The organism is Nocardioides lacusdianchii (assembly GCF_020102855.1).
In the GTDB taxonomy this organism is placed as follows: domain Bacteria; phylum Actinomycetota; class Actinomycetes; order Propionibacteriales; family Nocardioidaceae; genus Nocardioides; species Nocardioides lacusdianchii.
Window position 1 is genome coordinate 1 of the sequence record NZ_JADHZD010000020.1, and the last position, 57671, is coordinate 57671.

At 67.4% G+C, this 57671-nt stretch carries 53 protein-coding genes (1 of these 53 running past the window's edge); 21 read left to right on the plus strand and 32 right to left on the minus strand.

Going from position 1 to position 57671, the window contains the following annotated elements; translation table 11 throughout:
- Positions 1-197: 197 nt before the first annotated feature.
- The 19 genes from IRX98_RS19730 to IRX98_RS19820 all read right to left on the minus strand — a co-directional run bounded on the left by IRX98_RS19730 (position 198) and on the right by IRX98_RS19820 (position 17813).
- Positions 198-1739, minus strand: coding sequence for an SCO6880 family protein (locus tag IRX98_RS19730; RefSeq protein WP_224279691.1), 1542 nt, complete (start codon positions 1737-1739; stop codon positions 198-200).
- A complete protein-coding gene (locus IRX98_RS19735) occupies positions 1736-3220 on the minus strand; it encodes a TrbL/VirB6 family protein (RefSeq protein ID WP_224279693.1) in 1485 nt (494 codons plus the stop codon). Before IRX98_RS19735 ends, IRX98_RS19730 begins: the two co-directional genes overlap by 4 nt.
- Positions 3157-3879 carry a hypothetical protein gene (locus IRX98_RS19740; protein WP_224279695.1) on the minus strand — a complete coding sequence of 241 codons (723 nt, stop codon included), beginning with the start codon at positions 3877-3879 and terminating at the stop codon, positions 3157-3159. Before IRX98_RS19740 ends, IRX98_RS19735 begins: the two co-directional genes overlap by 64 nt.
- Before the next feature lie 102 nt (positions 3880-3981).
- Positions 3982-4314 (minus strand): hypothetical protein, encoded by a 333-nt coding sequence (locus IRX98_RS19745; protein ID WP_224279697.1) that lies wholly within the window; start codon positions 4312-4314, stop codon positions 3982-3984.
- Positions 4315-4329: 15 nt separating this feature from the next.
- Positions 4330-5199: a hypothetical protein gene (locus IRX98_RS19750; protein WP_224279699.1), complete on the minus strand. Its 870-nt coding sequence runs from the start codon at positions 5197-5199 to the stop codon at positions 4330-4332.
- Between the two features lie 68 nt (positions 5200-5267).
- Complete coding sequence (locus tag IRX98_RS19755; protein ID WP_224279701.1) at positions 5268-5522, minus strand: hypothetical protein; 255 nt, start codon at positions 5520-5522, stop codon at positions 5268-5270.
- A 110-nt stretch (positions 5523-5632) separates the two neighbouring features.
- Positions 5633-6364 carry a hypothetical protein gene (locus IRX98_RS19760; RefSeq protein ID WP_224279703.1) on the minus strand — a complete coding sequence of 244 codons (732 nt, stop codon included), beginning with the start codon at positions 6362-6364 and terminating at the stop codon, positions 5633-5635.
- A gap of 438 nt (positions 6365-6802) precedes the next feature.
- Positions 6803-10009, minus strand: coding sequence for a LysM peptidoglycan-binding domain-containing protein (locus IRX98_RS19765; protein ID WP_224279704.1), 3207 nt, complete (start codon positions 10007-10009; stop codon positions 6803-6805).
- A gap of 84 nt (positions 10010-10093) precedes the next feature.
- On the minus strand, positions 10094-10456 hold the full coding sequence (locus IRX98_RS19770) for a hypothetical protein (protein ID WP_224279705.1): 363 nt from the start codon (positions 10454-10456) through the stop codon (positions 10094-10096).
- A 62-nt stretch (positions 10457-10518) separates the two neighbouring features.
- A complete protein-coding gene (locus tag IRX98_RS19775) occupies positions 10519-10935 on the minus strand; it encodes a TadE/TadG family type IV pilus assembly protein (RefSeq protein WP_224279706.1) in 417 nt (138 codons plus the stop codon).
- On the minus strand, positions 10932-11291 hold the full coding sequence (locus IRX98_RS19780; protein ID WP_308045566.1) for a TadE family protein: 360 nt from the start codon (positions 11289-11291) through the stop codon (positions 10932-10934). The genes IRX98_RS19775 and IRX98_RS19780 overlap by 4 nt, the downstream gene beginning before the upstream one ends.
- Before the next feature lie 35 nt (positions 11292-11326).
- On the minus strand, positions 11327-11527 hold the full coding sequence (locus tag IRX98_RS19785) for a hypothetical protein (protein WP_224279708.1): 201 nt from the start codon (positions 11525-11527) through the stop codon (positions 11327-11329).
- 39 nt (positions 11528-11566) lie between these two features.
- Entirely contained in the window at positions 11567-12457 is an 891-nt protein-coding gene (locus IRX98_RS19790) for a type II secretion system F family protein (RefSeq protein WP_224279709.1), read from the minus strand.
- Positions 12454-13362 carry a type II secretion system F family protein gene (locus IRX98_RS19795; protein WP_224279710.1) on the minus strand — a complete coding sequence of 303 codons (909 nt, stop codon included), beginning with the start codon at positions 13360-13362 and terminating at the stop codon, positions 12454-12456. The genes IRX98_RS19790 and IRX98_RS19795 overlap by 4 nt, the downstream gene beginning before the upstream one ends.
- A 6-nt stretch (positions 13363-13368) precedes the next feature.
- Positions 13369-14670 carry a TadA family conjugal transfer-associated ATPase gene (locus tag IRX98_RS19800; protein ID WP_224279712.1) on the minus strand — a complete coding sequence of 434 codons (1302 nt, stop codon included), beginning with the start codon at positions 14668-14670 and terminating at the stop codon, positions 13369-13371.
- On the minus strand, positions 14667-15434 hold the full coding sequence (locus IRX98_RS19805; RefSeq protein ID WP_224279714.1) for a hypothetical protein: 768 nt from the start codon (positions 15432-15434) through the stop codon (positions 14667-14669). The genes IRX98_RS19800 and IRX98_RS19805 overlap by 4 nt, the downstream gene beginning before the upstream one ends.
- Positions 15435-15442: 8 nt before the next feature.
- Positions 15443-16192, minus strand: coding sequence for an SAF domain-containing protein (locus IRX98_RS19810; RefSeq protein ID WP_224279716.1), 750 nt, complete (start codon positions 16190-16192; stop codon positions 15443-15445).
- A gap of 17 nt (positions 16193-16209) precedes the next feature.
- Entirely contained in the window at positions 16210-17004 is a 795-nt protein-coding gene (locus IRX98_RS19815) for a hypothetical protein (protein WP_224279718.1), read from the minus strand.
- A gap of 146 nt (positions 17005-17150) precedes the next feature.
- Positions 17151-17813: a hypothetical protein gene (locus tag IRX98_RS19820; protein ID WP_224279720.1), complete on the minus strand. Its 663-nt coding sequence runs from the start codon at positions 17811-17813 to the stop codon at positions 17151-17153.
- 789 nt (positions 17814-18602) lie between these two features.
- On the opposite strand from IRX98_RS19820, the gene IRX98_RS19825 reads away from it, so the two are divergent.
- The 5 genes from IRX98_RS19825 to IRX98_RS19845 all read left to right on the plus strand — a co-directional run bounded on the left by IRX98_RS19825 (position 18603) and on the right by IRX98_RS19845 (position 24032).
- Complete coding sequence (locus IRX98_RS19825; RefSeq protein WP_224279721.1) at positions 18603-18923, plus strand: hypothetical protein; 321 nt, start codon at positions 18603-18605, stop codon at positions 18921-18923.
- Positions 18924-19331: 408 nt separating this feature from the next.
- Positions 19332-19757, plus strand: coding sequence for a hypothetical protein (locus IRX98_RS19830; RefSeq protein ID WP_224279722.1), 426 nt, complete (start codon positions 19332-19334; stop codon positions 19755-19757).
- Positions 19758-19867: 110 nt separating this feature from the next.
- Entirely contained in the window at positions 19868-22072 is a 2205-nt protein-coding gene (locus tag IRX98_RS19835; RefSeq protein ID WP_224279723.1) for a hypothetical protein, read from the plus strand.
- Positions 22073-22530: 458 nt separating this feature from the next.
- The gene (locus IRX98_RS19840) at positions 22531-23454 is read left to right on the plus strand and encodes a ParA family protein (protein WP_224279724.1); all 924 of its coding nucleotides are present in this window, start codon (positions 22531-22533) and stop codon (positions 23452-23454) included.
- Positions 23451-24032 carry a ribbon-helix-helix domain-containing protein gene (locus IRX98_RS19845; protein ID WP_224279725.1) on the plus strand — a complete coding sequence of 194 codons (582 nt, stop codon included), beginning with the start codon at positions 23451-23453 and terminating at the stop codon, positions 24030-24032. The genes IRX98_RS19840 and IRX98_RS19845 overlap by 4 nt, the downstream gene beginning before the upstream one ends.
- 90 nt (positions 24033-24122) lie before the next feature.
- On the opposite strand, the gene IRX98_RS19850 is transcribed toward IRX98_RS19845, so the two are convergent.
- The 3 genes from IRX98_RS19850 to IRX98_RS19860 all read right to left on the minus strand — a co-directional run bounded on the left by IRX98_RS19850 (position 24123) and on the right by IRX98_RS19860 (position 28559).
- A complete protein-coding gene (locus IRX98_RS19850; protein WP_224279726.1) occupies positions 24123-25532 on the minus strand; it encodes a hypothetical protein in 1410 nt (469 codons plus the stop codon).
- A gap of 95 nt (positions 25533-25627) precedes the next feature.
- Positions 25628-25966: a hypothetical protein gene (locus tag IRX98_RS19855; RefSeq protein ID WP_224279727.1), complete on the minus strand. Its 339-nt coding sequence runs from the start codon at positions 25964-25966 to the stop codon at positions 25628-25630.
- Positions 25967-26159: 193 nt separating this feature from the next.
- Positions 26160-28559 (minus strand): helicase-like domain-containing protein, encoded by a 2400-nt coding sequence (locus IRX98_RS19860; protein ID WP_224279728.1) that lies wholly within the window; start codon positions 28557-28559, stop codon positions 26160-26162.
- 77 nt (positions 28560-28636) lie between these two features.
- On the opposite strand from IRX98_RS19860, the gene IRX98_RS19865 reads away from it, so the two are divergent.
- Both IRX98_RS19865 and IRX98_RS19870 read left to right on the plus strand, forming a co-directional pair.
- Positions 28637-29884, plus strand: coding sequence for a tyrosine-type recombinase/integrase (locus tag IRX98_RS19865; RefSeq protein ID WP_224279729.1), 1248 nt, complete (start codon positions 28637-28639; stop codon positions 29882-29884).
- Entirely contained in the window at positions 29877-32309 is a 2433-nt protein-coding gene (locus IRX98_RS19870) for a site-specific integrase (RefSeq protein ID WP_224279731.1), read from the plus strand. Before IRX98_RS19865 ends, IRX98_RS19870 begins: the two co-directional genes overlap by 8 nt.
- Before the next feature lie 597 nt (positions 32310-32906).
- Here the strand turns inward: IRX98_RS19870 and IRX98_RS23660 are convergent.
- The gene (locus IRX98_RS23660) at positions 32907-33593 is read right to left on the minus strand and encodes a ferredoxin--NADP reductase (protein ID WP_224279733.1); all 687 of its coding nucleotides are present in this window, start codon (positions 33591-33593) and stop codon (positions 32907-32909) included.
- On the minus strand, positions 33583-35538 hold the full coding sequence (locus tag IRX98_RS19880; protein WP_224279736.1) for a heavy metal translocating P-type ATPase: 1956 nt from the start codon (positions 35536-35538) through the stop codon (positions 33583-33585). Before IRX98_RS19880 ends, IRX98_RS23660 begins: the two co-directional genes overlap by 11 nt.
- A 208-nt stretch (positions 35539-35746) precedes the next feature.
- Here IRX98_RS19880 and IRX98_RS19885 point away from each other — a divergent pair, with 208 nt between their 5' ends.
- Positions 35747-36088, plus strand: coding sequence for an ArsR/SmtB family transcription factor (locus IRX98_RS19885; protein ID WP_308045576.1), 342 nt, complete (start codon positions 35747-35749; stop codon positions 36086-36088).
- Positions 36089-36262: 174 nt separating this feature from the next.
- Here the strand turns inward: IRX98_RS19885 and IRX98_RS19890 are convergent, their stop codons facing one another.
- The 7 genes from IRX98_RS19890 to IRX98_RS19920 all read right to left on the minus strand — a co-directional run bounded on the left by IRX98_RS19890 (position 36263) and on the right by IRX98_RS19920 (position 44859).
- Positions 36263-39184, minus strand: a complete 2922-nt coding sequence (locus tag IRX98_RS19890) for a DUF8437 domain-containing protein (RefSeq protein WP_224279741.1) — start codon at positions 39182-39184, stop codon at positions 36263-36265.
- A gap of 119 nt (positions 39185-39303) precedes the next feature.
- Positions 39304-39570, minus strand: coding sequence for a hypothetical protein (locus IRX98_RS19895; RefSeq protein ID WP_224279743.1), 267 nt, complete (start codon positions 39568-39570; stop codon positions 39304-39306).
- Between the two features lie 328 nt (positions 39571-39898).
- Positions 39899-40843, minus strand: coding sequence for a hypothetical protein (locus IRX98_RS19900; protein WP_224279745.1), 945 nt, complete (start codon positions 40841-40843; stop codon positions 39899-39901).
- Positions 40844-41150: 307 nt separating this feature from the next.
- A complete protein-coding gene (locus tag IRX98_RS19905; RefSeq protein ID WP_224279747.1) occupies positions 41151-42077 on the minus strand; it encodes a hypothetical protein in 927 nt (308 codons plus the stop codon).
- Positions 42078-42419: 342 nt separating this feature from the next.
- Positions 42420-43472 carry a DUF4192 domain-containing protein gene (locus tag IRX98_RS19910; RefSeq protein WP_224279749.1) on the minus strand — a complete coding sequence of 351 codons (1053 nt, stop codon included), beginning with the start codon at positions 43470-43472 and terminating at the stop codon, positions 42420-42422.
- A gap of 90 nt (positions 43473-43562) precedes the next feature.
- Positions 43563-44138 (minus strand): DUF3145 family protein, encoded by a 576-nt coding sequence (locus IRX98_RS19915; RefSeq protein WP_224279751.1) that lies wholly within the window; start codon positions 44136-44138, stop codon positions 43563-43565.
- A 40-nt stretch (positions 44139-44178) separates the two neighbouring features.
- On the minus strand, positions 44179-44859 hold the full coding sequence (locus IRX98_RS19920) for a hypothetical protein (RefSeq protein ID WP_224279753.1): 681 nt from the start codon (positions 44857-44859) through the stop codon (positions 44179-44181).
- Positions 44860-45171: 312 nt separating this feature from the next.
- Between IRX98_RS19920 and IRX98_RS19925 the strand changes: the two genes are divergently transcribed.
- Together IRX98_RS19925 and IRX98_RS19930 are read left to right on the plus strand one after the other, a co-directional pair.
- Entirely contained in the window at positions 45172-45681 is a 510-nt protein-coding gene (locus tag IRX98_RS19925; RefSeq protein ID WP_224279755.1) for a hypothetical protein, read from the plus strand.
- Between the two features lie 88 nt (positions 45682-45769).
- Entirely contained in the window at positions 45770-46528 is a 759-nt protein-coding gene (locus tag IRX98_RS19930; RefSeq protein ID WP_224279757.1) for a hypothetical protein, read from the plus strand.
- Between the two features lie 455 nt (positions 46529-46983).
- Here IRX98_RS19930 and IRX98_RS19935 read toward each other — a convergent pair whose 3' ends face one another.
- Positions 46984-48393: a hypothetical protein gene (locus tag IRX98_RS19935; RefSeq protein WP_224279759.1), complete on the minus strand. Its 1410-nt coding sequence runs from the start codon at positions 48391-48393 to the stop codon at positions 46984-46986.
- A 163-nt stretch (positions 48394-48556) separates the two neighbouring features.
- Here IRX98_RS19935 and IRX98_RS19940 point away from each other — a divergent pair, with 163 nt between their 5' ends.
- The 11 genes from IRX98_RS19940 to IRX98_RS19990 form a co-directional block, all read left to right on the plus strand.
- On the plus strand, positions 48557-48958 hold the full coding sequence (locus tag IRX98_RS19940) for a hypothetical protein (protein ID WP_224279761.1): 402 nt from the start codon (positions 48557-48559) through the stop codon (positions 48956-48958).
- Positions 48959-48966: 8 nt separating this feature from the next.
- Positions 48967-49677 carry an RES domain-containing protein gene (locus IRX98_RS19945; protein ID WP_224279763.1) on the plus strand — a complete coding sequence of 237 codons (711 nt, stop codon included), beginning with the start codon at positions 48967-48969 and terminating at the stop codon, positions 49675-49677.
- Between the two features lie 62 nt (positions 49678-49739).
- On the plus strand, positions 49740-49994 hold the full coding sequence (locus IRX98_RS19950; protein WP_224279766.1) for a hypothetical protein: 255 nt from the start codon (positions 49740-49742) through the stop codon (positions 49992-49994).
- Positions 49994-50311, plus strand: coding sequence for a hypothetical protein (locus tag IRX98_RS19955; RefSeq protein ID WP_224279767.1), 318 nt, complete (start codon positions 49994-49996; stop codon positions 50309-50311). The genes IRX98_RS19950 and IRX98_RS19955 overlap by 1 nt, the downstream gene beginning before the upstream one ends.
- Positions 50308-51117, plus strand: a complete 810-nt coding sequence (locus IRX98_RS19960; protein ID WP_224279768.1) for a protein NO VEIN domain-containing protein — start codon at positions 50308-50310, stop codon at positions 51115-51117. Before IRX98_RS19955 ends, IRX98_RS19960 begins: the two co-directional genes overlap by 4 nt.
- On the plus strand, positions 51096-52391 hold the full coding sequence (locus IRX98_RS19965; RefSeq protein ID WP_224279769.1) for a restriction endonuclease: 1296 nt from the start codon (positions 51096-51098) through the stop codon (positions 52389-52391). The genes IRX98_RS19960 and IRX98_RS19965 overlap by 22 nt, the downstream gene beginning before the upstream one ends.
- 185 nt (positions 52392-52576) lie before the next feature.
- Positions 52577-53056: a hypothetical protein gene (locus IRX98_RS19970; RefSeq protein WP_224279770.1), complete on the plus strand. Its 480-nt coding sequence runs from the start codon at positions 52577-52579 to the stop codon at positions 53054-53056.
- Between the two features lie 114 nt (positions 53057-53170).
- On the plus strand, positions 53171-54487 hold the full coding sequence (locus IRX98_RS19975; protein ID WP_224279789.1) for an IS256 family transposase: 1317 nt from the start codon (positions 53171-53173) through the stop codon (positions 54485-54487).
- Positions 54488-54723: 236 nt separating this feature from the next.
- On the plus strand, positions 54724-55068 hold the full coding sequence (locus IRX98_RS19980; protein ID WP_224279771.1) for a hypothetical protein: 345 nt from the start codon (positions 54724-54726) through the stop codon (positions 55066-55068).
- 757 nt (positions 55069-55825) lie between these two features.
- On the plus strand, positions 55826-56443 hold the full coding sequence (locus IRX98_RS19985) for a DNA methyltransferase family protein (protein ID WP_224279772.1): 618 nt from the start codon (positions 55826-55828) through the stop codon (positions 56441-56443).
- Positions 56436-57671, plus strand: the 5' portion of a protein-coding gene (locus IRX98_RS19990) for a DEAD/DEAH box helicase (RefSeq protein ID WP_224279774.1). 2049 nt of this gene lie beyond the right edge of the window; 1236 of the gene's 3285 nt are visible here — the first part of the coding sequence; its start codon is at positions 56436-56438; its stop codon lies beyond the right edge, outside the window. The genes IRX98_RS19985 and IRX98_RS19990 overlap by 8 nt, the downstream gene beginning before the upstream one ends.

A 57671-nucleotide genomic window follows, 5' to 3' on the forward strand; every position in this document is an offset into this window, starting at 1 on the left:
CGATCGGCTTGTTGGTCTCTTCGACGATCCGGACAGCTCCCTCACGGAACTCCCGGTCGTACTTCTTCCGCTTCTCTGGCATCTCGATCCTCATTGTCGATGCCTCTACGGTCCGGGGGGAACCTCAGTCCGGTCCCCGGATCGGACAGTGGGGACCGGACAGTCTTGCCTGTGCTCGGGGTGAGTAGGCGGAGGGGTCAGCGGCGTCGCTTGGGCAGGCCAGCGCCCAGAGGGATGGCTGCGACCGCGAAGGCGGCGTCGTGGGCGCCGTCGAGTGGCAACGGGGTGAAGCCACTGATGCGGATCGAGGCGTCGAGGCGTCGGCCGAAGTCTTGGGTGTTCCAGCCGGCCGGCACCGTGATCGAGACAGCTGAGGAGACCTTCACCAGGGACCGGCCCATCTCCAGCTTGGCGTCGCGCTCATGCAGCTTGCCCACTGAGCGCTGATCCTTGGCCCGTTCGGTTTGACCGATACGGGTCCTGATCGTGGCGGCCATCGTTGCCGACATCTGAGCCTGCCCAGTCGCCCGATCGGCCAACTGCTGGGACACCGGCCGGTAGAACACCGTCATCGAACGCCGCTCGCCGGGCTGGGAGGGCACCAGTACCCGGGCCAGCGCACCCATCCGGGCACCCTTGGTCGGGAGCAGGATCGTGGAGGAGATCGACTCCCAATCGCCGTGGCGGTAGGAACGGATCGCGGTCGAGGCATGGGTCGGGCCCGCGGCCGCGACCGGAACCCCGGCGGCGATCGTGGGGTCGTCTCGGTGATGAATGGCAGCATCGGCCAGGGCGGGTGCGTCACCGGGCTCGAACCCGGTGCGGATGGCAACCGCTAGGTCGGCGGTGTCGAGCCAGCGGACGCTGGTGCAGCCGATCGAACCGGTCAGTCGGGCCTCGACCTCGGCGAGGATGGAGTAGAGGATCCGGGCTCGGCCGAGGACGCCGCGGCCGGCGCGTTTGGCGTCCTTGTTGATCACGTCCTCGCGGACCACGATCGTGACGAATGCTTCGCGGCGCACTGCTGCGCCTGCGGTCATGGAGTCCAGTTGGGCGTTGACCCGGGCGGAGACCTCGGGCTCATCTGGGCGGGCGTTTTGGCGTATCCATTCGGCCCGGTCGGTGCCGTCGTCGGGGATGGTGCGCACCTGGACCGCGATCAGGTCGATCTGGTTTCCTGCGGTGGCCGCTTCCATCATCTCGGTCAGCCCGGCTCCCATCCGGAACCGGTCGGCGTCATCGCTCATGCCGATGCCGGGGTGGATCACCCGGGCGGTGGCACCCCACGTACGCGCGGCGTGGTTCTGGATGATGGCGGGCCTCGAGGACTGGCCGGTCATGGGAGGGCCGTCATGGATCTGGATGTGCGACAACACTCCGGGCAGGTCGGCCTCGCCCGAGTCTCCCTCATCGCCGTCGTCGGGGTCACCGGAGCCGACGTCGAGGTCGCCGGCGGCAGCCTTGGACTGGAACCGCGACCACCCGAACGCGGAGCCGAGAAGGTGGCGAAACACCACGCCGATCCACTGGAACGCCGACCAGCCGCGGATGGGCAGACACACCAGCAGTCCCACCACGAACCAGAACGGGACCAGCACCAGCAACGTGAGCCACTCCCCCACGGCCATGGCCACCCAGGTGGGCAGCCCGGCTGCCATCACCAGGAAGAACTGGGGGCCGGTCAGCCCGAACAGCCATCCTTGGAGATCACGGGTCGCCGATGCTCCATAGACACTCATGCGAGGAACGCTCCATCTTCAACGGCGGTAACGGCTTCGGGAGGAATGTCGCCGGCGACGCCCCGGCCGCCACCGGAACCGGGCTCATCGCCTGAGTCGTGGCCGTGGTCGGCGTCGTGGTCATAGGAGTGGGCGTTGCCGGCCCGCTCCTGCTGGTAGTGCCCGCGTCCACGGCCCCGCCGACCAGGGCTGGTGTGGTGGCTGGTGTCGAAGTAGCCCTGGTTGCCGATGCCGGACTGGCCGAGCACGTCGACACTCATTGAGGCACCCACCTGGGCGACCTTGCCGGTCTTCTCCATCGCGCCACCGATGACACCGCCGACCGCGGGTAGGACCTTCTTCACCGCGCCGGACTGCCACCGGTTCGCGGTTTCGCTTTCGGCGCCGTTCTCGGAGCTGGTGCGACCATCGGACGCCGATTCGCTGGCTGCTCCGGACCCGGCCCCGGCGCCGCCCTGGGCTCCACCTTGACCGCCGCCCTTGAGGAGGCCGGCTACCCCGCCGTTGGCGTTCATCGTGGTGCGGAAGGAGGCCCCCGATGCGGTGCCGGGGTCGACGAAGGCCAGCATCCGAAACAGCACCATGGGGGTGAAGCAGGCGATGAGCAAGATGACGCCGCCCACCACCGAGATGCCGATGTTCTCCGCAGTGGAGGACCCGTCGGCACCGTCCGGCATCCCCGCCCACGCGAACTGCGTGCCCAACCCGAGTACGAGTGCGAGCAGTGGCTCCATGAACACGCACGCCAAGAACCAGCGCACCGACTTCCATAGCCACGACTTGGACCCATCCGACAGCGACCCGGCGGCAGCCAGCGGCATCAGCGCCGTCAGGATCAGCAGTGCACCGGATCGCACCAGCATGATGATGATGTGGCCGAACGCGGCGGGGATGATCACGAAGAGCGACGTCACTCCCAAGGTGGCGGCCTGGACGGTGCCGGAGACCTTGTCCACGAACCCGTCCCCGGCCGCATAGCCCGAGAATGAGTCGACGCCGAGCAGGGTGTCCAACAAGCCGTGGGTCAACCCGGATGCGCCGGCGATCAGGCTGGCGCACACGCCCACCCAGCAGGTCACCACAGCGCCGTACTGGATGACTCCCACGAGCACGGTGCCGAACCCGCGGCCGTCCTGGCGCACGACCGCGAGGCCGATCTGGCCGAACGCGACAGCGAGGGCGACCGCCAGTGAGATCCACAAGGTCACCGAGTAGAGCTTGGACAGATCAGGATCGGCGACGTTGGGGGTGAACCCGTCGATCAGGCCGAACGCGGTCTTGAGCATCCACATGCCCGCCGACCACAGGCTCATCATCATCGAGGTGAATCCGTCGGCCAGACCCTCCTTGGCCTTGTTGCCCAGCCAGTCCAGCGGGTTGAGGTCGATCATCGGGACCAGATAGGTCGTCAAGGTAGTCATTGCTGTGGCACCTCCAGCCACTGATACCCAGCATCGAAGGACTCTTGGGTGCCCGGCCACAGTGACGGCGCGGGCGCGGGCTCCGTGCCTGGGCCGATCACCCACCGGCCCTCGCGCCAGACCATTCGCTGACAGTCGGCCGCCGCAACCTGTTGTGGCTGGCCCCCGGTGGGGGTGGCCGTGATGATGAAGTCGATGCACGGGACGACGAAGTCCTCCCCGACGCTGCCCTTGATGAACCCCATCTTCGGCTCCACCCCGACCACGAGCGAGCCGGCGCCATCCGCAGAGAGCCCCGCAGACTCCAGCAGCGTGGCCACCGCTTTGACCCCCGACCAGTTCTGGGTCGTGGGTCCCCCCGGTGTCGACCAGTGGCCGATGACCTGCTGGGCAGTCCTTACCGATGCTGAGGTCAAGGCCGCGGAGTTGATCGCGGCCAGCTGCGCCAGCGCACCCTGTGTGGTTTGCGGGAAGCCGGTGGCCACGCCCGCTTCACCGACCTCCATCGGCAACGGCAGCTCAATGGTGCCGGTCTGTCCTGAGGACAGTGAGTCGACGCCCGGCTGGGCTGCCTCGGGTGCCGCCGACGGCAGCGGGTCGGCAGCCAGCTTGTCTTCGGCAGACGCCTGCCCGGTGCTCGCCTGGTCGCGCGGCGAGTCGTTGGTGAGCAGGCTGCCCACGGTCCACACCACACCAGCGGTGAGCACCAAGGTGAGCACGAGGCCCGCTCCCAGCAAGGTCTGGAGCCGCCGCCGAGTCCATTCGGTCTGCGGGTCGACGGCCGAAGCCGTGAGCCTGGATCGGGTCCTCGAGGACATGACTCAGCAGCCCTTCCCGACGATGCCGTTCAGGACGCCGTAGATGACCACGAACCCGATCGCACCCAGCACGGTCCAGAACATCCCCGAGGCGCCGATCTGGGCGGCGCGGCCGTTGGAGCCGATCTTGCCCACGACCATGGCACCGATCGAGGCGAACCCGGCGCCGATGATGAGCGCGATGACGCCGTACTTGACCCAGCTGATGATGTCGTTGACGTAGCCGCTGACGCCGGCCGGTGCCTTCGGGCACACGTTGCTGATGCCCTCGGCTTGGAGCGTGCCGGACAGGGTCGTCACCACAGTGGCGACCTCGGAGATGGCCTGGATGATCATTCGTGTTCTCCTCATTTAGGTCCGGTTCGCGGTGAGCGGCCCGGTGACGGTGGTGATCTGCTCCAGCAGTCGCTGGGCAGGGTTGGTGAGCTGCCGGGGCAGCGGTTCTGGCCCCAGCCCCGGCAGGGTCTTGATGGGAAGCAGCGGCATGAACGCCACCGCGGCGCGTTCGTGTGCGGTGCGCAGCCGTGGCCCGGCCGTGGCCAGCTCGCGACCCCACTTCGCGGCCCCAACCACGACCACGAGCACCTGGTCGAGGCCGTGGTGCTTGTTCAGCTCGCCGAGGGTGGCCTCGGTCTGGCTCAACGCCAGTTCGACGGGTCGGGTCACGAGAACGTCGACCGCGGCAGCGCAGGCGGTGATCCAGCTCGGTGAAGCGGTCGAGGCATCGAGCTCGCGGCACGACCAGCCAGCATCGAGGACCGTCAGGTCGACTCCAGTGGACTCACCTGGAAGTGGCACCTGAGACACGAGCTCGACCGGGTCTTCGACACGTTCGATGAGCACGTTGGCGCCGCGTCGACCCCGTCGCCACCCCTGGTGGGCACCCAGTTCGGTCACCGTGGCACCGACCAGGCCCGACCATCGCGGTGCCGCCGCGTCCAGCACTCTGGTGCGCAGTCCGGTGGCGTCAGCCGCATCGGCGATGGCCAAGGCGATCGTGGAGCCGCCGGCGCCGGCGTGTGCGGCCCGCACCCGCACCAGATTCGAGATGATCTCGCCTACCTCGCCGACGGCAGACCCGCGCCCCCCGGCATCGACGACAAGCTGCGAAGCAGGCCCGAGGGCGAGTGCCGGGGCGACGTTGGGTTCGTCGAGGTGGCCGCACGACGTGGCGGGCGTGGGGTCAGTGGCAGGTGCGGACGCGAACTTGCCGGCTGCCAACGCCGCGGCAGCGGCCCGCAGTTCACGGGTGGAGTAGGCCCGAGCCCGTGAGTCGGTACTGGTGGTGCTCATCGCGCTGACTCGATCTGTGCGGCCCTCAGGCGCATTGCCTCGCGCAACACCTGGGGCGGGGTCTCTCGGAGCTGACGCCGAGCCACGATCGCCAGTTCAGCGTTGGCCCGGAGCCGGGCGAGCATCGCTTCCATGTCGGACAGGGCGTGGTCAACGCTGTGGTCGCTGACCACCTCCAGCAACCGGGCCACGTCCTCGGGTGAGGGGTGCTCCTCGGGCTGGGCTGTCGGGAGATCGGAGTGCTCGCTCATGCCTACAACAGCAACCGGTCCCGGCCCGGATCGGACAGGGAGCGGCCAAGAGCTGGAAGACGAGTGCTCGAAGGCGTCGGGTCGGGCCGGGACACCCAACGCCGGTTGGGTTAGGCGATCGCGGCCAGATACGCGGGTGCGGCGTCACGCAGGCGTGCCGTGGTGGCATCGCGTCGACGTCGCACGGTACGCATCGCCACCCCGTGCCGCTCGCCCACCACACGCTGGGCCTCCTCGCGTGCGAGTCCAGCGGTCTCCTCAGCAAGCAGCTCGATCAGCAAGTCCACTTCGGCGGCGTCGATGACCCCGACCCCAGTTGCCCAGGCCAGCAGGTCCACCAGATCCCCGAGCGGGTCCTCGACCTGTGGGTCTGCCAGGTCGATGCTCCAGTCGTGTCCTCCTGAGGTCGCCGGTTCGGTGTAGTGCTCCAGCGAGATGCTCTCGACCCGCGAGACCATCCCGGACGCGGGCCGACACAACCGCTGCCGGGCCCGCTGCAGGAGGTACTGGGCCGCCCGTGCCCCCAGCTGTGGCTCGGCAGCCTTGACCTCTTCCCACACCGCGGTGTTGACGTGGTCGATCTCGCACACGTCGCGCAACAGCCTCGTGGCCAGCTTGTCGATTCCGCGAGCCAGCATCAGGACCACCGCCAAGGCGGCGTCGTCATCATCGCCGCCGCGGCGGGCTCCCAACGCGGCCAACTCGGCGACCACCTGGTAGCAGCGAGCGTCCCCACGCTCATGCGCGGCGCAGGCCTCCTCGAGACTAGCGAAGTGGCTCAGGGCTGACCCGGGCGTGGACCACACCGCCCACTTTCCGCTGCTCCGCAGCGTGTGCAGCACAGCCGCAGCCAAGGGACGCCAGGGCGCCTTGAACTGACTCAGATCGACCTCGACTAATCCGAGCGCGGGGTCGGCGCCCACCCCCCGGCATGGAGCAGGAGTCTGGGCGACGCTCGTGCAGGAGGGGTGAGTGGTTGACATGGCGGCCTCCGGAGGCAGACGCGGTTCAGGACGCGCCCACGACACGACCGACCCCTCACCACTTCGCTCACCAAGTCGACGAAGTCGGCCACCACCGGGCACACCAGCCGCTCACCAAACCCGCTCACCAAAGACAAACCCGCAGGTCAACCGGGGTATGCAGCGTTCACCACGTGCCCGGAGAGAAGATCCAAAGAAAAGTTCGCCCGCCCCCCGCACGCCCCCAGAAATGCCGCTGACCCCGGGTTCACAACGTGAATCGGGGTCAGGGCCGGGGCTCGCGGAAGGCGGTTGGGGTCAGCCGGTGGCACCCCACTCGCGCTGATCCACGATCATCTCTGAGCGCGCGGGAAGGTCTTCATCAAGCCGTTCGAGGACCTGCTCACGCACCAGTGCCCCGGCAGCATCGCGTCCCGACTCCGCCTCCGTGGCTGCGGCCGCATCGAGCCAGGCAATGTCGCTGTGCGGGCTGGCCAACTGTGCAGCCGCACACGCGAGCCGGACCAGATCAGTGCGGCCTTCGGCCACCGCCCGCGTAGCCAAGACGTGCGCGGCGTCATGAATAGCCCCGACCAAGATCTCGTCGTGGCGCTGCTGCCCGACCTTGAACAACCACTTGAAGCGGTGCTCGGTCGCGGCCTCGAACGGGGCACCGGTCACCAACGACAAGGCACGTACCAGGTCGTCCTCGCCACCTTGGTCCCCGCGCTTTTGTGCGCGGAACTTCAAACGGACGAAAAGGTCAGCGGAGTTGAGAACCCCGCCGGGTCCCCGCACCAGATCATAAGTGGGGGTGCTCCCCCGCCGGGCTCCGTCGCTCATCGACGCATCGGGGAGCCAGTCACTTCCATCCGGGCGAGTGCCCAGCACGAACCGAGCATTGGTGGCACGGTTCTGGACCGTCTTCTGGGTCTCCCATCCGCACGCCGCCGCGGCCCGTTCGCCGGTCACCCCACGGTCCTGACACGCGAGGTAGGCGATGAAGGAGATGGTGCCTCCGAGGTTGTCGATCGCACCCGGGTCCCCGCCATTGAGGGAGGTAACCGTGACCGGCCCCAAGAGGTGAATCTTGGGTCGCGGCGAGGTTTCGTCGAACCAATCCGCTACGTCTTGGTCCAGGTTTGGATCCAACGAGGCGATCTCTGCACGCGTCTCCTCCGGCACGCTTGGGGCGGCCACAGCCAGATCGACGGCCGTCGTCGCGGCCGTGGCCAGGTAGACCGCGTCGGCCTCGGGCAGCTGCGAGGACGGGTCGTTGCCCTCGGTGCGCCGCGGCTCGATGTACTCCTCGCGCAGCGAGCCGTCCGCGTTCGCGTACTTACCCAAAGGCCCATCGTCGGAGGTGGTGGCAGGCACCGGCTGGTCGTGGAGGTCGCGGGTCGAGGCCACCAGGTCGGCCATAGCCTGCGCCTCGGCAGCCGGGAGTGTGAACGCCCTGAGGCTGATCCCCCACATCGGCAAGAACGCTGTGCCGTCCCCCGCCAGCTCGACCGCGGGGTCGTCATTCCCGCCGTGCACCACCACGACTCGTGAGCGGTCTCGTTGGCTCACGCCGGTGAGGAAGGTCTCCGCGGGGCGGGACGAGACCACGACGACTACCGGGTGGGCCGAATCCAACACGAGCCCATCGCGGCGCCGCGTCAACAGGTCCGCCCCCAAGTTGGCCTCCACAGCATCCATTTCCCCGAGCACGGCTTCGGCCCGGGCGATTGCCGCGCTACGCGCGACCTGCCGCAACCGAGCCGGATTCAGACCGAGCGTCTCGGTACCGAACTCATCGGCCAACAACACGTCGCTGCCCTCAGACCACGCGTTCACCGCCAGCTCGGCCACCACGAACCGCACCAGATCGGTGACCTGCTCGGGTTCGCCGGCGATACCGCACCGGCCCAGGGTCTCCAGGTCCAGCAGCCACGTGCGGCCGCCGTCGTCCTCACCGATGCTGACCACAGCGGGGTAAGGCGCCGGCTGCGTTTCCAGGTCGGGTTCGAGGAAGGTCCACCGAGGCAGCATCCACGCGCGCGCATCATCGGTGGACGTCCAACCCTCAGGCACCGGGGCCTGGGCCGGGTGGGTGAACAGCAGCGTCAGATCCTCCTCACTCAGTACCGCGGCCCCCAGCTGCGGCATCGCGGCCTCGGCAACCTTGCACGAGGCCGCGACATGTCGCAGGGCACGATCAAGGAACTCGACGTCTTCTTGGGCTGCTGACCCGTTCTCGTGGACCGCCTGCTCGACCTCGAGCAGCTCATCGGGGATGGAGGCCACCGTGCGCCCGACCCGACGGCGCCGGAACTGGCGACGCCGGTTCGTCATCAGCAACCCCAACGCCCCGGCAGACAAGCACACCGCGCTGGCCAGCAGCGCCCGTAGTGCGGTGAGTTCGCCCTCGTCATCGTGTTCGCCCACGCTGGTGGCGGTCGGCGCGGCGCCCCGATTCGAGTTGCCGGACTCAGCCTCGGCCGGGGTGGTGGGTGATGCGGTGGGGGTGGCCTCACGACGCTGCGGCTGCGGCTCGCGCGCCTCCCCCGCCTGATCGTCTAGCTCTTGGGGTGCCGTAACAGCACCGGGAGGTGCGTGCTCGGGTGCCGGAATGGCGATCGTCCAGCCTGGTTGGATCAAGTCTGGGTCCGTCAGATGCGTCCCGCCCGGCTGTTCGATGTTGGTGCTGGCCTCGAACAGTTTCGGGTAGGCCAATGCATCGCCCAGTTCCTCCTCGGCGATGCTTGAGAGGCTGTCCCCGGGCTTGACCTGGTAGGCGGCGTGATCGGCCGGCATGTCCCCGCCGTGGTCCAGGCCGGTGGCTCCGGGGACGAGCAGGGTCCACCCGGGCCGGATGTGATCGGCAGCCATGAACGTGGTGCCGTCGTGCATGACGCGGCCCTCGTTGAGGGCCGCTATCTCGGGCCAACGGTCGCCATCCCCGAGGACTCGCTCCGCGATAGACCACAGGGAGTCCAGGCGCATCACGGTCACAGTGCTGCCCGGCCCGGTGGCGTTGCGACGCCCGGCCGCGTGGGGCGCCTGGGCGGCCTTCCTCTCCGGCGTCGCGCTCGAGCGGTCCTCCTCGGCCTGGGTGGATGGGGCTGCCTGGCTCGTGGTGGGACTTGCCGTTGGCTTCGTAGGTGCAGCCGAGTCTGCGGCGACAGCCGTACCCGACATGGCTACCGGCCCGGCGACAGTGGCCAGGACGACGGCAGCGATGAGGCTGCGCGCGAGCTGCTGTTGGACGCCCATGGTCAGCGGCGCTCGCAGCTGCAGCCGGTCGGCGGACAGCGCGGAGACCATCTCGACCGCGATGCACACCATCAGTTGCGCCCACAGGATCCACACGATGACCGCGAGCAGCCCGAGGATTGCGCCATCGGTGAGCGGTGCCGACAGCGAGACCCCTTCGGCCGGCCACGGGCTCCCGATGAACCGGACCAGTGCCCACGGGGGCACCACGACCAGCGCCACCAGCAGGATTGCCGCTGCTGCGGCCTTGAGCAGTCGCATCGTCATGGTCTCCTGATCTATGTCGGAGGGCTTCACGGTGTGCGGTGAGTCCCCCCGATGCCTTTCGCTGTGTTTCCGGGCTGAATGGGGCTAGTGCGTGTCCTCGTTGATGGACAGGCCGGTGGCAGATGCCTTGTAGGGGATGGACCCGATCCCCACGGCCGAGAGGATCTTCGTGTCGTGCTCACCGATCACGGTGACGGTCACCTCGCCACCGTCGACGGTCACGGTGCCGGCGGCACCCACCGAGGCGAGGTAGGCCTGAGCCTTGCTCTGGGCTCGGCCGGGGTCGACCTGGGTGACGCCGTCACGCAGGGCACCGCGGTTGAGTGCGTCGGCTCCGACTCGGGCGGCCTGCTCGGCCTGGTGCATCGCTGTTCTCTTCGAGGCCATGGCGTAGCCGCTGTCGATCACCACGCCGGCGACAGTGAGCAGCGCGACCGTGAAAAGCACGAGCACGATTGAGGCCGCTCCCTGCTCATCTGTCCTGCGAGTCATCGCCTTCTCCCTGCTCCTCAACTGGCCCGGTGGGTCTCGATTGGGACTACTGCCTCGGCTGTGAACTTGCGGGTGCCGGGGAACCCGGCAAGAGCGACGTCGCCGAGCTTCGCCACGCACGAGACGGTGACGCGGACCTGGCCACCGGGCTGGTAGCTGTCCAGGTCGACATTCACGTCGAGGTTGGTGCAGCTCACCCCGGCATCGCCCAGGGACGCTTCGGCCGCGACCTTTGCCGCGTGGGCCGACGTCGAGGTGTTCCGCTCCAGCGAGGCCGCTCGCGCCGAGTCCGAGGCCACGGCGTCGATCTGCTGGCGAGCATGAGCCATCCGCCCCAGACCGACCACGAAAAGCATGACCACGATTAGTACCGGTGCCACCAGGACAAGCTCGATCGCCGCAGTCCCCCGTTCACCTCGCCGCCGCCGCGTCATGGCCGAACCACCGGTGGGACATACCGTTCCACGGGCCCCGTCGAGCTCTCCTGGACGTGCAGATCGAGGCCGGGCACCAAGGTCAGGACCTTCCCGGTGATGGTGACGGTGGCGTTCTGGGCGCCTCGGTTCACCACGACGTCGCGGTCCGTCAACGTCTGCGGCCCCAACAGGGTGAGGTACTTCAACGCGTCGGCCTTGGCAGAGGCTTCCGTGCCATCGAACCTACGAGCACTCGCCGCACCTTCCTGTGCGGCCTGCTCGGCAACGTTGCGGGCGTGGGCGAGCAGCCCGAACTGGACGATGGCCATCATCATCATCAGCAGGGCAGGGGCGATCAGCACCAACTGGATCACGCTGGTGGCTCCTCGCTCGTCGCGGCCCAGAAGATTCATTCGGTCGGGATGGTGTTGGCCTTGTTGGTGAACTTGAGGACGATCGCCCCGACGATCGCAATCGCGGCCGCGGCGATGATCGCGGTGACGATGACGATGGTGGCGAGCTCGCTCGCGCCGGTCTCGTCGGTCTTTCGCGCCCTGATGTGGGCGACCGCGAGTGCCGCCCAGGCTTGGATGAACTGGATTTCCTGCATCTGCTTTCTCCTCCGTTGAGTTGGTTGTGGTGGTGCGACTTAGACCGACATGACCGCGACGAACGCCGGGTAGCCGATGAAGAGGAAGAACCCGATCGCCAGGACGACCTGGGCCATCTGGATGGTCTGATCGGCCTTCTCAGAGGCGCCCTCGGCCTCTGCGAGCTGACGACGTCGCTGGGAGGCGGCTCGGGCGGTCAACGATGAGCGAACCTTGGCGCCGTCGTCTGCGACCAGGAGCAGCGACCCACCCAAGTCCTGGAGCTCGGGCATCTTGGTGCGGTCTCCGAGGTCCGCGAACGCCGCCCAGGGGGTGACCCCGGTGTAGCGGGCGTGGTCGATGGTGTCCTGGATGAGCTCGAAGGCCCAGCCGCGTCCGATTCGCGCGGCGGTCGGAAGTGCCTCGGGGATTCCGCGGCCGCCGGCCAGGCTCATGGAGACCAAGTCGAGGTAGCACGAGAGCGCGCGCCGCAGCTCGCTTCGGCGCTGTTGAGCTTCCTTCCTCACCTCGATGTCAGGCACGAAGAAGAACCCCGCTGCCAGAGCCAGCCCGATGACGAGCGGGAAGGCGATCGGGGGTCGCAGGCCCATCAGCACGAGGGTCAGCGTCAGGAACGTTGGAAGCAGAAGACCGAACAGGCCCAGAGCGCTCTTGCGGGCCAAGTGCGCTTCCAGGGTGCGGTCGACCAGCTCAAGGTCGCCTCGCACCTGCTCGAAGGTGACACCACGGCGCGCCAGCTGGGCGACCAGCCAGCGCCCCCACCGTTCGCGGGCATCCTGGTCAACTGCTGCGGTGACGCTCTGACGGCCCCGGCCCTGCTCCCAGCGTGACACCGACGTGGCCAACCGCGGCCGAGGAGGAACCACGGCAAACAGCAGCAGGCACAGGGCTCCACCCAGAACGCAACCCAGCAGCAGACCCCACGTCATCGCCGACCTCCCACGACCGGAGAACCGCTCTGGAGAGCACGATCGACGTCGTCGACGCTGACCAGGAACCGCTCGGGTGGCTGGACGTTCGCTGCGGCGCGGATCCACATCAGCCCACCGGCGAACACACTCAGCACGACCGCCAACATGAGCTGTCCCATCGGGGTCGAGTACGGAGCCACGTAGTCGCGGGAGAACACCGAGACACCACCAGCGAAGAGGCCGGTGACGATCACGATGATCAACGCCGCCCGACGCAGCGACTTGCGGCCTTCCTCGATCCGCCGGCGCATGTCGATCTCCTCGCGCGCGGCCGCGGCCAGCGACGTCAGCGTGGCCACCAGCCCCGGGCCACGTAGCCGTGAGTTGAGGATCAGCGCCGCCACGACCAGATCAGCGGAGGCATCCTTGAACTCCTCGGCGAACCCGGCCAGCGCCTGGGGCAGTGGGATCTGCACCCGAACCCGACCGTCGAGACGCTCCAGCGCGGGAGCGAGAACCGGTGGAGCGGCGTGGATGGAGTGCCGGATCGCCTCCTCCAGGCCCACCGACCCTGCGATCGAGTCACGCAGCGACTCGGTCCAGGTGGCCAGCGCCTCCAGCTGCCCCAGCTGAGTAGCGGCGACTCGGCCGCCACCGAACATCGTGGGCCACAGGTAGATCACCGCAGCGGCAGCTCCGGCAGCGACCGGCCACCGCGTCACCGCTGCCACCAGGAGCGCCACGCCGAGCGCGATCGCGGCTCGACGACGCGCGGCACCGCCCCACAGGACGTCACCGCGTCGCTGTCCAGACCTCCGGCCGCTACGCGCCGGCTTCCAGCCCATCGACGCAGCGATCAGCAGCAGCAGCGCGGCACCCAACGCCAAACCCAGGCCGAGTCCCGTGAGCACGATCAACGTCATGGCGGATCACCAGCTCCCTACGCCGCCGGGGACATCCCACCCGGCTGCTTCGAGCTCGTCGGCACGTGAGGGCATCACGCCGGTCCACTCGGCCGTTTGAGCGCCGTTGGCCTTGAAGATCTCGGACGCCTGCACCGTCTGGTCGAACCCGTTGACCTCCAAGATCGTCTCCAGTCGCCTGGCGCCGGTCTTGGGATGGCGGCTGACGAAGACCACAAAGTCCAGCCCGCCGGCGATCAGCTGGTAGGAAGCCTCGTGCGGGAGTCGTTCGGCGGACTGGATCGCGTAGGTGGCCACCCGATTGAAGACATCACGGGCCGAGCGGGCGTGAATCGTGGACATGGAGCCGTCGTTTCCCTGCCCCATGGCGTTGAGCATGTCGATCACCTCGGCGCCGAGGACCTCACCAACGATGACCCGGTCTGGGTTCCCACGCAGGGTCCACCGCACCAGCTGGGTCATCGGGATGGCGCCCTGTCCCTCGCTGTTGGCGATCCGCTCCTCGAGCTCACCGCAGTTGGGGTGCCGCTCGGTGTCCTTCTTGAGCCCAAGCTCCAGCGCCTTCTCCACCGTGATGATCCGCTCCTCGGGACCGATCTCAGCGGCCATGGCCCGCAGGAGCGTCGTCTTCCCAGCCCGGGTGGCTCCCGCGATCATGATGTTCTGTCGTGCGCTGACGAGTGCCCGGAGGAACTCAGCGGCGGACTCGCTCAGGGTGTTGTTGCCGACCAGGTCAGCGAGGGTCACCTTCTCGAAGCGGTGCCGGCGGATGGAGATCAGCGGCCGGTCGGTGACGCCCATGATCGCCGAGAGGCGTGACCCGTCGGGAAGCTGAAGGTTCAGCTCCGGGTTAGCAGCGTCCCAGGGCCGCGAGTTCAGCCCGGCGTACGCCGCGAGCCCCTGGACGAGCTCGATGAGCTCTTCATCGGTCGACGCGACGGGGTCCACGCGCTCGTGGGTGGCGCTCCCCGCCCGAGTCACCCACACCTCATCGCCGCCGTTGATGTCGATGTTCTCGATCGAGTCGTCGTTGAGCAGCACCTGGAGGCGACCAGCACCGAACATGCGGGCGTGAACCCCTTCGGCGAGCTCGCGCTCCGCGTCTTGGTCCAGCGGCACCTGGCCGCGTGCCATCAGCTGCTCGGCATGCTCGCGTAGCACATCGGCGATGAGCTTGCGGGCGTACTGCTCCTTCGCCGGCCCTGACAGCTCGGGCCGTCCCTGACGGCGGCGATCGAGCTGCTCACGTTGCAGCCGGTCGCCGACGTCGCGGTGCACCCGCTTGAGCAGATCCGGATCCACGATCATCGCGCCACCGCGCCTTCCTCGAGCATGGCCTCGGCCATGAGCCGGGTGGCCCTCAGGAGTAGTGATCGGCCGAGCCGGCCGGTGCCCTTCTCGCCGGCCTCCAGGCGCTGCACGGCCCGGTGATCGACCGGCACCGGCCGCGCCGGCGCTACATCGACACCGGTGCGGTCCAGCAACGCATCGAAGTCACCACAGTCCCTAGCTGCGTGGGCATCCGGCCCGACGAGTACCGGAGCGACGCTCACGATCCCCTGCTGGCGCAGCGCGAGCACGAGCTCGGGCAGCTGGTCACGCATGTGCATCACCGACTCCAACGACGCGGCAGCCACCGGCACCACGACGTCAGAGGCCTGGGCCAGAGGCATAGTGAAGCTGCCCCGGTCCAGCCGCCCCAGATCGGCGATCACGTCGACCTCGCTACCGCGAGCTGCCTCGGCGACCTCAGACCACAGGCTGCCCAATCCCCGCGCCTGGGTGGTGGAGGTGACTCCTTGGACCACATGCACGCCACACGCCAACATCTGCGCCTGGTCGGAGACGACCTGTGAGCCAGTGATGCCGCCGCGCACCGCGGCCGCGAGCGTGAGCAGGCTCTTGCCGCCCGGCAGCGGACCACCACCGGCGCTCACGCACCGGTAGGCCAGGTCACCGCCGGCGGGATCGGCCTCGAGCAACACCACCGGCCGCGGCCACACCGCGGCCGTCGCCAGGGCCGTCGAGGTCACCCCCGGAGAGCCCTTCACCGACGCGAAGCTGATCAACATGGGTCGCCTCACTCCCCCTCGCTGGCTCCGGCGCCAGCGGCTGAGGTCTCGACCACGGCCACCCGGTTCTGCGTGGAGTACGCGGCCACCTTGGAGGCGTCGCCCTCGTCGACGATCAGCGTGACCATGAGCTGTCCGCCCGCTGCCGACTCGCCACCAACCTCGAAGACCTGCGCGCTGGCGGTCAACACCACCGGGGTGTCCAGAGCCGTGTCGGCATCCTTGCTGCCGTCACCGCTGCCCGCTGGGACGGCAATGACGTCGACCTGGTCTCCGGCCGTCAGTCCCGCTCCCGGAACACGAGTCGGGTCGAGCGCCAGACCGATCATCGCCTGCCCAGGTCCCGGGACCGGGTCGGCCGTGACCAGCGTGGTGGTCAGGATCTGTCCCTGCACCAGGTCGACGGCCGCAGTCTGTCCGACCACGGTGTCGGCGTTCTCAACGGCGATCGCGTCGCTCACTCCAGCCACGGCCCGGGAGGCCAGGTCCTCACGCTCGATGGTCTGTCCCTTGGCGACCGGTGCGGTCAGGACGAGCACCGAGGTCTTCTGACCGGCGTGCAGTCCCCACGCAGCGACCGCCAAGCCGGAACCGAGCACCAGCAGCGCTGCGAGCACCACCAGGCCCCATGACCTGGTCCTCGGCTTCTGCGGCCCGCCTGCACTCGTTCGACGACCACCGGCCATCAGTCCGGGGCTCTCGGCCGCCCGGCGCCCTGTGCGCTGTCCGTTCACGTTGGTGTCGGTGGTGGTGCTCACGGTGTCTCCTTGGTTCCTCATCGGACCACCACCGACTGACGTTCGCCGACCCGGATGGTGGAAGCGTCGCTGGTGAAGCCGGGGATCTCTCCGAGGGTCCCTGCGCCGGCGATGCAGGTTCCGGAGCAGGTCCAGCTGACGGCGTAGGAGATCGTCGCGGTCACCGGGAACACGTCATTGGGTTCGAAGTCCGACACATGCTGGAAGGCGTAAGAGCAGTCGGTCTGCTCGTCCGAGCTCATGCCCTTCTCCCACTTGCGACCAGCTGAGGTGCAGGTCTCGATGCCGTCACCCAGGTCCCAGGTCACCCGAATCGGTTCGGCCACGACACTGACCGTGGTGTCCCCGATCGAGGCGCTGCCAGTGACGTTGCGCCACTGGCTCTCCCCCATCCACAACCACGTCTCGAGTCCCACGTAGGTCATCAGCGGCGGCTGCGGAGCCATGTGCACCGTTGGCTTCACCAGCGGCATCGCCTTCACAATCGTCTCGGCCATCTCACCGGGGTCAGGCGGAGCCGCGCCCCCGGGGACGAACCATGTGTTCGCGGGGATCGCGACCCCAGCACCCGCGCAGACCCAGATGCTGCCCGTGGTCGGATCGTTGCCCTTCCAGTACGCAGTCTGGTCTGCGGCCGGTTGAGGCGCCATCGGATTGGCGTAGCAGTTGTGGGACGAGCTCCAGGTGCCGTGCTCGGTCGTGCATGGGATCTTTTTGCCGCTCTCGTCCTGGCAGGACTGTGATCCCGGCTCGGTCCCCCCGTTGTCCGGTTCCTCGCCACCTTCTTCTCCGCCGTTGCCGGGGTCGGTCACGGGGATACAGATCCAGCCTGTCGGCCCTTCGCCTGGGACCTGTCCCACCGGACAGTCGAGGTCGGGTGGGTCATCGGCATGAGCAAGCCCGACCGTAAGGCTGAGCAACACCACGCTAGTCACCAAGCCACTGAGCGATGTTCTGATCACGGAGTGCATGGCCGGTTCTTCCCCCCTGAAATATCGACGACCCCGAAGATGAGCCAGTCGTAGCCGTCAGGCTGGCTGAGATAGATGGTTCGGAGCTGCGGCTTCTCGATCCACGGGTAACGAACAACGGGCTTCCCGTCCTGGGTGCCCACCACCTCGGTGTAGTCGACACACTGCCGAATCTGCACACCACTGCCGCTCTTCGTGACCGACTTGGCCTCCGACCAGTAGATCTCCGGTGTGCCAACCGTCTTGACCTTGACCTGCTCGTAGGTCTGGAGCTGCTTGAACTGGTCCTGCCAGATCGGGTGCGGGAAGTACTCCTTGAACAACTTCTCCGCAGCTGGGGTCGCTTCGCCCTTGGCCCAGATCGGTTCAACACGCGCTTCGTACTCCTCCCACCTCTGGAGGGCCGCGTCGTAGGCCTCGAGCTGCGCCGGCTTGAACTTGGCGCGCCAGGCGTCGGGGTCCTTCGTGGGGGTGGCCGTGGGTGTTTCGGTGGGCGTGGAGGTGATGGTCTCCGGTGGAAGGGTCGTCTCGGGCTCCTCGCCGCCGCCATTGCAGGCGCTCGCCACGAGGGCGACCGCGAGGACCCCGGCGGTCAGTGCAGTGGTGGTGCGCCGGCGCATGCGGTGGCCTGTGTAGTCGTGGCGGGTCATGGCGTCCTCCTGGTGTCCCGAGCCGTCTCAGGTGTGACCGAGACGGTGCGCGGGATTCGGAGCCCTCGGGCGGCATGCCCCTGGGCTGTTGCTGTCAACGTGAAGGCCGCGTGACCCACTGGGGGAATGTGGGTCACGCGGCCACTGTCCGCGAGCGTGGCGCTCGGGTTCGCCGCGCCGCGGGTCCGTCGACTCACGGCGACGGAGATTTGGTTGCAACTGCGCCGGTGGACGTCCGGGGCATTTGCATCGAAGCCGGTGGGGATGGCCTGGGGGCCTGTCCTCTCCACCGCCCCCACGCGCGACCTGGCTGAGCGGTAGGTCTGGAGCCGGGGGGTTTGGCGCGCATGCAGAAAGGGCCGCCGAACGCGGCCGCTCCCCCGTCGCAGGTTCATCCCGGCCAGCCTCCCGGCGGGAGTGCCCAGGATGGCGAATCGAACGGTCCCCATCTGCGCCCTAGGCCGGTCCAACGGTGGGCATGCCAGAGCATGGGCCGACGCTGACTGCGTACTCCCCCGTGCTGTGTCCATGTGGATCGACGCTCCCGAGCGGTAGATCTGGCGACATTGTTGCGGATCGTGGAGGACCTCCGCACCTGTCATGTCCACATAGGCAACCGCCGGGGCCGCAGTTCGGACACCAGGTGCCCCGGTTCCTGCAGCGAGGCCTTCCCAGACAGTCCACGGTGGTTGACTCACGCTACAATCGTGGATTGTCAATCGTGGATTGTCAATCAGTCTGTGAGGTGTCACCGGGCATGCCGACTGCCGAGGACGGCACAATGCGTTCGTGCCGAAACGTCTCAGCATCGCGGTCCCCACGCCTATGAGCGTGTACGCCGCGACCCAGGCGTTTGGGAGTGAACTGCGTGTTCACCTCATCCACTACTACGCCAGCCATCCGGGCCGTCAGATCGACGCCGTCCGCGCGCTGGGGGTGGAACGCGCCGTTGTCTCACTCAACACCCGAGCTCTGATTGAAACGGGCGTCCTCACGGTGGACGAGGACAAGGTCTACTCGATCGACCAAGACAGGCTCGACGAGCTGCTGGATGCGCTTCGACGCTTCGGCGAGCCCGAGAAGCCGAACGAGCCTCCGCGACACGGGTAGTGAGCCGGCAGTCCCCTCTGGCCGTACGCGAAGACTCGACCCTGTCCGAACACCCCCGAGGCTGTCGTTGCGGCATCCGTCGGGTCGTGATGTGGGCGCTCGACCAACCGAGGCGGTCGACGCGCGGCAGGTCCACCTGGGCGGCCGTCCCACTCCCCCAGCCAACGAGTAGGAGCTCTCGGGGAGCCGTGATTGCCGACTTCACACCTGGTTGTCCGATCCAGCGTGCGCCCGGTTGCTCATAGGGTCATGCTCCGAGTTGCCGAAGGCTCCCTCACGTGCAACCGCCGTCTCACCGTCCCGTCGAAGTCGACGGGCTCCGGGGCTGATGGCCCTCGGAGACATTTCCAGAAATCTCCTCGGCGTGGCGTCGGAGTGGCAAGCGAACCCTGCGGCAATATCTCCAGCATGGATACCCAGCGCGCGATGAAGCGAAAGCCTGCCGGGCGACCCTCCAAGGGCAAGCGCCACGGCTTCCTTGTCAAACTCTCACCGGAGAAGGTCGGCCACGTCCAACTCATCGCTCACGTCACTGACGACCGCCCCTACGGGGAAGTCGCCGAGGCCGTCACGGCTGACGCCCTCCGCGTGAGCCGAGACGAGCTGGTCACCAAGCTGTCGACCTTCACCCCGTTCAAGGGAGAGCGCAAGCCGCTCAAGTTCCAGTTGCCGATGGCCCAAGCCGAGGTCATCTTCGACCTCGCCACGACGACTGGCCGCACCTACCAGGACGTCCTCGAGTACCTACTAGGCGAAGGACTCAAGCAGTACGACATCGAGGAGATGCACGCCTACATCGCTGAAGGACAGGGGATGCTCGACATCGCCGTCTGACGCGATCGGGGCAGGACCCCGAGAATGTTGAAGGGCGACCGCGCCAACGGTCGCCCTTCGGAAAAGCAAAGCCCCAGTTCTCTGTGCAAGGAGATGGTTGGGATGGCTTCGTGCTGCCCACTCTAACATCGTCGCGCTCCAACGACCCCGAAGAAGTCGACGGCGTTTCCGCCGTGTCGGCTGGTTCACGCCCAACTGCGGTGTCGCCTGCCCAAGCCCTGACGGCGCTCGATGAATGGCTCTTCTCCCCCACCGAATGGCACGCCCTCGGCTCTTCGAGCAACGACAGGTTGCCGATCGCGATCCCATCCCTCCAGGCCGGGATCGGGCTCGTCGGCAAGGGCAACGTCACGGCCATCTTCGGCCGGCTGCGTGAAGGCGCACTCGCCGTCGACATCGACCAACCCGGAGACTTCGGCTATCTGATCCGCGACGAGATCGTCGACTGGCTCCAGCGAAGCGACATCTGGCACTTGGTGCGACCCTCAGGCGGCGCCGACGGCCGGTTTCACATCTTCACCGCTCCCCGCGCGCGATGCGACGAGGTGAAGGAGTTCGTGGCGGCCAAGCGCGACGAACTGGGTCTGACCCACAACGACCTCAACGCCCGTACCTCCGTACGCCCGTTGTCCTCCCCGCACCGTTCCGGTGCGGTCACACGGCCGACCGGAGACCTGCGAGACGCCCTCCGCCGGCTCAAGCAGGTTCTCCCCCACGCACCCGAACTCGTTCTCGGGCGGCCACCACGCCGCAAAGCCCCACCGAAGCGTCGAACATCAACCCAGCACGCCGGCGCTGACGTCGCTGCGCTGACGCTCCAACGCCACCGACGCCACATCAGCCCCCAGTGGCGCCGCTATCTGCTCACGGGGGACACATCAGCCCTCGGTAGCTACCGGCCAGTCGACGGCACCCTCTCCTTGCCTGAACTCGGCCTGACCCGCGAACTGGTGTGGGCAATCGGCGACGCTGACCTCGCCTGGCAGCTGATCCGTGAGTCGCACCCCGCTGCCATGGTGAAGGCTCGAGCACGAGGTCGCGAATGGTGGACCACCTACGTGTGGAACCCATCGGTCGAAGCCGCCGAGGCGTTCTCCCCCACACCCGCTCAACAGTCCCCCCGACAGCCATCCGCTCAGATCGCTGCCGCAATCGCCGCCGCACGCGGCCAACTCAGGGACCTCATGTGGACCCAAACGCCGCGATCACGCCCGGCACTCCTCCTGGTCGGGCACCACGTTCTTGACCGCATGCTCGCCACCACGTCACTCCGGGTGCCATGCCCCGAACGCGACCTAGTCAAAGACACCGGGATCACGGACCGCAAGACCATCCGAGTCGCACTCCGGCTGATGAACGGCACGATCGGGCGACTCCACACCGACTGCCTGTCCTACAGCGAACGGGACTCGACCAGTTTCGAGTTCGAGATCGATGCCGTCGAGGCGTGCAGCCAAATCCCCCCACCTAGATTTCACACACCCCCCACCCCTCGCGGCCTCTGGCAAACCCTCCCCCGCGCCTCCCACACCCTCTGGCGGACCCTGCTGGCGCAAGAGACCCCCCTGCCCCTGCCCGAACTCACTACTGAAGCCGGCCTGGTGAACAGCAGGGACACTGCCCCCACCCGAAGCAACCTCGCCGCAGCGCGACGAGCGGCGATCGCGCTGGCCCAGGCCGGCTTGGCGCGCGTCGACGAACAAGGACACTGGTGCGCCGCGGCCGGCCCCCGTTCCGTCCGCGTCGAAGAACGTGCCCAGCAGGCCTACGTTCGCCTTGAAACCCAGATCGAAGCCGAGCGCGCGGCATACCGGAGTCAGCAAACCTCCGACTGGTCGGCGCAGCGAGCTCGCGCACTCAAGGCACAGAAGGCCAAGGAGCGGGCCTGGTGGGAGGAGCTGTCCCCAGCGGAACGGGGCCAGCGTCGAGCGCGCTGGGGCGCGACGTTCGAGAAGCTGACCATCAGCAAGCAAGCCCAAGTCAAGGCGAGGCTTGCACGCTCGCGGATCGCGGCTGGAGGCAAAGAGTCCGAACACCACCAGGCTTGGATGAACAGTCTCTCGCCCGACGCATTCCTGCAAAGATCCCTCGATCGCAGGGCCCGCTTCGAGAAGCTTGGGCGCGAGGAGCGCGGCCTGGCGGTATCAGCCTGGGCACGACATCGTGCCGAGTTCGGGCTTCCCGCTCCCACCGCAGTGCCATCGCCACAGGAGGCGCCCTGGGGCGACTCGGTCCAGATCCGAGATCAACTCTTCCTGGAACGGCAACTCGAGCTCACCCATCCAGCTGCCCTGGCCACGCGAGCAGCGGGATGACAGCCCATGCACCACACGCGTCTCTGGGGCCCGTCATTCCCCGTCGACGGACCCCGGGCTCGCCGACGAGCCACAAGGGCGTCAGAACGTCTCTGACAGCCCTCCTAGTGTGCTGCGGAGATCCCGCATCACCCCCGACCAAGCCTCAGTCCTCATAGAGCAGGCGCCCTGGCGTTCTCCGCTATCCGTCCGGTAACGCGCCGGTAGGCACCCCGGTACCGGACACATAGCCCACGCGCTAACGGGAGCCGTACCAAACACGGCAAACCACACGTACTCCACCGATATGCCAATCACAACGGAGAACTACGGCCTCGGTACGCTCCCCGCTACGAGAGTCCCTACGCGCGAACGTACGAGCCCGGTAGTCCACACCTACGGGCCTAATACCCAAAACACACGGGGCACGTAAGCGTGTCGTAACGGGTCCGACACCGGGGACGTGCAGAATCTCTCGCATGAGCGAACTGTCTCGAGTAGTCGTCTTCGCCACCGGCAAAGGTGGAACCGGCAAGACGAGTTGCGCCGCCAACGTCGCGGGGCTCGCAGCCCAGGCCGGGATGAAGACGTTGCTGATCGACCTGGACTCTCAGGCCAACCTCGGCTACGACCTCGGATACGCCGACAGCCCCGCAGCCGACAACGGCAAGTACCTGGTCAAGACCCTCTTCAACGGAGAGCAGTCCCTGGCGCCGGTCCTGGAGGCAGTGAGGCCCAACCTCGACGTCATCCCCGGCGGCAGCGAGCTCGACGAGCTCGAAGAGATCGTGCTGGCCCGCCAACGCCGTGGACTGGAAGGCCGCACCATCCTCCGCGACGCACTGCGCGGCATCGAAGACGACTACGCGCTCATCATCATCGACACACCGCCATCACGTCGCTCCGCCCTCGTACAGCTGGCACTTGCGGCAGCTCGTTGGATCGTGATCCCGACAAAGTCGGACCGAGCCAGCATCAAGGGCCTCAGTGTTCTCGCCGAGCAGGTCGTCGCGATTCGCGAGGTCAACCCCGAGATCGACGTTCTGGGTGCAGTGCTCTTCGGCATGGGATCGGCTGCCACCGTACGCCGCCGCTTCGCTGCAGAGGACGTCCGGACCGTCCTAGGAGACTCCACCCTCCTGTTCGAGTCGATCATCCGCCACGCCGAGGCCGCCGCAGACGACGGGCGAGAGAAGGGCAAACTCATCTACGAGCTGGCAGAGGTCGTCCACAACGCCGAGCCGTACTGGAAGGCCCTCAAGGAAGGCCGTAGCCAGTCCCGCATCGCCGGCTCGGCACCAGCCCTCGCCGAGGACTACGTGCTGCTCACCGACGAACTCCTCAAGCGCATCGGGGCGGCCGAGGAAGCCGAAGCCACGCAAAACCAGGCGGCGACGGCATGAGCGAGGAGCGAACCCCAATGGCACCCGCACTCGGGCTGGTCAAGGGACGCCTCGACGCCTTGCCGCCCAAACGACGCAGCGAGCCTGAGAAGCGGGCGGCCTCGGTCGAACCCATGACGAGGGCCACGACGTCCGAGCAGACCACGGCACCAGATGCGCCGACACCTCGAACCCCAAAGGAACCGAGAACAAAGAAGCCGGCGCGCACCAAGTCCCAGGACGCCACCGGCGGGATGAAGCGGACGACACTGAGCCTCCCGCAGGACATCGTTGATCTCCTTACCGAACGCAGAAAGAACACACCCAAGATCTCCCAGGTCCAGCTCATCTTGAACAGCCTGGCAGCAACCCGGCACAGGCTGAAGGACCTCGTCGAGGCCGACAACGCCGGCATAGAGGGCAACGACCTGTTCCCCGTGACAAGCGCGACGAGAACGGTCGTGGGCAAGCGGACGACGATCAGCTTCGACACTGCAGAAGCGAACATGAAGATCATCGACGCCCTGGTTGAGAGCAGCGGAGCCAGCAGCCGCAGTCAACTCGTGCGGGTGGCGCTGCGCCACTGCTTGGCCGGCTGAGGAGCGCGTGGGTCCTGCCAGGAATAGCTGTGGCCGCGGCCGCCGCTGGCCGGAGCCGTGGACCCGGCGCTAGGTCAAGGTCGATGGTGCTCAGAACTGTGGCGCGCCAAAGGTCGCCGGGCGGGCCACGGGAAAGGGCGATGGAGTCCTCGCGGACACGATCGGCGTCAGGCTCAGGGACTGCTGAAGTGCCATTCGTTGCAGGGAATGGGCGAATCGAGTGGCCGGCTCACTGGGGGACGGCATGTTGACCAGATCGGTCAGCGTGGTCTCCAGAGGCGAGCGTCGGGCGACTCGCCGTGGGCCGCCCTCGTAGCGCGGGTTGGCGTCGACGAGGTTGGTGTTGGTGCGCAGTACCTCTCGTCGGAGCGCTTTGCCGAGATTCTGGGTGGCGGCGTGGGTGGTCCGGGCCAACTCGAGCATCTGCGTAGGCCCAAGCCGGAGGTCGCCGTCATGGTCGAGCATGCGCGTGACCGCGGTGGTGAGTTCGGCCTGCTGCCATAACCGTCGCATGTTGGGCTCGGGGTGATCACGCACATCGACTAGGTGTGCGATCCGTGGCTGCAACGCCGCCAGCACCTCAGCCCGATCGGCGAAGAATCCCGAGAAGCCTGAGATGCCAGTGTTGCGGTCAGCGGCACGAGCGAAGGCATCACAGAGAAACAGTTGGCTCGCGGTGATCTGGCGTGCCGCATCGGCGGTGATCTCGGGTGAACCGTCGTAGAACGCGTCGTGGGCGTGCATGGGCCTGAGGAACCGTGCAAGACGGCCCTGGGCTCGAGCGATGTCGCCGGGCTCGGAGACGAGAGCAACAGGTCGCACCAGCGTGGCTGAAGCGGTCCTGATGGGCCGCGGCGTGGCCTCGTCGGGACTGGCGGTCGTGGCATGCCACGTGGCCACCCGAGCGGCCTGGGAGAGCACCATGCGCTTCTCGTCGATGCCCATGAAGAAGCTCGGCCGGTGATGGGAGTTGAGGAGCCCGACCTCGTCGAGTCTCGCGTCCAACACCACCAGCGCTTCGAGACTGGTGGCGATGTCGCGCATCACCCACCAACCAGCACCGGGCTCGGTGGTCCAGGGCTGTTCGGCGGCAGCGGACAGGGCGTGGGAGGCCGACAGCATCTCGATCGCGGCGCTCCGCCACAGCTCGACAGTTTTGTCGCTCGAGGCGGGGGAGAGGGCCTCGGCGTGGGGCCGGTTCTCATCGAGAGGGAGGCAGGGGAGCGCGAAGGCGATGTTGTCGACCAGAGTCGCCAGGTGTTGGTCGAGGTCACCGAGCTTGAGCTTCGGACGCTTGGCCGGAAGATGATCGTCCGGGGGGAAGCTGGATTGTTGTCCGACGTCGTAGAGCCGCTGACGCAACGCATTGCCGATAGCTTCTCGACAATGCAGGAGCTGGTCAACGGCCTCGGCGTCGACGGGGATGTCGTCAACCTGGATGAGCGCGTTCAACGCGCGTGCGGCGTTCTCGGCGTGGTCGCCGTAGGTGGTGACGTTCATCGCCTGGTCCGCGAACGATCGCCAGAGCGGTTCCGAGTCATACCCGCTACAGCAACCGCCGCGTCAGTGGATCGGACACCGGCCAGACTGAGTTGTCAGTCCAGCGCTGCGCGGCCGCGGCCCAAGAACCGGCGGGCGGCGTCGATACGGAGCGTGTGCTGCAGCACGGGGGAGTGGGCCCGCATGAGGGCCAGCTGCTCGTCGAGGTCACGCAGGCCCACCGCGAGGTCCTCCACGTCTACCGGGACCAGGACAGCGGGACGTCGTTGTCCGAAGTCAGTCAGTTCGGCACGGGCCATACCCAGGTAGGGGAGCACCGCCCGGTGGCCCGGGTGGGCGGTATCAGCCTCGAGGGCAGCCAGCAGCGAGACCGCGCCGACGAACTCCGCGGAGTCATCGAAGGTGCTGGAGCCATTTGGGGGTGAAGCGGCCATGAGTGGGATGCCTTTCTCAAGGGGGGGGGGAGCAGGGTCAATCCCCGCTAGCCAGTGGAGCAGATGAGCACCACGTCCGCACGGGTGCAGCGTGCGGCCGGGGAGGAACCCGATGGTCGTCGAGCTTGTGGAGAAGAACTGGCCAGCCCAGGAGCAGCGGCCGTTCGCCGGCGGAGCCGGGGCAGGGTGCCGGTCATCGCGACCACCCCGGGCCGGCTCGCCGGGCATCGACGGGCCCATGGTGAGGTGCAGTGGCCAGCGGTGGGGGAGGGGCCAGGGCCGGACGTGAACCCGACTGGGGGTTCTCGGGCTCGGGATCCCCTACGTGCGTGTGCTCCGGCGGTTCATCGGTGTTCACCGCGGCCAGTTCGGCAGCGAGCCGATCCCGTGTCCTGCGTACAGCAGCGAGCTCGGCCGCACGCGGGAACACCTCGACCAAGCCTTCGCGGGCCTTCTCGGCCTCTCGGGTGATCTTGGTGGTGTCCATGTCGACGTCGACGAGCTCGCGCTCCAGTCGCCGCGGCAGATTCTCGACGCGCGTGAGCAACCCCATGCTGGGTTCGCGTAGATCGCCGGCTTCCACGACCAGGGTGACCTGGGGCACTTCGCGGAGTGAGACGACGTAGCGCGGAGTCTGCAGCCACGCATCGGCTCGGACCTGCAATCCGAGCCCTCCGACCTCACCCAGCGAGACGGGATCACGCTGGTAGGCCTGAACCGCGACGATGGCTCGCTGCAGTGCGGGCACCGCATCAGCTCTCTTGGTGAACGTGCGCTCACCGATGCGGATAGCGAAGGCGTCACCCTCAGTGTCGCGGCGCTGCGGTATCGCGGCCCGGATCTGGTCGCGGTGCTCAGCCAGCGCCTCCAAACGCGGAGCGGCTGCGTTGATGGTGGCCTTGAGACTGCGCTGGGCCGCACTCCAGGCACGCTCAAGACGCTCCAGCTTGGTGGCGTCCGTCTCGGCCTTGGCCAACTCCATGATCCGCGGGTCGCCCGAGGCAAGCGCCTTGACCTCGGCGTAGGAGAGGGCCGAGTCGCCGATGTCCTCGATCTCGCGCACATCGAGCCGGCCACGCATCAACTGGTTGATGAATTTGGCCTTGCGTTCCACGGTCTGCCACAGGTAGGTATCGAACGACGACTCGGTGACATAGCGGAAGACCTGCACCTCCTCGTTGAGGTTGCCCTGGCGCATGATCCGCCCATCACGCTGGGCCAGATCGGCCGGCCGCCAGGGACAGTCGACGTGATGCAGCGCCACGGCGCGGCGCTGCACGTTGGTGCCCACCCCCATCTTCTCGGTCGAGCCGATCAACACGGCGACGTGGCCCGTGCGTGCTTGCTCGAACAACCGGGCCTTGGCGCGGTCATTGGCGGCCTCGTGCATGAACCGCACCTTGCCGCCGGGGACACCCCGGGCCACCAGCTGAGCCTTGAGCTCTTCGTAGGCGTTCCACCCGGCCCCGGTGGGGGTGCCCAGGTCGCAGAACACCAGCTGCAAAGCACCCGGCTCAGGGTCGTCTCCGAACGCGACGTCGGCGGTGTCGTGGAAGATCGTCGAGACCCGGTCGGCGACCGCGTCGACCTTGGAAGGCTCTCGGTCCAGAAAGCTGGCGAGGCCGTCGAGCTGGTGGTCGACCAGTCTCAAGTCCAGGGCCGCGGCCCGGCCGTGGCCACTGATCTTGAGCATGTTGTCCTCGGTGGGATCGACTCGCCGGTTCGATACCGCGTCGGCGCGTTCGGCCAGGATCGCCATGAAGTCGATGAGTTCACTCGACGGCGGCACCACGACCGTGTGGGCCGCACCCCCGATCAGATCGGGGGTGGGCAGGTCAAGGTCTTCCGCGGTCTTGACGTCGGCGACCTGGTGCCACAGGCGCAGTAGCTCGGGGACATTGTTGAACCGTGCGAACCGCGATTTCATGCGGAACCCGGTCCCCGAGGGGTTCAGCTCGAGGTCAGTCACGACCTGGCCGAAGGTCGCGGCCCAGGTGTCGAAGTCGCTCAACCCGGCGTCGTCGAGGTCGCCGGGTGCCAGGTAGCGCAGCATCGTGTAGGCCTCGGCCACCGAGTTCGCGATCGGGGTCGCGGTCATGAAGGTGGCCACCCTGCGCCCGTGCCGGCCGCGCAGGTAGGCGAGCTTCAAGTCCAGATCGGTGGCCCGGTTGGACCCCTCCACCGCCACGCCGGGGATGTTGGAGGCCAGCCGGAGGTTCTTGTAGCCGTGAGCCTCATCAATGCACACGTAGTCGATCCCGGTGGCCTCGAACGTGATCGCCGGGTCCCGTTCAACATCTCGTAGCGCTTTGAGTCGTTCCTCCGCGCGCGCCAGGGTGCCCTCGAGACGTTTGACCGACAAGCCCCGTCCGTCCTTGGACGCATCGAGCCACATCCGCAACTGGACCAGTTGCTCGTCGAGGTAGGCCTGCTCGGTCGCGGTCGAGACCGGGATCTTCTCGAACGCCGAGCGCGACAAGATCACCGCATCCCATTCACCCGTTGCGGCCCGGGCGACGAACAGCTGGCGTTTCCCCTTGGCCAGGTCGTCGGTGCCACACGTCAGAATCCGGGCTTGGGGATAGGCCTGCAACCACTCTCGGGAGAACTGGTCCTGTTGACTGCACCACCGGGAGGCCCCGGTCGAGGGCTGCGGCGGAAGTGGATGCAGTGGACGAGGTACGACAGGCGTTGCTCGACGGGGGCAGGCAGGTTCCGCGGATCGGGTCGGTTGGTGCCGGTACGACGACGTCGTTGCCGTTCGTGGTCGTCGACGAGCAAGGCGATGAGGTCGAGCCGTTCTCGGTGTTCTTGCGGGACCTGATGCTCACCGACATGAGCCCGTTGACCGCGCGCTCCTACGCCCAGGATCTGCTGCGCTGGTGGCGGCTGCTGCATGTGCTGGGGGTCGACTGGGAGCGCGCGTCGCGCGCCGATGTCGAGGTTTTGGTCGGCTGGATGCGATCGGCCGACAACCCGCAACGTCACCGCAACCCTTCGACATCGACGTCGGCGGCGATGTCTGAGGGGTCGGTCAACCATCGCACCGGCAAGCGCGAGCTCGGGTCGGGCTACGCACCGGCGACGATCAACCACGCCCTGTCAGTGCTGTCCTCGTTCTACAGCTTCCACGCCCAGTTCGGCCGTGGCCCGGTCACCAACCCGGTGCCGGCGAGCTCTACTCGCCGCGCACGCTTGGCGCACCGAAGCCCGCTCGAACCACGCCCGGAGCACCGCCGCGCGCCGCTGCGACAGAAGCCGCCGGTGCTGGTCCCGCGTTCGCTCCCAGACGAGCTGGCCGACGAACTGCTCGCCGCGATGCGCCACAGCCGCGACCGGGCGTTGTTGGCCTTGTTCCTGTCCACCGGCACGCGGGCGAGCGAACTGCTCGGCGTCACCGGCGACCGGGTGGACTGGACCCGACAACAGCTCTGGGTGATCAGCAAGGGCACCCGCGCCTTACAGCCGGTGCCTACCTCGCCAGAGGCGCTGCGGCTGCTGGCCGTGTACTTCGACGAGCGCGGCACACCCGCCGGCGACGAGGTCATCTGGCGCACGCTACGCGGCCAACCACGGCAACTGTCGTACTTCGCCGCACGGCGGGTCCTGCAACGCGCTAACGATCTGCTGGGCACGGACTGGACGCTGCACGATCTGCGGCACACCACGATCGAGCGGATGATCGCCGACCCGAACCTGACGCTTGAGGACGTCATGACGGTCACCCGGCACCAGCATGTGACCTCCCTGGACCCGTACCTGCGGCCCCGGGTCGAGGAGGTCTTCGACCGACTGCAGCAGCACTACGCCGCACCCCGACCGGCAACCACGCCATCGCCGGGGTACGACGACGCCGACTTCAAGACGGTATTCGGGCCGAGTTCGATGGCTGAGTCGACGGGAGAGTTCCATGGCTGAGCGACGACACACCAAGCAACGCGCGCTGCGCCCCGAAGCGCCGGCTCGCCCGCGCCGGCAGCTGACTATCCGGCAGGTGATCACCCCCTCGCCGTCCCCGGCCCCGTCGGTGCCACCGCGCCCCCATGGGAATCTGGACAATGCGACCGCAGAACAGATCGCAGCGACCGCCGATCAGGTCTGGCCGGTCACCAAGTCGCGCTCTTCAGAACGCCGCACCGGACTGCGTGCCCTGCTCACGCTCCTGGCCGAGCAACCGGGACAGACCTGGCAGGAGCGGTGGCTCGCGTCCGGGTTGGACGCCGGCACCACCGAGGTTCGTGACCTTTTCGCGCTTCCGACGCAGCGAGAGCACGCCGGCCACGCGCTGAAGGTGCTGTTCTGTCTGCGAGTGATCCGCCCTTCACTGGCCGCGTTCCGCGCGAGTCGGTTCAAGCACTACTTCCAGTTCTTCGAGGCCGCCCAAGCCGATCCAGATCTAGACCGGTTCGTGGAACTTGCCAATCAGGCCAGTACCTCGCCGCACTACAAGCGCTGTGCACGGCTGGATGTCGCCGGCGCCCTGACCACCCAAGGCATCGCTCTGGCCGACCTGACCGCAGAGGGGTTGTTGCACCACGCGGTCGAGACACGCCGCGGACGCTACGGCGCCGGCTACGAGCACCACATCGGACACCTCGCCTGGCAGGTGCTTCACGAGTCCGGGCACTTCCCGCGCAGTGTCCCCGCCACGCTGCGCGGCGCGATGCGCGCCCCGGCGATGACACCGGCCCAGCTCGTCGACTCCTACGCTCTTGACAACCAGGACGTGGCCGAGATGTTGACGCGCTACCTGACCCGCCGCAGCCACGACTTGGACTACTCGACCCTGCGGGGGCTTGCCCGGGACCTGTGCGACATCTTCTGGCGCGAGATCGAGACGATCAATCCCACCCAGGCCGACCTTGCCCTGTCCGAGGAGACCTACCAGGCGTGGCGGGCCGCGGTCGATGTCCGTCGCGACGGGAAGCCACGACTGGGCGCCCCTGGGATCGTCACCAACGTCCGTGCCCTCTACCTCGACATCCAAGGCTGGGCCACCCACGAACCCGAGCAGTGGGCCCGCTGGGCAGCGCCCTGCCCGATCAGCGGCCGTGACGGGCGCGCCAGAACCCAGGCAAACCGACGCGCGAAGGAACGCACGGACAACAGAACCCGGACCCTGCAGCCGTTGCTGCCGGTCCTGATCGCCGCGGCCGAGCAGCGGCGCGACCACCTCGCCGCACTGCTTACTGCCGCGGCCGACGCCGAGGCCGGGCAACCTCTGGTCCTCGACGGACGGCACTACACCAGGATCTTCAGCGCTGGCGACGCCCGCCATCAGCGCTACCACGGCGCCGCCAACGTACGGGTCCACGACGAGCACACCGGCACGACGATCAACCTCACCGACGCCGAGGACGCCGCGTTCTGGACGTGGGCCTGCATCGAGACCCTGCGCCACACCGGCGTCCGCAACGAAGAGATGCTCGAGCTGTCCCAGCTCAGCATCCGGCAATACATCCGACCCAACGGAGAAGTGATCGCGCTGCTGGTCATCGCCCCGTCCAAGAGCGACCGGGAACGCGTGATCCCGATGACCGCCGAGCTGTTCCACGTCATCGCCATGATCATCCGACGCCTGACCGGTGACCGTCCGAGCATTCCGCTGGCCACCCGCTACGACCGGCACGAGCACGTCACCAGCGAACCACAGCCCTTCTTGTTCCAACGCACCATCGGCCAGCGCACCGAGGTCATCACCCCCTCAGCGCTACGCACCATGCTGATCCGACTCAGCAAGACCCTGGTCGAACAGAACGCGCAACTGGCGAAAATCAGGTTCACCCCACACGACTTCCGTCGCCTGTTCGCCACCGACCTGGCCAACAACGGACTACCCATCCACATCGGTGCCGCGCTGCTCGGCCACCTCGACGTCCAGACCTTCCACGGCTACGTCACGGTGTTCCAAGAGGACGTCATCCGCCACTACCAGGCCCACCTCGCCAACCGCCGCGCCGCCCGCCCGGCTGGCGACTACCGTCCCGCCACCGACCAGGAATGGGCCGAGTTCGAGGAGCATTTCGACAAACGCAAGGTCGAGCTCGGCCAATGCGGCCGCCCCTACGCGACTCCCTGCGAACACGAACACGCCTGCATCCGCTGTCCCATGCTGCACGTCGACCCCAAGATGATCGGCCGGCTCGACGAAATCCATACCGACCTGCTCGCCCGCCGCGCACACGCCGAGACCGAAGGGTGGCTCGGGGAACTCGAAGGCATCGACCTCACCTTGCGCTTCCTTGTCGACAAACGCGCAGAGACCCAACGGCTCGCCCACTTCGACAAGGACCGAGACACCCTTGCCGTCCTCGGCATGCCCACGATCGGAGCACCCGCATGACCAGCCTCGAGCTCGGCCGCGGCGACGCCGCAGAACTCGCCGATGCCGCTCACCCTCCTCAGCAACTGACTGTCAGGCCAAGACCACGAGTTCCGCTCACAGTCATATCTGCCATGCCCGTCCATCCGATCGCTGACTGATCTCTTCCGTTGGGCGATCCCCGCTTGCGGTGGCCAAGTACGCCGAGACCCGTATGCGGAAGATAGCGCTCCGGGCGTGACGCTCGGCGAAGTCGACCATGTTCGACGCGGAAGCGGCAGTCCGCTGTTGCTAGTGCACGTCTAGGCGCAGGGTGGCGATCCTTCCGCGACCACTGCGACGGCCAGCAGCCAACCGGGCCAAAAACGAGCGAGCTGTGACGGTACGCCCCGCGAGCGCTGCGACCGCGGAACAGGACCGTGCGGACGGATAGGCTCACGCCTCCCGCGCCGCGACGTTCCTGTGGTCATCACCAACCATGCTAGGGGTGGGGCCACGAAGGTCGCCCCGAGGCGCCTCGAGGCGGGTGATGGCGATGGTCACCGCTGGATAACCCGCAGGGGGTAAGCGCCGACGTCATCAAAGCGGAGAACCAGCACGGCTACCTCCCCACGATTTCTAGTAGCCGCCGAAGGAGTCGATCCTGATGTCGTCGTGGTCGACGCCGGCGGCCATGAGTACGACTTCGGTGGATTCGATCATCGCCGGAGGGCCGGCGATGTAGTAGTAGTGCACGGAGTCGTCGACGCACTCGGTGAGGAGCCGTCGGCGTTCCTTGCTCTTCATCCCGCGGGTGACGACGTAGTCGATCGAGACGGCTGGGAGCTGCCGTCGCCAGGAATCGAACTCGTCTTGGAACAGGAAGTCGGAGCTGCGGTTGAGGTAGGTCAAGTGCACTGATTCCTGGCTGGAGCGGTCCGCCATGGCGGCGATCATGCTCCGGAACGGCGCCACACCGACGCCCGCGGCGATGAGCACGCTGTTGCGGTGCTGACGCAGCGAGAACGCGTAATCGTTGCCGAACGCGGTGATGCGATAGGAATCGCCAGCCCGGGCGTTCTGCAGCGTGCGCTTGATCCCGCTCTGACCTTCTTTGAAGGTGATGACGAGGTCGGCCTCCGTCGGAGCTGAGGACAGCGAGTAGGTCTTGCCGCCGGACAGATCCTGGTCGAACCCGAGGTCGATCCAGTCGCCGGCCTCGTAGTCGAAGCCCGGTGGTCGCGCGAACACGAGGGACAGGTGGCCGGGGGTCTCGGGTCGGACCTCGCGGACGACGATTGGGATGTCGACGTTCTTATGCGCCACGGTGCGTCTCGACCTGCGATGAACTTGCTTTCGCCGTGACGGCCCCGGTTCCGGCCTTCTGCCAGGCGGACTTGCGCAGCAGCCGGAGTCCGTTGAGCGCGACGATGATCGTCGACCCCTCGTGCCCGGCGACACCGAGTGGCAGCGGGAGAGTCCAGAAGATGTCCCAGGCCACGAGCACGGTGATGACGGTGCCAGCGATGACGAGGTTGGCCTTCACGACGCGGTGCGCACGTCGCGAAAGGTCGATCGTCTTGGGCAGCGCGGCGAGGTCGTCGCGGACCAGGACGACGTCGGATGTCTCCAGCGCGAGGTCTGAACCGTTGCGGCCCATCGCGACCCCGACGTGCGCCGCTGCCATCGCCGGTGCATCGTTGACGCCGTCACCGATCAGCAGGACCTGGTGGCCGCTCATGCGCAGCCGCTCCACGGCCGTCACCTTGTCGGCGGGAAGGAGTTGGGCCTCGACCCGGGTGATCCCGACACTGTGGGCGAGGCGTTCGGCTGCGGCCTGGTTGTCGCCGGTCAACAGCACCGCTTCGTTGCCAGTGAGCTCGGTGAGGGACCGCACCGCCGCCTGTGCTCCGTCTCGAACGCGGTCGGTGAGTGCCACGATCCCGACGACACGCTCATCGACCAGCACGACGACTGCGGTGTGACCAGAGCGTTCCAGCTCCGCAACTACAGCGTGTGCTCGGCCCTCGTCGGTGGGCAGCAGCGGGCCGGGGGCGCCGATGGTCACCGATCGTCCCTCGACCGTCGCGTCCACGCCGCGGCCTGGTGTCGAGGTGAACTCGTCGGGCTCGGGGAACTCGATGCTGCGCTCGCGCGCAGCGGCCACGATGGCGCGACCGACCGGGTGCTCGCTACGTCGTTCGGCCGCGGCCGCGGCCCGCAGCAGCTCTGATTCGGACGTGTCACCGAACGTGACGACCGATGCCACCCGGGGTGTGCCTTGGGTGAGGGTGCCGGTCTTGTCGAAGGCGACGAGGTCAACCTTGCTGAGCTCCTCGAGTGCCACCGCGGACTTCACCAGGACGCCATGGCGGCCGGCGTTGGCGATGGTGGCCAGCAACGGGGGCATCGTAGCGAGCACCACCGCGCACGGCGACGCGACGATCATGAAGGTCATCGCCCGCAGCAGGGTCGGCTCGAACTCGGCGCCGAAGACGAGCGGGATCGTGAACAGAGCCAGGGTGGAGACCACGACGCCGACGCTGTAGCGCTGCTCGATCTTCTCGATGAACAGTTGGGTCTTGGCCTTCGTCGACGAGGCCTCCTCGACCATCGCCACGATGCGCGCGATCACGGTGTCAGCAGCCGCGCGATGCACCCGCACCCGCAACGCACCGGCCCCGTTCAGCGTGCCAGCGAAGACCTCGTCCCCGGGACCCTTGGTCACCGGCAGCGGCTCCCCGGTGATGGAGGCCTGATCCAGTTCGCTGACCCCGTCGAGGATCTCGCCGTCCGCGCCGACCCGCTCACCCGGCCGGACCAGGACCAAGTCGCCGACGACCAGCGTTCCGGCATCGACGTTCTCCTCGTCCCCGGACTCGGACAGACGCACCGCGCGCTCCGGTGCGAGCGTCAGGAGCGCGTTGACGGAGTCCTCAGTACGCCGGGTCGCGAACGCCTCAAGCGCGCCGGACGTGGCGAAGATGACGATCAACAACGCCCCCTCGAAGATCTGCCCGATCGACGCAGCCACCAGGGCCGCCACGATCATCAACAGATCGACGTCCAGCGTCTTCGCGCGCAACGCCTGCAAGCCAGCCAGCGCCGGCTCCCAGCCACCCGCGGCGTAGCAGGCCAGGTACAGGCTCCACCACACGACGTCAGGGGCGCCGGCGAGCTGGGCCACCGCGCCCACGGCGAACAGAACGGTGGCGAGCGCGGCCCACCGGATCTCGGGCAACGAGAGCGCAGCCAGGAACGGCGATCGCACCGGACGATTGTTCTTCGGCGGCCGAGGAGCGGTGGTTGTCTCAATGACTGACATTGGGGTTCCTGTCCGGGGAGTGCTCTGTGAAGCGGGCATAGATGAAGAGATGTTCATTCGATCCCGACGGTACACATGAACACTTCTTCATGCAAAGTCGTATGCTGGTGCCATGGGTCACGGAGCAGACGGTCGAGTCGCGGGGTCGGAAAGGATGGATCACGCCACCGCCAAGTCGGTAGCGACCACCCTGCAGGCGCTTGCCACACCCAGCAGGCTGCTGATCCTGGCCACCCTGCAGAACGGGCCGGCAACAGTGGGCGAGCTCGCGGAAACGATCGGGATGGAGCAGTCAGCGGTGTCTCACCAGCTACGACTGCTGCGCAACCTCGGTCTCGTCGACGGCGAGCGCTCAGGTCGCAACATCAGCTACAGCCTGTACGACGACCACGTCGCAGAACTGCTCGAACAAGCCATCTACCACGCCGAGCACGTTCGGATGGGAGTCACGGACCGCCGCACGGAAGACGTACCGCCTACTCACCCACGAGCGTGATCGACTCGTTTCGGACTGGTGCACTGTGAGCCCCAGTGTGGTTGTCAACTCCGGCTCGTGCGTCCATGGTCTCCTCTAATCCCGCAACAGGCTCGTGTTCATACAACGGGCCCGGGCCAGCCAGGAGCTGTCATCGATTCCATCTTGCTAGTCGTCTGATGCCCGAGTTGCCACCTAAGCCCGTCTGAGACGTTTAGCGGCTCGCCCCCGGATGAAAGATGATCGGTCACCGGCACGCTCCGCGAGCCGAACCCCGATCGATAACGCCGCAGGCCGGCGTGCGTGCGCCAGTGAGCCGTCGCCGTTTGACCCGTCCGGAGACCCTTCCGGTGACGGGGCCCTATTTGAAAGTCCTCGCGCGGAACGTGCCGACCCCTTGACAGGTGCAGAGAACTCCAGCATGTGGTTGGGCACGACCACGGCGGGCTTGCGGGCCATGCCGAGCCGGCGCAGCTCCATGCACCCGGTGATCGCTGTGTAGGTCTTGCCCGCACCCACCTCGTGGGCCAACAGCACCGAGGGTTGGGCCACCATCCTGGCCACCGCGGCGTGCTGATGGGGGCGCAACCGCAGACTGCGTGCCATGCCCGGGTAGTACTTCTCGCCCGGCGCCTCGTAGGTGCGCAACACGATCGAGTTCAACGCGTCGTTGTAGGAGCGCACCAGCCGTTCGCACCGCTCGGGGTCCTCCCACAACCAGGTCGCGAACCGCTCCTGCAGTGCCTCGGCCTTCTCCTGTGCCGCGAACGTTTCGGTCTCGTTCGGAATCCGTCGGCCCTCGGGGGTCTCATCGTTGACCCTGATCTGCCGCTGTTCCAAGCAGGCCTGCACGATGTCGATCGCACACGCCCGCGAGGTGCCCCACGTGTTGGTCGAGGCCACCGAGTGCCGGTTCCCGCGGACCGTCCACACCGAGCCGCCCGGATGCTCGACCTCGGCCGTGCGGTCCTCCAGCACCTCGCGGACGAACTGCTCCACCGTCTCGGTCGGTACCCACGGAACCCCCAGCTGGGCCACGATCTCGGTCGGACCCAGGTCTTCAGGAACCACCTCCATCAACGCCGTACGCGCATTGTTGAGCCGCCGCAACACCGTCTGTCTGGCCGGTTCGTCGTCCACACCGGGTGTCGAGGTGCCGGTGGCCTCCACGTCGGCGATCCTCGCCTCGAGGCGAGTCAGGCGGGCGCGGACGTTGCCGGACAGGAACTCCGCTCGCGGCATCCACCCGACGTGCCATCCCGAGGCGGTGTGGTTCACGGTGTCGGGGTCGAGGAACGCGAACGCCTCCAACTCCTCTTCGGCCTGGGCCTCGTCGACGTCGAGCAGGCGCGCGATCTCGGCCGTGCGCAGCTCGCCGTAGGTGTCCAGGCACAAGGCGACGGCGTCCGCGGGGGAATCGGCGTGCGTACGGATCACGCGAGGGGCGACCACGCGTTCGGTGAAGATGTCGGCCTTGCGGGCCTTCCCGGTCGCTGAGTCGTAGTGCTCCAACGCAAACACCGCGGGGGAGTGCGGGTCAGCACCAAACCCGCCCTGCTTGGGCCGGACCTGCGCCAGGATCGGCTCACCCGTCTTGGCGTCGATGCGACCGGTGTTCCGGGTGCTCACCCGGTTGATCGGCCCGTACCGGGCCACATACGCCTCGTACTGGGTGTTCAGTCGCTCTCGCAGTCCGGCCATCACCTGCTCACCACCCGGCCCACCAGCACGCTCACCGGCAGGTCGGCCACCGAGTTCGCCGGGCAGGGGAGTGGTGGCCTCGGCTTCGAGCAGGCACACCACGGTGTCGCGCAACCCCAGCAACATCTCCAACTCACGCTGCTGGGTCTTGGGGACCGCGAACGGCTCGGGCACCCCATCGCGGATGTGGTGCCACCCGCCGTGTCCATCACTACTGAGGTGTCCTTCGGCCACGATCACCCGATCCGGCAACTCCAGACCCGCCTCGGGGACGCCGGCAGAGTCCCGGCGCGGAGAAGACACCCTCTGCCCTCCGGTCGGTGCCGTGGGTGAGGGGGTGCGCGTGGGGGCCGGTGAGAACAGGGGCCGCAGCTCGTTGTAGCGACTCAGGTCGAAGCTCAGCGACTTGCCCAGCTCGGTGGCCACCCGGTCAGCGAGCCGCTCCCCGTCGCGGAGCAGGGGAGGGGTGACCGCGACCTCGGGGCCGAACCTGCCCATCCGCGACGTGAGATGCCCCAGTGCGCGATGTGGGGACTGCGTAAACAGGGAGTTGAGGAGCACCTCCTCTTCTTCGATGCCCGGCCGGGCCAAGTGAGGGGGCAACGGCTGGAGATCCTGCCAGGCCGGCACCAGCTGCAACGGCTCCTCACCATCAACCCGCCGCCTGAAAACCAGCAGGTCGGTGACCACGTCGGTGCCGGCCGCCTCGCGGTGCGTGGTGCCCGGAAGACGTAGGGCCGTGACCAGGTCCGCTAGCTGTGCGAACGTCTCCCGCGCGGCCGGGTTCGCTGCGTCCAACGTCCACCGCGAGGTCAGCACCGCCACCACGCCACCGGGCCGCACCAGATGCAGGCTCTTATGGATGAAGTAGTTGTGCAGGCTGAACCGGTCGCGGTTGTACCGCGAATCGTGGGGCTTGACGTCACCGAACGGGACGTTGCCGATCACCAGGTCCCACGAGCCTTCGGGCAGCCGGGTGTCGACGAAGGACTCCGCCCGCACCTGCGCATCGGGATAGAGCAGCGAGGTGACCCGTGCGGTGGTCGGGTCCAGCTCGACCCCGACCGCCTGGTCGACGTGATCGGGGGCGAACCCGATGAACGTGCCCGCGCCACACCCCGGCTCAAGCACCCGCCCACCCGCGGCCTGGTCGAAGCCCGCGGACTCCAGCGAGGACCAGATCGCCCGCACCAGCGCAGCGTCGGTGTAGTGAGCATTCAACGTGGTCCGAGCAGCTGCCGAACGTGCCTGCCCCGCCAGCAGCTCCCGCGCCCGCGCAGCCGACCGGCCGTGGTCGGCACCATCGTCGAAGACCTCCGGCAACGACCCCCAACCCGACCAGCGCGCCAACACCGCCTGCTCGGCCGGCGACGCCGTCCGGCCCTCATCATCGAGCCGAGCAAGCAGCTCCAACACCGCCACATTGGCCTCCAACCGCCCACCCGACGTGCCCGGCGCGAGATCGGCCTGAGACGTGGGGCGAAACCGGACAGCGCCCGCGGCACCGGTCCCGGGGGTGGAAGACCCAGTTGTGGCTAGGGCTGGGACAGCCCCCGGCTCATGTGCTCGCGCAGGATCTCCGACTCCGCGCTCATCCGGGCCTCGGTCATCCGCCCCACCCGGTCCATGTAGCCCTCCTCGGGCTTTGTCGGACCCGCGATCTCGTCCGCCAAGGTCGAAACCTCCTGAGCTATCTGCTCGCCCAGCTCCTCGAAGAACCTCTCCGGATCCGCGATCGCTGCCAGCTCGGTCGCCCGATGCTGCGCGTAGTGATCGCGGATCCGCGCCCCATACGAGTTCATCGCTCTTCTCCTCCGCAACCACCGGCTGCTCACTGGGCCGCTCACCGGCCAGCCCGACAGATGACTCAGCCGGGACGTCCTTCACCACGTCGCCTGGCTCGGAACCAACGTCCCACAGCGCCAACTGCTCGGAGTCATCAACACTCACTCCACGTCGCGCCACGCTCAGCCACCTTCCGACCCATCAGGTGAGGGACGTCGGCCGCGACCATCGCCGCCACGGCTCACCACCGCCCTCACCCCCATAGGCACCCGCTGCGCACCGAAATCGGACACCCCAGCGGCATTTGCCACCCACCTCCAGGCTTGGTGGGACCAACGCAGCGGCTCAGCGCGAGGGCGGTGTTGACGTCGGCGTAGACGGCGAGGGTGGCTCGCGTCGCACAGGGTCTGCCGATGTGGCCTCCAGAGCAGCACGCATCATCGGTGCACCGGTGGCGCCTGCCAGTGCCTCGTTCAGACCAGGCGCCTGTCCGGATATCCGCGCCAGAAGGGCGACGGCCCGCTCGGCCAGGTCGCAGCCGACATCGTCACTCTCGTGCCACGCAGCGGCGGAAGGCACGTGGCCGGCCGACTCACCGGCAGAGAGGTCGGCACGGGCGGCGCGCCACCGCTGGTGCTCGTGGATCAGGTCGATGGCCTCGCGCAGCTGATCCACGGCGGGGTCTTCGATGCGAGTTCCCAGCGCCGTGGCCAGCAAGGGCAGCAGCTCCTCGGCGGTGGGCAGCGATACCTCGGCCGCCTGCCGGTGTTGCAGGTCCCAGTCTGGTCGCGCTCCGAGCGGATGACCTTCGTAGTCGCAGTAGTGGCCATCCTCGACACCATCAAGTGGGTATCCGTCGACGGTGGCACCCGACACCGCCCACCGACTCTGGCTCGACGCAGCCTCGATGTTGCCGACCTCGACGATCACCGAACCGAACGTGGGACCGGCGTAGGTGCCGCCTTCGTCGTAAGACAAGAACACGCCCTCGCCCTGGGTGGTCCACCCCGTCACGGTGCCGCGTTGCCAGCGCCCAGCGGCGTAGTGGCGCACCCGGGTGCCCGGCGGGGCCGTGTGTAGCTCTGCCAGTGGCGGAGAGGTCGGTGCCGGCTCGAGGTGGAGGTAAACCTTCACGTGATTCTCGATGCGATGCGGGTAGCCCGGATCCTCAACCCACGACGAGCCAGCGACGTCGGGTGCGCTTGCGTGCGGGCTACCGGGTGGCCCGGTCGGACGGTCGCTCATACCGTCCACAAGCAACCGATGCGCGCGGCGTTCGGACACCACCATCCCGACCTGTTTCCGGTAGTGCTGCTCGGAGCCGCTTCGATGCGCGCAGCAACAAGTCCCGCTCGGTCACGGGTTCTGGTCCGTCCGGCAGCACTGGGAGGGGTCGCTGCTCACACCGACGCTGGCCGATTGTTCCCGGAAAATGCTTGGTTCCGCACGAGGCGGAACTTCGCGATTATCGAGAAGTGTCCCGGACGTCGTACGCCTTTCCAGTTCATCGCCACAAGTGAGAACAGCGCGCAAATGTTCTCACTTGCGATGCCGCCGCGACGTAGCCCGCTCCCTCAGCCCCCGTGCGGGTCGACTGTCACATGGTGGGTGTCGTCAGCGCGTGTGGCGCGCGGGAGGGTCTGCCGGGGGTGGTGGGTGCGTTCTGGGCCAGTCGGATGCGGTGCACCCGCTCCAACGACCCCGAACCGTCGCGCCACTGGGCGTAGTGGACCAAGGGGTCGGCCAGACCGTTCGTGGCCAAGATCCGGTCGGCGTCACGCTCGACCGCGGCCCGCCACGTCCGGTCGGCCCACGGAGCCAAATAGCTCACCGCGACCAGCGTGGCTGCACAGATGCCAAGCACCGGGCTGCCCTGAGGCTGGAACCCTTGCCACAACGCCACCACCCCGAGCAGCCCACGCAGCTTCCACGAGACCCCGCCGGCAGGAACCCACGAGAGGGCCCGCGCGACACCTTGGGCGACGCCATGGATCAAGCACCAGGGTGCGGCCCACAGGCGTGCTGCCAGATCCGTGCGGGCCGGCCCGACGCGCTGGCGCGCTACCGCGTGTCCGATCACTGCGGCGACATCGGCAGTGACCAGACCCCCTTCGTAGAGCGTGGTCATGACCCACGGCTGAACCAGCACCGTGTGCCGCCCGATCGGCACAGCAGGCTCACCGTCGGTGCCTACCAGCCGGATCAGCACCTGGCGCGGTGCGAGCTGCACCCGGGCCAAGAGCCGCAACGTCGGCTCCAGCAGCGCCTGCTCGCCCGGCCGCAGACCCCGGCTCACACCCAGCACACGCGCGGCGGGAGCCTCGAAGAAGCCACAGGCCAACATCAGCGCCAGGAGGGCCGTCAACGCGAATGCCCCCACCAATCCCGCGCCGGGAAGGAACCCCAGCCCCATGATCGCGATGAAGGACCCCGCCAACGCCGCCGGGACGACAGCACCAAGTCGCACGACCCTGACCCAGGTCCGCATTACGGCTGCCGGTTGGTTCCAGGTCGAGATGATCATTACTCCCTCGCCTCCTCGGCAGGGTCTCCTCGGGCGGTGCGCCCCGGTTGGTGGAACTTGCTCCTTCACAGTTCCGTAGAGCGCCGACAACGCGGCTACCAAGCTCGTGAACCTGTGGACCGCCATCGGTTGTCCACAGGCTCACGGGGCGCTCCTTGACGGCCGGTGCCGGGAGCTACCGCAGGAGTTCAGCGACGCGGGCCGCGTCCTGGGGAGGGCTGAACACGAAGTCGATGTGCACCCCGGGTTCGAGCACGGGACCAGAGTCGGAGGACTCAATCAGCTGCGCCAGACGGGATTCGAGTAAGGACGGTGTCGTACACATGGTCACGCCTCCTGTCCTCAACGCCCCGGCGCCGAAGTGTCGGGATCAACGATGGACGACTCGGATGCCCTTGGTGGGGTCCGCTGGGCGGTCGGCGACTCCTGGTTGAGAGCAGCGGCCTGCATCAGCATGGAAGCGGCCTGCGGAGCGGCACGGTCCCAGTCGCGCGGGTTGACCGCCTGCTCCAGCGCTGCGGTCACCAGATTCGCCAGCCGGTTGGGCGCCTGGACCTGGTCCAGCGCCATCCACGCCTGTGCCCCCCGTCCTTCCAAGAAGCTGGTCAGCGCCAGCATCGCGGCCGGGGTGTCTCGCACCTGATCCGGTGCCCGACGCACCAGGTCGTGCCACAGCTCGGAGTAGACGTGGGCGTCGGCCTGACGCATCGACAGCGCGAGATCGTCCCGGATCTCGGTAACGGGGAGGATCGCCAGAGCGCGAGCGGCGTCGACGTCGGACAGGTTCCGGCGGTCCTGGCCGAACTCCTCGACCCTGGCCCTCAGCCATGCACTCTCGCGTTCGCGACCGGCCTCGTCGAGCTCCCTGACTCTTTGCAGAGCGGGGCCCTGATGCTGGCCCACCCCGATGGGATCGCCGTGCATCGCGGCCTCCAGGTCACCGCGCTGGGCAGCGGGCATGACCCGACCCATGAGCGCGAACTCCGCGTCGACGCCGAGACGCACCATCGGATCGCTCGTGCCTTCTTGACCGGTCAGCAGGTCCGTCCAGTGCTCTCCGTTGACCCACAGCAGGGGCCCCAGCTCGGGGCCGGGAACCTCGGCGGTGGTCAGCGCCTGACTCAGCGCGGCCACCGCCTCGATGCAGGCTCGACCATCGGGCCCGTAGACCAGGATGGCCATCCGATCCGCGGGGTGGCGCTGGAGATACACGTCGGTCAGCGCAGTGACCCAGCTCGTGAGGTCCTGCTCTGCATCAGGCAGGTCTAGCCTGCTGGTGGGGGAGTGGCCCCCCAGCGGCACGCACACCACGCTCGATTCCGGAGTGAACCCGAGCACGTGGGGGATGTGGGCGATCAGCTCGTCATGCGAGCTGATCTTGAGCACCTTGGGCATGGATGAAACACCTACTTCGAGTCGAAGGATTCGCGGGGTACTTCATCCACCACAGGCAACCCCGCGTCGTCTCGATCGGACACGCCGCAGCTACAGAGTTGGAGCCGAGCCGGTTCGTGCCAAGCCGGGTGCGTTGGGTGGCAGCCATCGAGCTGGCCCACCCGTGAGCTGGTTGAGGGCCGCAGCCTGCATCCGTGAGGAGGTTCCCGCAGTTCCGGGTTGCACCACGATGCCCTCATTCGCGGAGCGCAGGGCCTCCAGGGCGACCTGCCACGTGCGGCCGGTCAGGTGCCCCAGCGCAACCCGGTCGCCGCCGGTCTCGGAGACCATCTGGTCCACCTCATCGCCGCTGAACACGGCTCGGCCGTAGGCGTCGCAGTCGGCACGGAAGACTCCGAGGTCGGGATGGTGCAAGAACACCTGGCCCAGGTGTTCATACTTCGGGTCCTCCCACACCTGCCAGGCTGACGAGCGGGGGAGCGCTGCGGCGATCTCCTCGCTCGAGCCGACCGGCATCTCCGCCTGCATGTACCCGCGGCACAGCTCCAACCCCGTCCTAGGGGACTGGGGGAGCAGCCCGTGTTCGTGGAGCACGTCCAGCACCGTGCCCGCATCCTCATCCGGACATGCGAAGACCAGAACTTCGATCGGGGTGCGATCTGCCATGACTTTCCTTTCCTCGAGTGTGGGGTCTCCGCTTTGGTGCTCAGATGGCCAGTCCGGGACCTGCATCCCGTGGTCGCGGTGGGGCCATCTGCTGGGAACGTTCGCCCGGTCGGCTCAATGAGCTCGCCAGCGTGGCTGAATCCTGTGCGTGTGTGCGGGCGTGGTCGAGAACGGTGCGCATCATCGACACCCCCTCGTCGGCTCTGCTGACTTCACGCCCGGCTTCGTGGACGCGGTTGTCGAGCAACATCAACGCATCGGTTGCCTGCGCGGCCTCGGCTGCATGGAAGGCATGAGCGCTGATGCTCTCGACCATCGGCCCGGCCAACGTCACCACCTCGCGCAGCGCTGCCACTCGCATCCGCAACGCCTCGACATCGACAGATTCCGCGACCCCATCCAGCGCCTGCTCAAGCTCGGCTCCGACGCGATCGACTGCACCGCTGGCACGGTCGATGTGGCGTGCCAGCTCCTCGCCAAGTTCGCGCATCACCTCCGATCGGTTACGGAGCCGATCCAGATGCTCACCTGCCGACTCCACATAGGTATCGCGCCTCTCCTCCCGGCGGGCATGGAAGGAATCGACGGCGGCATCATCGAGGACACGAAGCGAGGACGCCGCGACATCGCCGAGCTCGTCGACAACCTCCGCCGCTCGCCGCAATGCCGACTCCGCAGCGAAGACCGCATCGGCTGTCCTGAGCATGACCGGCGCGGTCACTGCGCCCTCCGAGGGCCGCACTCCTGCCCGCCGAGGGCGCTGAGCAGCTCTCGCAGCCGCGTAACCACCTCGCCCGCGGCCTCCAACTCCCGCCGCATCACAGTGACTGGATCGTGTCCGGGCGAGCTCCTCTGACTCGTGATTATCGGCCGTGTCATCGCCTGGTCCTCCTGTCGCAGGGGAGGTTCCCCTTCGACCGTCACAAGCAACCCGCCGGCACCTGGATCGGACATCCGACGACGGTCACGGGCCCGGACGTCGCAGCCGGGGGCTTCCCGAACGAGTGGGTGGTGGCTAAGACTGAGCCGGACAATGGACGACGCGCTGGCGCTGATTGCGCGCGAGGTGGCAATGGCTGCCTCGGCGTGGCACAGGTGCGCCTCCGACACCGAGGCCTATCGCCGCTTGGTCGACGCCGTCGAGACCTGGGACCACTACCTCGCACCAGATCTCATGAACCCGGTCTCCGAAGACGTCGCCGCCCAGGTCCGCAAGGCCGCACGCCAGGCGCTCTACGCGATGGACGAGGAAATGGTCGAGCACGCCGGCGCGCTCGCCAACGCCACCACCCGGTGGCTCCATGCCCCCACCTCCCACGAGGCCTACCGCGCCCTTATCGCTGCCATCAACGCCTGGAACAACTACACGGCCCCTCACTTCGATACCGATGCACTCGAGCTGCCTGACGAACTCGGGACCGACGGCGAACCGATGGCTCTGGGTGCCCTCATCCCCGAGCTCTTCAACACCAACGAGAGCCCCTCAACGCCGGCCCACGACGCCGCCAGCTTCCGGCGCGGAGTCGTCGGCAAGGGACCCTGATGGTTCAAGTCCCCGCTGCGGCCCGCTGGCGCGGGGTGAGAGGTAGTTTCGAAATCCACGCGCCCCTAGAGGAAGTAGCCCGGTGACCGTGCCTGATGAGACCAGCTCAATGCCGGTGCACATTCCGCTGGAACGCGTGACAAGGCGCAAGAAGCATGACGACGGGACGTCCCTCGTCTCCGCCCGCTGTAGCTGTGGGCACTGGGGCCCTTACGACCTGGACGCCGTCAACGCCCTCGTGCGCGAGCACGGCGCCACCGAACCCATCGCGTGCGCCGAATGTGGGCGCGTCACGCCCCTGAACCCAGCCAGTCCGGTCGCGTGGCGGGCACCATGGCGGCGCTATCAGCCCATCGAAGGTGAAGACGGAACATGGAGATACGCCTGCGCCGACCGAGCGGCCTGCCACCAACGCCAACTCGCACCCGCCGACGAGGACAGAGATGACCCCCTCGCAGCGGTGATCGGTGGCTGCTCCACCTTCACCGTCAGCCTCGATCTGTCGGGAGATTGGGCGCGAACAGCGCACCTTGCCGAGGCCGTCGCGAACTTCCAGCACGTTCGTGCCACCAGCCCACGACGCTGGGATCAAATCGGCCCCGACGACCGGCGCGTTCTGACGGCCCTCGTGTCTGCAGTCGCGGCCATTGAGGAAGCATTGGAGACCGCAAAGCTCTACGCCGTCCTACCCGCATTGAAGGCCGGCGCCACCTGGCACGACCTCGCGGCCGCCACCGGAGACTGGAGCGCTGACGAATGCCGGGCCGACTACCTCGCCCGAGTGAAGTCGCTGGACTGGCCCGAAGAACATGACGACGAGATCCTCAAACTGCTCTACGAGAAGTGATCCGAGACCCTTCCATCGACTCCAATCTCCGGTCGAGCCAACGGCCAGACAAAGTGGGCCCTCGCCACCGGGGCCACCGGGAGCACGAGCCAGAGTCTTGCGAACAGGTGTTCTTACATCGGGCGCATGGCCGGCGGCTACGGACGAGGAAGCGGGATTCCGCTACGTGATCGCGTGCGCGTCGACCGCCCGGCCGCTCAAGCCGCTGCTGCTCGCGCAGACCTTCCTGCGACACCAGGACGGCACTGCTGGGTCAGCGCTCCAGTCGATGCCGGCGAACCACGCCCAGGACTGCTGCTGCGTTGGGAGCAGCGCGCATCCGGGTGGACCGGAGAAGTCGTCTATCTGGCCCAGCTCAGGCCGGGGAGTGGGCAACGGTGACCGAGTGGGTTGGCAGCCACATGCTCCGCGCCACACCACCAAACCACTGATGGGTCGCGCGCGGCCCACCCGCCTCAACCCTCACTCCGCAGCCGCGAGAGAGGGGTGCCGGGCAGATCGGCGGGTGTAGGTGTTTGCTCCAGCGCCTGCTCGAGGAGATGTCCCTGGAGCGATGACCACCCGCGAGGGGAATCCTCAGGAGGGTTGATGGTTCCGACGTCGACGGTGATGTGCACGGGGACGTTGAGTCCGGGTGTCTCGGTCGCCAGCTGCTCGATCTTGGCTTTCAGTGCTTCCCCGTAGGTCTGCCATTCCGCGAGGCGTTGGGTCTCCAGGTCCTCTTCGAGGGCTGCGATCGGCTCGATGCGTGCGTCGCGCTCGTCTTCGAGGCGCCACAGCTCTTCGGCTGCTTCCCGGCTCTTGATGATGTAGGCACTGGTGACATCTCCGGGACGGCCTGAGTAGAGCCCGACGCCGGTGCGCAGGCTGTCTTCGACCCTGGCCAGGTGCTCGGGGGAGAGGGCCGCTCCGGGGCGGGTGGGTTGCTCGCGCCAGGTCTCCCACGACCACGCCGGCGCGGCGGGGTCACGGGCAATGAATTCGCCGGCGTCATCGCGGTCATACCACCACACGAACTGAGTGTCGTCGGGTTCGGGGTCATCCCGCTCTGCCACCTCCAGCAGCCTTTGGGCTTCGCGGGTGTCTTCGTCGTAGGCCTCATAGGCGTCGTAGGCGACGTCGACCACGAGCTGTTCGACGTACAGCGTCATCGTGAGCGGCTCGGTGCGGTGGCGCCACAGATCGGCCTCGTCGGGTCCGACGGTGCCCTCCAAGAGCTTTCGTACGTGGTCTGCTTCCCAGGAGCCCGAGCGTCCGGCCAGCGCGGCCTCGATCCCGCCTGCGTTAGCGGCCGCACCGGCCAGGGCCAGTGCGATGAACTCGGCCCAGTCTCCAGGTTCGGTGCGGGTGGGATGGGGCTCCCAGCGGCCGGGCTCAGGCTGGTGCAGTACCTGCCGGCGCCAGTGCACCGCCTCGCTCATGACCGCGATCGCGTCCCCCAGGATCTCCTCGTATGCGCGCTGTTCGACGACCCTGCTGGTCGCCGGCGCGGTGGTGATTGAGCCGTAGGCGATCGGGTTCTGCGAGCGGTTGGGGATCGGATCTGGTTCACCGACCAGAGGGTGGTTCGGGAGGGGCCGACCGGCGATGGCCACCCGGTCACCGTGGAAAGCCACCCCGTCCACGGTGCCGACCAGCTGCACCTGGCCGTCGGCAACCACGACCAGGAGCTCGGCCTCCGCGACGGTGGCCAGCTTGGCTTTCCACACGCCGCGGCCCCGGTCCCACAGTTCTGACATGGTCAGGCCTTCGGTGAACCCGACGACGTCGCGGCCCAGCGGATCCGGCTGCGGTGCCGCGCGCTCAGGACCGAGCTTGACCCGCACGATCGACACCTCGCGGGGGAGGGGCTGCTGTTCGCTCATGGCCTCCATCGTGCACGCATACGGCGCGTGAGTCAATGACTAGTTGACTAGTTGGCTCGTTCATTAGTTGACGTAACGGAGGTTATCGGCGGTGTGATTCAAGGTGTGATGCGCGCCGGGATAAGGTATTGGATCGGACTGTGGAACGTGGCACACTGCAGGTATGAGCACTCAGTCGACCATCGCCCGCGGCGACCTACGCGCATACGAGGAGTCGGTACGGCTGGCCACGCCGGAGCTCGTCGAGCGGCTGCGCGACATGCTCGGCGCCAAGCTGGTCGCCTACCTGGGCTCTGTCCAAGAGACCCGAGCTGTGCGCCAGTGGGCCGACTCGAACGACGCGCGCACCCCGTCGACCGAGATCGTCAACCGGCTGCGGATGGCGTACCGGATCGCGGCCCTGCTGCGCGGCAAGGACTCGGCCGCGGTCGTCCAAGCGTGGTTCCAGGGCATGAACCCGCGGCTCGACGACGTCGCGCCGGCGCGGCTGCTGCGTGAGGGCGATCTGGAGCAGGTCGGCCCCGAGGTCCTGGCGGCCGCGCGCGCGTTCGCTGCGGCAGGGTGAGCCCGCCGGTGACCGAGGCACCTCATCTGGTCGTCGTCGAGGCGGCCGAAGAGGTCTGGCGCGTCGGCTTCAAGCCGGAGCCCTGGGCCTGGTCGGGTTGGGAATGGGCCGGTGCCGATGGCCGGTTCCACGGCCGCTGGGACGACCGGCAGGGCAACTTCCGCACCATCTACGCCGGCTCCACTCTCCTGGCTTGCCTGCTCGAGGTCCTCGCAGGCTTCCGGACGGACCCGACGCTCGCGCTCGAACTCGACGACATTGACGAGGACGACGAGGACGCCGCGATGCACCCGACCACCCGGGCCGGCGAGATCTCCTACTCGTGGCTGGAGCCCCGCTCAGCTGCGAGCGCCACGCTGACCGGCCGCTTCTGTGCCGTCACGGCGGCCGAGTCCATCGCCACACTGCGGCCGCAGTTCGTCGCCCTCGCCCACCTGCTGAACTTGCACGACTTCGACGCAGCGGCGCTAAAGGACGGGCGCCCCAGGGCACTCACCCAGTCGGTGGCCACCTACCTGCACGCCACCACCGAGCTCGACGGGGTCACCTTCGCCTCCCGGCACGGAGACGACCTCGCTCTGTGGGCCGTGTTCGAGCGAGCCGAGGACTCCGCGATCAGCCGAACCCTCACCGCGATCGAGCACCACGCGCTCTCCCCCGAACACCCAGACGTTCAAGAGGCTCTCCGGATCCTTGGCCTCACCTGGTCGACCCACTGAGCTGCCCAGCTGACGCAGCCGTTCCACACCCGCGCAAGGGGCCGGCGTGCCACGATTCACCCGTGGGATTCTTCAAGCGCAGTGAGGCCGTCAAAGCCAAGAAGGTCGGGGCCCATGCCCGCTACGTCGATGAGGACATCCAGCGCGTCGACCTCAAAGTCACCAGCCCCGAGGGCGAGACGGTGACCATCGATCTAAGCCTCGACCAGACCCGCCAACTCGTCATCGACCTGACCAACGCCTACGGAGCCTGTCGGCCGGCGCTGCTGGACCAGAAGCAGGTCGACCGGGTCACCTCGTACTTCGGGATGCGCTGATGACCCGCTACGAGTACGACGAGGAGGCAAGCGCGGCGTGGCACATGGACGTCGTGCACGAGGTCGATGACTCCCCCGCACCGGTCTCTCGGTGGGTGGACGCGATGCGTCGCCTCAACACGATCAACGACCCGCTCGCCCGCAAGCTGCTGGCGCTGCACCGCGACTGCGGATCCGGCTCGGGAGTCTGCGACGACGGCCACGACGATGCCGACCCGATAGCTCGCCGCGCCGGCTGGGGTTGTGAGACAACCGAGATCATCGCCTCTCACTTCGACATCGAGTACCCGCAAGGCTCGTCGAGCGATCGCCCGTGAGCTCGCACGACTCAAACGGCCGGCTCGTTGACCTCATCCGGGCCGGCCTGAGCCGAGCCGACGAGCTCGGCCGAGCACGGGTGCCGCTCAAGCTCTACCGCCCCGAGGACCAGGAGGAACTCCTCACGCTCCTCCACGCTTACCTGTGGGACACCGCAGCGCCCTACAACGACGAATGGCATCGCTCCCCCGGCAACATCATGACCCTGTGGGCCGAGCTGCTCGAGATCGGCAAGGAGACCCGCGAACGGCTCATCCCGCTGCGCACTGACCTTGTCAAGGCCCTCACGGAGCGGGGCCTGGGCTATCGGACGCATCCACGGTCTGTGCCGGTGCTCGTGCGCGAGTACAGCGGCCCGATCGAGACCCCAGTCCACCCGGGCGACCCACGCGAGACCTCGAGCACGATCGCCGTCGGAGCCTGGGGAGCCGGTTACGGCGACGCGGCCACGAACCGCATCGTCGAACTGGCCGCCGAGGCCGTGGTCCAGCACCACTACGAAGCGGCCGGTTGGACAGTCACCCGCGTCGCACACCTCAGGTGCGGCTGGGATCTAACCGCGACCCGCGACAGCGAGGAGCGCCACCTCGAGGTCAAGGGCGTGTCGAGCTCGATGCCCTCGATTCTGCTTACCCGCAACGAGCTGCGCAGCGCCGAGACCGACCCCGATTGGCTCTTGGCCGTGGTGACCAACGCGCTCACCGATCCGACGCTCCTCGAGTTTGATCGAGAGTCTGTGACCGCGGCCGCCGATCCGGCCGTTTACCGCGTCAACCTCGCTCAATGGCCTCAGCGATGGACGTGAGCGCTGACCCGCGCACCCAGGAGGCTTGGGCAGCGGCCAAGCAGTCGGTGTCCCTCGCGATGCCGACCGCTCGGGTGTGGAGACGCCTCCTCGCCGAGCTCGACCAGACCGAGCTCGTGCTGTACCTGGACGTCCTCACCGACGGCTCTCGGGACGTGTGCGTGGCCGTCACCTCTGAGCGCCTGCTGTCGTGGACGCTGATGACCGACCGATTCCGGAGGATGGTGCGCCGCAACGTTCAGGTCACGGAGCACACGCGGACGGTGAACGGCGTGCTGCGCCTTTCGGATGGGAGCTCTTCGACGCCGCTGCGTCTGGTGGGGCGGCCGGAACAACGCTCGGCTCTCTTGAGGGCACTGCGGCTGCCGGCGGACGCCCGGCCGATCAGCCCAGTCGTGCTCGACTTGAGTACGTCGCCCAAGACGAAGGCGGCCTACGCGGCCAGTCCCGTGCCCCCACCTGCGACCGGGCCCATCGCCGACGCCGTGCTCGGCTCGCTCGGATCGGCCAAGGCCCACTGTTTGGTCCAAGCCACTCAAGTCAGCCTCCATCCGTCATTGCCTGGCGGCGAGGTCATCGTCGTCGGGACCGGACAGAAGATCACGTTCGTCACCCTCGGAGCCGATGCGAAGTCTCGGTCGACCATGGGACTCGTTCGCGGCTCGCTCCGCTGGGATCTGCGAGGGAGCGAACTCACGCTGTTCTACGACCAGCCGGTCCGGTCCAACCTTGCCCGACTTCGTGGTGATCCTCGTGCCCTCGCCGCGGTCGTCGAACTTGTTGCTCGGTGGGCAGAACTCGATGCCGTCGTTGAGCGTCAACGGTCAGCTAAACAAGAGACGCGCCGCGTCACCGGAGCGGACGGAGTCCCCTCGATCCCGGTCGTGCGCCGTACCGGCCTGCTGGGTCGCAAACGGGTAGCCCCGATCGGCAACTGGAAACAGGCAGAGGCCGCTGCGTGCGCATGGCTGCGACACATGGGATTCAATGACGCAAAAGTGACCCCGACCGGCAAGGACGCGGGCGTCGACGTCGTCGCCCGCAAGCTCGTCGCCCAGGTCAAGTGGCAGCTCACCCCGGTGGGGCGGCCCCAACTCCAGCAACTCCAAGGCGCGGCGGCACAGGCACGGAAGAAGGGGGCGTTCTTCTCCCGGTCCGGCTACACCGCCGATGCCCGGGCATGGGCAGAGACAGCGGGCATTGCCGCGTTCGTCCTCCTCGACGACGGCTCGCTGGCACCCACAACCTCGGCCGCGAAGAAGATGATGCGCTGATGACACCACGAGTGGTCGCAGTTGACGTTGGGTCGGTCCGGAGCAACTTCGCTTGGGCCGCCGTCGACCTACCCGGCCGGCGACCCGTCGGCGAAGGTGGCAGCCACCCTGAGGGAGCGGCGCAAGCAGTCCTCGAAGCACTCGACTCCGGCGTGCCCGTGGCGCTCGGGTTCGAGGCTCCGTTGATGGTTCCGATCAGCCCGGTCGGGTCCGACGACGGGTGGAAGACCTTGGGGCAGGCGCGCCAGGGTGAGACCGTCGACGGTCGCTCACGGCCTTGGTCGGCCGGCGCCGGCAGCGGCGCCTTGGCCACCGGGCTGGTGCAGATGGCCTGGGTCCTCGAGCGCGTCGGGTTAGGGCAGCCCGCGCTGCGGTGCACGACCCGTCCTGAGTTGTGGCTGGCCGGCGACGCCGAGCTGTTCGTGTGGGAGGCCTTCGTTTCTGGAGCCGGGAAGCCGGTGCCGGCGGGGATCACCCAGCATGCGGCAGACGCGGCCGCTGCCGCGGACACCTTCGTTGAGCGCCTTGAACAGGGCTCGCTGAGCGCCTCGGACGTCGTGTGCGCGCCGGCGTCGTCGTTCAACCTGGCCGCTGCAGCGGCGGCGTACGCCGGGTTGGCGATCGCTAGGGGGTGTCAGATGGTCTGTGTAAGCGGTCGGTCTTGAAGGAGGACCAAGATGACCGCTGTGACCACCGAGAACGATGAGGCTGACGTGACGACGACAGGCACCGGCGAGCGGCCGAGCCGTGCTGCTGCTCGTCGCGTCGCGCGGGCTGAGATGCCGGGCTACAGGGCCGCTGCTGAGCTGGCCGAGTCCGGTGCCTTGGATGGGCTGTTCGCCCAGATCGACGCCGGCGAGATCGACCTGACCGGCGACGGCGGGTTCATCCCCGCGCTGATCAAGCACGCCCTCGAACGCGGCCTGGGTGCTGAGCTCACTGAGCACCTGGGGTACGAGAAGGGCGCCCCGAACGCGGCGGCGTTCGCGAACTCCCGCAACGGCACCACCCCGAAGACGGTCGCGACCCAGGTCGGGGACGTGAACCTCGCGGTGCCGCGGGACCGGGCCGGGACGTTCACCCCGCGGCTGGTCCCGAAGGGTCAGCGGCGACTCGGCGGGCTGGACGAGATGATCATCAGCCTCTATGCCGGCGGGATGACGGTGCGCGACATCGAGCACCACCTCGCGACCACGCTGGGCACCGAGCTGTCTCACGAGACGATCAGCAACATCACCGACGAGGTCCTCGAGGCGGTCGCGGAGTGGCAGGCCCGCCCGCTCGAAGCGCTCTACCCGGTGATCTACCTCGACGCGATCGTGGTCAAGGTCCGCGACGGCGCGCATGTGATCAACAAGGCCGCCCACATCGCTGTGGGCGTCGACATCGACGGCATCAAGCACGTGCTGGGTATCTGGGTGCAGACCCACGAAGGAGCGAAGTTCTGGGCCGGGGTCTGCGCCGACCTGGCCAACCGCGGCATCCGCGACGTGCTCATCGTGTGCTGCGACGGCCTCACCGGGCTGCCCGAGGCAATCGAGGCGACCTGGCCGAACGCGACGGTCCAGACGTGCGTGGTGCACCTGATCCGCGCTGCCATGCGCTTCGTGGGCTACGGCGACCGCAAGGCCGTCGCCGCGGCGTTGAAGCCGGTCTACACCGCGGCGAACGCTGAGGCCGCCCGCCGCGAGCTGGACGCGTTCGCCGACTCCAACTGGGGCAAGAAGTACCCCCATGCCGTGGCGACCTGGGAGGTGGCCTGGGAGCGGTTCACGCCGTTCCTGGCGTTCCCGCCCCAGCTACGCCGCGTCATCTACACCACCAACTCCATCGAGTCGCTGAACTACCAGCTGCGGAAGGTCACCAAAAACCGCGGACACTTCCCCAACGACGACGCCGTGGTGAAGCTGCTGTGGCTGGCCATCTGCAACATCGAGGACAAACGCGCCCGCGACCGGGAACGGGATCGGGGCAAGAAGGGCAGCGAGCGCAAGGCCCAGGGACGCCTCGTCGAGGGCCAGGTCGTCACGAACTGGAAGCAAGCCCTGGCCCAGCTCGCGATTGCCTACCCCGACCGCATCAACCCCCACCTGTAGAACCCACCCGAGAAAGTAAAGAGATCGACTGACTTACACAGAATTCTTGACACGCTCGATCGCTAGCAGCGAGCTGCGCGACCAGGTGCAGGTCTACCGCACGCGCCCTGCTCTCCTGTAGGTCACGGCCAGCCGTCAGCGCTGCCGCGTACTGCGCGCCCTTCTGGCCGAGTTTGCCTGACTGGGTCTGTGGATGAACGAACACAACAGCATTCGAGCCCGCCAAGATGAAGTCCATGAAGGAACACGACGTCCAGGCCGTGCTGGTCTCCTACCTCCTCGAACGCGGTTGGACCCCCACCATCGACAACCCCGACCACGTCGACATCCGAGCCACCCGCGGTGCCGAAACACTGATCATCGAAGTCAAAGGCACCACCTCTGACCCCTACACCGACACTGACACCCTTCTCGGGCAGATCCTGCGCCGGATGGGCGATCCAGCAGCCCGCTACGGCATCGCCCTGCCCGAGACCATGAGAGCGCAAGCAGGACGACTCCCGTCCCGCGTGCGACACCTACTGGACCTGACCGTCTACCTCATCGACGACCTCGGGCGCGTCTCGCTGCTTCAAGAGTGACCCAAACCGCGCGGCCGCTGTCGACGTCAGTTGGTCGCGCGGGTATGACGCGCTGCGCACGACCTCGAGCAGAACCGACGCCTCGCGGCCCCGACCAAGGGACAGAACACCGCACCGCACTGCCCGCACACCACCACCGCGCCTCTCCGAAGGCGACCCCGACGATTCGCCGCCCTCATGGCCTCTCGACCTTCCGGCGATACCCGTCGTACGACAGCCGAGGCGGCCGCCGGGGCTCTTGCAGCCAGGAGCGCGGGTTTCGAGTCCAACGAAGCACGCGCATTCTCGGCGATCAGCTCGCGTGTCTCGGACGCCACCAGGCCGCGACGTCGAGCCAGCCCATGAGCCTCCCGGTACTCACTCGCCGTGATCCCGTGCCCCTTCCACGCGTGCAAACCAAGGTGCGTGAACCGCCGCCCACACTCATGGCACAGCAACCCGCCAGCAGACTCATCGAGCACGCCAAACAGGCCCCACCCGTCGGCGTCGCCGACCTTCACCGCGTGCCTGCCCAACCCAACCCACACGTGACCACGACACCCGAACCTACGCCTAGACCTGCCAAGGAGGTCTGCATGCGGCAGGATTCAGAATGCAACCAGCGAACGGAGCGAGACCTAGTGGCGGACAACGACGCCATAATGACCGCCCTGAGTCAGTCCACCTGCCCGACCACCCCATCCGAAGCTCCACGGCTCAGCAACGGCAGAGAGGGACACTCGTGACGGTGACAAAGCCGGATGTTGAGGAGCAGCTCGTGAAGTCCCGGCAGCGTGTGAAGGCCCACGGCGAGGTCTTCACTCCTCGGCACATGGTCGAGCAAATGCTCGACCTGGTGCACGAAGACCTCGAAGCCGGCCCTGACTTCGTCGACAAGACCTTCCTTGAGCCGGCTGCAGGCGACGGAAACTTCCTGATCGCGATTCTCAGGCGCAAACTACGCGCGATCAAGAAGCAGCTCCCGCCCGAGTCGTGGCCCACGGAGTCGCTATTCGCACTCGCCTCGATCTACGGGATCGAACTCCTCGAGGACAACCACCAGGACGCCAGAGCGGTCATGCTCGCCGATTTTCACGGCTTCCACCAGCGCCACGGCACGCCCTGCGGCCCAGAGACGGACCTTCATCAAGCAGCGGCGTTCCTGATCGCGACGAACATCGTGCGTGGCAACACGCTGACCAGTCGAACGGCAGCCGGCGAGGACATCCAGTTCTCCTGGTGGCATCGAGTGGAGGGAAAGCCCGGCGAGGTGCAACGCGACCCCTTTACGCTCGCATCCCTGCGCGACGACGGAGGCTTTGACTTCACCGTCTACAACGCCTACACCGCGTGCCCGATCGAGAAGGTCCACGAACAAGAGAAGACCGATGGCTAGCCCAAAGATCAGCACGTTCCGCGAGATCACCCCGATCATCTACTCGTGGAAGACGCCGGACATCCCAAAGTACGACGGCTGGGAGAAGATCGGCTACACCGAGCAGGAATCTGCCGACGCGCGCATCGCGCAGCAGGCCTCGCAACTTTCAGTGGAGAAGCAGAAGGTGTGGTCTCGCCGGGCGATGTTCACCTCCGAGGCGGGCGGAAACTTCAGGGACACGGACTTCTTCGAGTACCTCAAGCAGCAAGGCGTGGAGCGCGAGACCAAGCCCAAGCGAACCGAGTGGCACCACCTTGAGCCTGCGCCGAAGACGTCGTTGGAGTACTTCAACGACTTCGCCGGCCAGGACTTCGACGCGGCACCGACGGGCGTCACGGAGGAGGACTACACCCTGCGACCCGAGCAGCAGGCAGCCGTCGACCAGGCCGTGACGGCGTTCAATGCCGGCAACGACGAGGTGTTGTGGAACGCGAAGCCGCGCTTCGGCAAGACGCTGACGACGTACGAGCTGATGCGGACCCTCGACGTGCGGCGTGTCCTCATCGTCACGAACCGCCCAGCGATCGCGAACTCGTGGTTCGACGACTACAAGCGTTTCATCGGCCACCAGACCACATTCCGGTTCGTCTCAGACTCTCCCTCACTCGCCGGCAAGCCCCTGACCCGCAAGCAGTGGCTCCACTACGTGAACAACCACGGGGATGAGGATCCGCGAATCGTGGAGTTCCTCTCGCTCCAGGACCTCAAGGGCTCGCAGTACTTCGGCGGCTCGTACGACAAGCTCAAGCACATCGCCGACTTCTCGTGGGACCTGCTGGTCATCGACGAGGCGCACGAGGGCATCGACACAACCAAGACCGACGTCGCCTTCGACCAGATCAAGCGCAAGAGGACCCTGCACCTGTCAGGCACCCCGTTCAAGGCGCTGGCTTCGGGCAAATTCGGCCCCGAGCAAATCTTCAACTGGACGTACGAGGACGAGCAGGTCGCCCGCCAGGACTGGAACGACGACAGCCAGGAGAACCCGTACGCGGCGCTTCCCACGCTCAACCTCCTGACCTACCAAATCTCCCGGATGATCACCGACCGTCTGGCCGAGGGCGTCGCCATCGCCGAAGAACAGGCGAACATCGACTACACGTTCGACCTGAGCGAGTTCTTCGCGACCAAAGACAACGGGTTCTTCGAGCACGAGGCCGAGGTCATCAAGTTCCTCGACTGCATG

Excerpts from the sequence above, each read along its gene's own strand:
- IRX98_RS19730 (WP_224279691.1), bottom strand. The coding sequence starts at position 1,739 with ATGAGTGTCTATGGAGCATCGGCGACCCGTGATCTCCAAGGATGGCTG.
- IRX98_RS19745 (WP_224279697.1), bottom strand. The coding sequence starts at position 4,314 with ATGATCATCCAGGCCATCTCCGAGGTCGCCACTGTGGTGACGACCCTG.
- IRX98_RS19755 (WP_224279701.1), bottom strand. The coding sequence starts at position 5,522 with ATGAGCGAGCACTCCGATCTCCCGACAGCCCAGCCCGAGGAGCACCCC.
- IRX98_RS19765 (WP_224279704.1), bottom strand. The coding sequence starts at position 10,009 with ATGACGATGCGACTGCTCAAGGCCGCAGCAGCGGCAATCCTGCTGGTG.
- IRX98_RS19775 (WP_224279706.1), bottom strand. The coding sequence starts at position 10,935 with ATGACGCGGCGGCGGCGAGGTGAACGGGGGACTGCGGCGATCGAGCTT.
- IRX98_RS19785 (WP_224279708.1), bottom strand. The coding sequence starts at position 11,527 with ATGCAGGAAATCCAGTTCATCCAAGCCTGGGCGGCACTCGCGGTCGCC.
- IRX98_RS19790 (WP_224279709.1), bottom strand. The coding sequence starts at position 12,457 with ATGACGTGGGGTCTGCTGCTGGGTTGCGTTCTGGGTGGAGCCCTGTGC.
- IRX98_RS19795 (WP_224279710.1), bottom strand. The coding sequence starts at position 13,362 with ATGACGTTGATCGTGCTCACGGGACTCGGCCTGGGTTTGGCGTTGGGT.
- IRX98_RS19800 (WP_224279712.1), bottom strand. The coding sequence starts at position 14,670 with ATGATCGTGGATCCGGATCTGCTCAAGCGGGTGCACCGCGACGTCGGC.
- IRX98_RS19805 (WP_224279714.1), bottom strand. The coding sequence starts at position 15,434 with ATGTTGATCAGCTTCGCGTCGGTGAAGGGCTCTCCGGGGGTGACCTCG.
- IRX98_RS19820 (WP_224279720.1), bottom strand. The coding sequence starts at position 17,813 with ATGACCCGCCACGACTACACAGGCCACCGCATGCGCCGGCGCACCACC.
- IRX98_RS19830 (WP_224279722.1), top strand. The coding sequence starts at position 19,332 with ATGGATACCCAGCGCGCGATGAAGCGAAAGCCTGCCGGGCGACCCTCC.
- IRX98_RS19840 (WP_224279724.1), top strand. The coding sequence starts at position 22,531 with ATGAGCGAACTGTCTCGAGTAGTCGTCTTCGCCACCGGCAAAGGTGGA.
- IRX98_RS19845 (WP_224279725.1), top strand. The coding sequence starts at position 23,451 with ATGAGCGAGGAGCGAACCCCAATGGCACCCGCACTCGGGCTGGTCAAG.
- IRX98_RS19850 (WP_224279726.1), bottom strand. The coding sequence starts at position 25,532 with ATGAACGTCACCACCTACGGCGACCACGCCGAGAACGCCGCACGCGCG.
- IRX98_RS19855 (WP_224279727.1), bottom strand. The coding sequence starts at position 25,966 with ATGGCCGCTTCACCCCCAAATGGCTCCAGCACCTTCGATGACTCCGCG.
- IRX98_RS19870 (WP_224279731.1), top strand. The coding sequence starts at position 29,877 with ATGGCTGAGCGACGACACACCAAGCAACGCGCGCTGCGCCCCGAAGCG.
- IRX98_RS19885 (WP_308045576.1), top strand. The coding sequence starts at position 35,747 with ATGGATCACGCCACCGCCAAGTCGGTAGCGACCACCCTGCAGGCGCTT.
- IRX98_RS19895 (WP_224279743.1), bottom strand. The coding sequence starts at position 39,570 with ATGAACTCGTATGGGGCGCGGATCCGCGATCACTACGCGCAGCATCGG.
- IRX98_RS19900 (WP_224279745.1), bottom strand. The coding sequence starts at position 40,843 with ATGGTGGTGTCCGAACGCCGCGCGCATCGGTTGCTTGTGGACGGTATG.
- IRX98_RS19905 (WP_224279747.1), bottom strand. The coding sequence starts at position 42,077 with ATGATCATCTCGACCTGGAACCAACCGGCAGCCGTAATGCGGACCTGG.
- IRX98_RS19910 (WP_224279749.1), bottom strand. The coding sequence starts at position 43,472 with ATGCCCAAGGTGCTCAAGATCAGCTCGCATGACGAGCTGATCGCCCAC.
- IRX98_RS19915 (WP_224279751.1), bottom strand. The coding sequence starts at position 44,138 with ATGGCAGATCGCACCCCGATCGAAGTTCTGGTCTTCGCATGTCCGGAT.
- IRX98_RS19925 (WP_224279755.1), top strand. The coding sequence starts at position 45,172 with ATGGACGACGCGCTGGCGCTGATTGCGCGCGAGGTGGCAATGGCTGCC.
- IRX98_RS19935 (WP_224279759.1), bottom strand. The coding sequence starts at position 48,393 with ATGAGCGAACAGCAGCCCCTCCCCCGCGAGGTGTCGATCGTGCGGGTC.
- IRX98_RS19940 (WP_224279761.1), top strand. The coding sequence starts at position 48,557 with ATGAGCACTCAGTCGACCATCGCCCGCGGCGACCTACGCGCATACGAG.
- IRX98_RS19955 (WP_224279767.1), top strand. The coding sequence starts at position 49,994 with ATGACCCGCTACGAGTACGACGAGGAGGCAAGCGCGGCGTGGCACATG.
- IRX98_RS19965 (WP_224279769.1), top strand. The coding sequence starts at position 51,096 with ATGGCCTCAGCGATGGACGTGAGCGCTGACCCGCGCACCCAGGAGGCT.
- IRX98_RS19970 (WP_224279770.1), top strand. The coding sequence starts at position 52,577 with ATGGTTCCGATCAGCCCGGTCGGGTCCGACGACGGGTGGAAGACCTTG.
- IRX98_RS19975 (WP_224279789.1), top strand. The coding sequence starts at position 53,171 with ATGCCGGGCTACAGGGCCGCTGCTGAGCTGGCCGAGTCCGGTGCCTTG.
- IRX98_RS19980 (WP_224279771.1), top strand. The coding sequence starts at position 54,724 with ATGAAGGAACACGACGTCCAGGCCGTGCTGGTCTCCTACCTCCTCGAA.